Annotated in this window: 49 protein-coding genes and 4 tRNA genes (2 of these 53 cut by a window edge); 37 read left to right on the forward strand and 16 right to left on the reverse strand. The window is 55.2% G+C overall.

Annotated features, from left to right (window positions below; translation table 11 throughout):
- Positions 1 to 55, reverse strand: a tRNA-Val gene (locus ACK13D_RS11985); it reaches 121 nt to the left of the window's first position.
- A gap of 41 nt (positions 56 to 96) precedes the next feature.
- Positions 97 to 172 (reverse strand) — tRNA-Val (locus ACK13D_RS11990).
- 272 nt (positions 173 to 444) lie between these two features.
- Between ACK13D_RS11990 and gltX the strand changes: the two genes are divergently transcribed.
- Complete coding sequence (gene gltX / locus ACK13D_RS11995; protein ID WP_010257834.1) at positions 445 to 1860, forward strand: glutamate--tRNA ligase; 1416 nt, start codon at positions 445 to 447, stop codon at positions 1858 to 1860.
- A gap of 33 nt (positions 1861 to 1893) precedes the next feature.
- Here the strand turns inward: gltX and ACK13D_RS12000 are convergent, their stop codons facing one another.
- From ACK13D_RS12000 to ACK13D_RS12010, 3 genes are all read right to left on the reverse strand, one after another.
- Positions 1894 to 2250 carry a YfeC-like transcriptional regulator gene (locus ACK13D_RS12000; RefSeq protein WP_250488662.1) on the reverse strand — a complete coding sequence of 119 codons (357 nt, stop codon included), beginning with the start codon at positions 2248 to 2250 and terminating at the stop codon, positions 1894 to 1896.
- 21 nt (positions 2251 to 2271) lie between these two features.
- Positions 2272 to 2625, reverse strand: a complete 354-nt coding sequence (locus ACK13D_RS12005; RefSeq protein ID WP_010257838.1) for a YfeC-like transcriptional regulator — start codon at positions 2623 to 2625, stop codon at positions 2272 to 2274.
- Between the two features lie 111 nt (positions 2626 to 2736).
- The gene (locus tag ACK13D_RS12010) at positions 2737 to 3525 is read right to left on the reverse strand and encodes a formate/nitrite transporter family protein (RefSeq protein WP_172608119.1); all 789 of its coding nucleotides are present in this window, start codon (positions 3523 to 3525) and stop codon (positions 2737 to 2739) included.
- A 359-nt stretch (positions 3526 to 3884) separates the two neighbouring features.
- Between ACK13D_RS12010 and ACK13D_RS12015 the strand changes: the two genes are divergently transcribed.
- Positions 3885 to 3960, forward strand: a tRNA-Ala gene (locus ACK13D_RS12015).
- 44 nt (positions 3961 to 4004) lie between these two features.
- Positions 4005 to 4080: transfer RNA gene (locus tag ACK13D_RS12020), tRNA-Ala, on the forward strand.
- A 326-nt stretch (positions 4081 to 4406) separates the two neighbouring features.
- On the opposite strand, the gene ACK13D_RS12025 is transcribed toward ACK13D_RS12020, so the two are convergent.
- Positions 4407 to 5597, reverse strand: a complete 1191-nt coding sequence (locus ACK13D_RS12025; RefSeq protein ID WP_010671371.1) for a NupC/NupG family nucleoside CNT transporter — start codon at positions 5595 to 5597, stop codon at positions 4407 to 4409.
- A 369-nt stretch (positions 5598 to 5966) separates the two neighbouring features.
- Here ACK13D_RS12025 and ACK13D_RS12030 point away from each other — a divergent pair, with 369 nt between their 5' ends.
- Positions 5967 to 7208 (forward strand): Nramp family divalent metal transporter, encoded by a 1242-nt coding sequence (locus ACK13D_RS12030; RefSeq protein WP_010257845.1) that lies wholly within the window; start codon positions 5967 to 5969, stop codon positions 7206 to 7208.
- 283 nt (positions 7209 to 7491) lie between these two features.
- Here the strand turns inward: ACK13D_RS12030 and ACK13D_RS12035 are convergent, their stop codons facing one another.
- Together ACK13D_RS12035 and mgrA are read right to left on the reverse strand one after the other, a co-directional pair.
- Complete coding sequence (locus tag ACK13D_RS12035; protein WP_010257849.1) at positions 7492 to 7887, reverse strand: DUF2502 domain-containing protein; 396 nt, start codon at positions 7885 to 7887, stop codon at positions 7492 to 7494.
- 172 nt (positions 7888 to 8059) lie between these two features.
- Positions 8060 to 9049 (reverse strand): L-glyceraldehyde 3-phosphate reductase, encoded by a 990-nt coding sequence (gene mgrA / locus ACK13D_RS12040; protein ID WP_256849864.1) that lies wholly within the window; start codon positions 9047 to 9049, stop codon positions 8060 to 8062.
- Between the two features lie 219 nt (positions 9050 to 9268).
- Here mgrA and ipdC point away from each other — a divergent pair, with 219 nt between their 5' ends.
- Positions 9269 to 10921: an indolepyruvate decarboxylase gene (gene ipdC / locus ACK13D_RS12045; protein ID WP_418796447.1), complete on the forward strand. Its 1653-nt coding sequence runs from the start codon at positions 9269 to 9271 to the stop codon at positions 10919 to 10921.
- A 160-nt stretch (positions 10922 to 11081) separates the two neighbouring features.
- On the forward strand, positions 11082 to 12047 hold the full coding sequence (glk, locus tag ACK13D_RS12050; protein WP_010257856.1) for a glucokinase: 966 nt from the start codon (positions 11082 to 11084) through the stop codon (positions 12045 to 12047).
- Positions 12048 to 12202: 155 nt separating this feature from the next.
- Here glk and ACK13D_RS12055 read toward each other — a convergent pair whose 3' ends face one another.
- Together ACK13D_RS12055 and ACK13D_RS12060 are read right to left on the reverse strand one after the other, a co-directional pair.
- On the reverse strand, positions 12203 to 12931 hold the full coding sequence (locus ACK13D_RS12055) for a LytR/AlgR family response regulator transcription factor (protein ID WP_003848909.1): 729 nt from the start codon (positions 12929 to 12931) through the stop codon (positions 12203 to 12205).
- Positions 12928 to 14598, reverse strand: a complete 1671-nt coding sequence (locus tag ACK13D_RS12060; protein WP_010257859.1) for a sensor histidine kinase — start codon at positions 14596 to 14598, stop codon at positions 12928 to 12930. The genes ACK13D_RS12055 and ACK13D_RS12060 overlap by 4 nt, the downstream gene beginning before the upstream one ends.
- A 277-nt stretch (positions 14599 to 14875) precedes the next feature.
- On the opposite strand from ACK13D_RS12060, the gene ACK13D_RS12065 reads away from it, so the two are divergent.
- Both ACK13D_RS12065 and alaC read left to right on the forward strand, forming a co-directional pair.
- Positions 14876 to 15400: a GNAT family N-acetyltransferase gene (locus ACK13D_RS12065; protein ID WP_031292218.1), complete on the forward strand. Its 525-nt coding sequence runs from the start codon at positions 14876 to 14878 to the stop codon at positions 15398 to 15400.
- A gap of 117 nt (positions 15401 to 15517) precedes the next feature.
- Entirely contained in the window at positions 15518 to 16750 is a 1233-nt protein-coding gene (gene alaC, locus ACK13D_RS12070) for an alanine transaminase (protein ID WP_033758563.1), read from the forward strand.
- A gap of 51 nt (positions 16751 to 16801) precedes the next feature.
- Here the strand turns inward: alaC and ypdK are convergent, their stop codons facing one another.
- From ypdK to ACK13D_RS12085, 3 genes are all read right to left on the reverse strand, one after another.
- On the reverse strand, positions 16802 to 16876 hold the full coding sequence (ypdK, locus tag ACK13D_RS12075; protein WP_099257831.1) for a membrane protein YpdK: 75 nt from the start codon (positions 16874 to 16876) through the stop codon (positions 16802 to 16804).
- A 202-nt stretch (positions 16877 to 17078) separates the two neighbouring features.
- Positions 17079 to 18107, reverse strand: a complete 1029-nt coding sequence (locus ACK13D_RS12080; protein ID WP_010257869.1) for an HlyD family secretion protein — start codon at positions 18105 to 18107, stop codon at positions 17079 to 17081.
- A 2-nt stretch (positions 18108 to 18109) separates the two neighbouring features.
- Positions 18110 to 19708, reverse strand: coding sequence for an MFS transporter (locus ACK13D_RS12085; protein ID WP_418796451.1), 1599 nt, complete (start codon positions 19706 to 19708; stop codon positions 18110 to 18112).
- Between the two features lie 149 nt (positions 19709 to 19857).
- On the opposite strand from ACK13D_RS12085, the gene ACK13D_RS12090 reads away from it, so the two are divergent.
- The 5 genes from ACK13D_RS12090 (at position 19858) to ACK13D_RS12110 (ending at position 23863) form a co-directional block, all read left to right on the forward strand.
- Entirely contained in the window at positions 19858 to 20643 is a 786-nt protein-coding gene (locus ACK13D_RS12090; RefSeq protein ID WP_418796452.1) for an IclR family transcriptional regulator, read from the forward strand.
- Positions 20644 to 20650: 7 nt separating this feature from the next.
- The gene (locus ACK13D_RS12095) at positions 20651 to 21103 is read left to right on the forward strand and encodes a universal stress protein (protein ID WP_010257878.1); all 453 of its coding nucleotides are present in this window, start codon (positions 20651 to 20653) and stop codon (positions 21101 to 21103) included.
- 9 nt (positions 21104 to 21112) lie between these two features.
- Positions 21113 to 21919, forward strand: a complete 807-nt coding sequence (locus tag ACK13D_RS12100; protein ID WP_010257881.1) for a hypothetical protein — start codon at positions 21113 to 21115, stop codon at positions 21917 to 21919.
- 274 nt (positions 21920 to 22193) lie between these two features.
- The gene (locus ACK13D_RS12105) at positions 22194 to 22475 is read left to right on the forward strand and encodes a lipoprotein (protein WP_033758553.1); all 282 of its coding nucleotides are present in this window, start codon (positions 22194 to 22196) and stop codon (positions 22473 to 22475) included.
- 512 nt (positions 22476 to 22987) lie between these two features.
- Positions 22988 to 23863 (forward strand): SMP-30/gluconolactonase/LRE family protein, encoded by an 876-nt coding sequence (locus ACK13D_RS12110; RefSeq protein ID WP_207254015.1) that lies wholly within the window; start codon positions 22988 to 22990, stop codon positions 23861 to 23863.
- A 38-nt stretch (positions 23864 to 23901) separates the two neighbouring features.
- On the opposite strand, the gene ACK13D_RS12115 is transcribed toward ACK13D_RS12110, so the two are convergent.
- Positions 23902 to 25128, reverse strand: coding sequence for an L-lactate MFS transporter (locus tag ACK13D_RS12115; protein WP_022624176.1), 1227 nt, complete (start codon positions 25126 to 25128; stop codon positions 23902 to 23904).
- A 285-nt stretch (positions 25129 to 25413) separates the two neighbouring features.
- Here ACK13D_RS12115 and ACK13D_RS12120 point away from each other — a divergent pair, with 285 nt between their 5' ends.
- Positions 25414 to 25647, forward strand: a complete 234-nt coding sequence (locus ACK13D_RS12120; protein WP_010257893.1) for a hypothetical protein — start codon at positions 25414 to 25416, stop codon at positions 25645 to 25647.
- 36 nt (positions 25648 to 25683) lie between these two features.
- On the opposite strand, the gene ACK13D_RS12125 is transcribed toward ACK13D_RS12120, so the two are convergent.
- A complete protein-coding gene (locus tag ACK13D_RS12125; protein WP_418796455.1) occupies positions 25684 to 26583 on the reverse strand; it encodes a DMT family transporter in 900 nt (299 codons plus the stop codon).
- Between the two features lie 177 nt (positions 26584 to 26760).
- Between ACK13D_RS12125 and ACK13D_RS12130 the strand changes: the two genes are divergently transcribed.
- The 23 genes from ACK13D_RS12130 to ACK13D_RS12240 all read left to right on the forward strand — a co-directional run bounded on the left by ACK13D_RS12130 (position 26761) and on the right by ACK13D_RS12240 (position 57189).
- Positions 26761 to 27630: a helix-turn-helix domain-containing protein gene (locus ACK13D_RS12130; RefSeq protein ID WP_045139784.1), complete on the forward strand. Its 870-nt coding sequence runs from the start codon at positions 26761 to 26763 to the stop codon at positions 27628 to 27630.
- A gap of 565 nt (positions 27631 to 28195) precedes the next feature.
- On the forward strand, positions 28196 to 28696 hold the full coding sequence (tssB, locus tag ACK13D_RS12135) for a type VI secretion system contractile sheath small subunit (RefSeq protein WP_010671384.1): 501 nt from the start codon (positions 28196 to 28198) through the stop codon (positions 28694 to 28696).
- Between the two features lie 33 nt (positions 28697 to 28729).
- The gene (gene tssC / locus ACK13D_RS12140; RefSeq protein ID WP_033769744.1) at positions 28730 to 30277 is read left to right on the forward strand and encodes a type VI secretion system contractile sheath large subunit; all 1548 of its coding nucleotides are present in this window, start codon (positions 28730 to 28732) and stop codon (positions 30275 to 30277) included.
- A 17-nt stretch (positions 30278 to 30294) separates the two neighbouring features.
- Positions 30295 to 31635: a type VI secretion system baseplate subunit TssK gene (tssK, locus tag ACK13D_RS12145; protein WP_010671386.1), complete on the forward strand. Its 1341-nt coding sequence runs from the start codon at positions 30295 to 30297 to the stop codon at positions 31633 to 31635.
- Positions 31632 to 32321 (forward strand): type VI secretion system protein TssL, short form, encoded by a 690-nt coding sequence (tssL, locus tag ACK13D_RS12150; protein WP_089415061.1) that lies wholly within the window; start codon positions 31632 to 31634, stop codon positions 32319 to 32321. The genes tssK and tssL overlap by 4 nt, the downstream gene beginning before the upstream one ends.
- The gene (locus tag ACK13D_RS12155; RefSeq protein WP_418796458.1) at positions 32318 to 34030 is read left to right on the forward strand and encodes an OmpA family protein; all 1713 of its coding nucleotides are present in this window, start codon (positions 32318 to 32320) and stop codon (positions 34028 to 34030) included. The genes tssL and ACK13D_RS12155 overlap by 4 nt, the downstream gene beginning before the upstream one ends.
- A gap of 4 nt (positions 34031 to 34034) precedes the next feature.
- Entirely contained in the window at positions 34035 to 34526 is a 492-nt protein-coding gene (hcp, locus tag ACK13D_RS12160; protein ID WP_033769751.1) for a type VI secretion system effector Hcp, read from the forward strand.
- A gap of 302 nt (positions 34527 to 34828) precedes the next feature.
- Entirely contained in the window at positions 34829 to 37483 is a 2655-nt protein-coding gene (tssH, locus tag ACK13D_RS12165) for a type VI secretion system ATPase TssH (protein WP_010671390.1), read from the forward strand.
- Complete coding sequence (locus ACK13D_RS12170; protein ID WP_418796460.1) at positions 37480 to 39858, forward strand: type VI secretion system Vgr family protein; 2379 nt, start codon at positions 37480 to 37482, stop codon at positions 39856 to 39858. The genes tssH and ACK13D_RS12170 overlap by 4 nt, the downstream gene beginning before the upstream one ends.
- Positions 39859 to 40611 (forward strand): DUF4123 domain-containing protein, encoded by a 753-nt coding sequence (locus ACK13D_RS12175; protein WP_163798838.1) that lies wholly within the window; start codon positions 39859 to 39861, stop codon positions 40609 to 40611.
- Positions 40612 to 40700: 89 nt separating this feature from the next.
- Complete coding sequence (gene tli1, locus ACK13D_RS12180) at positions 40701 to 41231, forward strand: T6SS immunity phospholipase A1-binding lipoprotein Tli1-KP (protein ID WP_163798836.1); 531 nt, start codon at positions 40701 to 40703, stop codon at positions 41229 to 41231.
- Complete coding sequence (locus ACK13D_RS12185) at positions 41219 to 43657, forward strand: T6SS phospholipase effector Tle1-like catalytic domain-containing protein (RefSeq protein ID WP_163798834.1); 2439 nt, start codon at positions 41219 to 41221, stop codon at positions 43655 to 43657. Before tli1 ends, ACK13D_RS12185 begins: the two co-directional genes overlap by 13 nt.
- Before the next feature lie 19 nt (positions 43658 to 43676).
- A complete protein-coding gene (locus ACK13D_RS12190; protein ID WP_163798832.1) occupies positions 43677 to 43934 on the forward strand; it encodes a PAAR domain-containing protein in 258 nt (85 codons plus the stop codon).
- Positions 43931 to 45070 carry a hypothetical protein gene (locus tag ACK13D_RS12195; protein WP_187513850.1) on the forward strand — a complete coding sequence of 380 codons (1140 nt, stop codon included), beginning with the start codon at positions 43931 to 43933 and terminating at the stop codon, positions 45068 to 45070. Before ACK13D_RS12190 ends, ACK13D_RS12195 begins: the two co-directional genes overlap by 4 nt.
- Positions 45054 to 48503: an ImcF-related family protein gene (locus tag ACK13D_RS12200; protein WP_163798830.1), complete on the forward strand. Its 3450-nt coding sequence runs from the start codon at positions 45054 to 45056 to the stop codon at positions 48501 to 48503. Before ACK13D_RS12195 ends, ACK13D_RS12200 begins: the two co-directional genes overlap by 17 nt.
- Positions 48503 to 50104, forward strand: coding sequence for a type VI secretion system protein TssA (gene tssA / locus ACK13D_RS12205; protein WP_163798828.1), 1602 nt, complete (start codon positions 48503 to 48505; stop codon positions 50102 to 50104). The genes ACK13D_RS12200 and tssA overlap by 1 nt, the downstream gene beginning before the upstream one ends.
- 41 nt (positions 50105 to 50145) lie before the next feature.
- Complete coding sequence (tssF, locus tag ACK13D_RS12210) at positions 50146 to 51894, forward strand: type VI secretion system baseplate subunit TssF (protein ID WP_167433238.1); 1749 nt, start codon at positions 50146 to 50148, stop codon at positions 51892 to 51894.
- The gene (gene tssG / locus ACK13D_RS12215) at positions 51858 to 52943 is read left to right on the forward strand and encodes a type VI secretion system baseplate subunit TssG (protein WP_089413966.1); all 1086 of its coding nucleotides are present in this window, start codon (positions 51858 to 51860) and stop codon (positions 52941 to 52943) included. Before tssF ends, tssG begins: the two co-directional genes overlap by 37 nt.
- Positions 52921 to 53466: a type VI secretion system lipoprotein TssJ gene (tssJ, locus tag ACK13D_RS12220; protein WP_089413967.1), complete on the forward strand. Its 546-nt coding sequence runs from the start codon at positions 52921 to 52923 to the stop codon at positions 53464 to 53466. The genes tssG and tssJ overlap by 23 nt, the downstream gene beginning before the upstream one ends.
- Positions 53466 to 53921 carry a type VI secretion system baseplate subunit TssE gene (tssE, locus tag ACK13D_RS12225; protein ID WP_418796464.1) on the forward strand — a complete coding sequence of 152 codons (456 nt, stop codon included), beginning with the start codon at positions 53466 to 53468 and terminating at the stop codon, positions 53919 to 53921. The genes tssJ and tssE overlap by 1 nt, the downstream gene beginning before the upstream one ends.
- A gap of 14 nt (positions 53922 to 53935) precedes the next feature.
- On the forward strand, positions 53936 to 54406 hold the full coding sequence (locus ACK13D_RS12230) for a hypothetical protein (RefSeq protein WP_418796466.1): 471 nt from the start codon (positions 53936 to 53938) through the stop codon (positions 54404 to 54406).
- Positions 54407 to 54497: 91 nt separating this feature from the next.
- Entirely contained in the window at positions 54498 to 55883 is a 1386-nt protein-coding gene (locus tag ACK13D_RS12235) for a VasL domain-containing protein (RefSeq protein ID WP_418796467.1), read from the forward strand.
- 496 nt (positions 55884 to 56379) lie between these two features.
- Complete coding sequence (locus ACK13D_RS12240; RefSeq protein ID WP_418796469.1) at positions 56380 to 57189, forward strand: DUF6387 family protein; 810 nt, start codon at positions 56380 to 56382, stop codon at positions 57187 to 57189.
- A 114-nt stretch (positions 57190 to 57303) separates the two neighbouring features.
- On the opposite strand, the gene ACK13D_RS12245 is transcribed toward ACK13D_RS12240, so the two are convergent.
- On the reverse strand, positions 57304 to 57671 hold the final stretch of the coding sequence (locus ACK13D_RS12245; RefSeq protein WP_418796471.1) for an aldo/keto reductase. It continues 445 nt past the right edge of the window; the window shows 368 of its 813 coding nt (coding positions 446–813); its start codon lies off the right edge, out of view; its stop codon occupies positions 57304 to 57306.

The following is a 57671-nucleotide window of genomic DNA, read 5'->3' on the forward strand; positions in this document are numbered from 1 at the left end:
AACCGCCGACCCCCTCCTTGTAAGGGAGATGCTCTACCAACTGAGCTAATCACCCATATCTTCATACCTGTTCACTGCGGGCCACGCTGTTAAGAGTGGTGGGTGATGACGGGTTCGAACCGCCGACCCCCTCCTTGTAAGGGAGATGCTCTACCAACTGAGCTAATCACCCCCGCTGTGTGGAGTCGCATTATAGGGATAGTTGATTTTGAGTCAACGCTTTTTAAAACATAAATGTGCGTTCGGTTTATTTTTAAACACCCTGTCGCGCTTTTAGCCAATGTGCTGGTTTTACTGGCAGAAAAGCCCCTTTTCCCGGGCGGCAACTGGCGGGCATGCATTGAGGATTCACCGTCAGATGCTAGAATGTGCCCACTGTTTTTTCGCGTCTAACCTGTTTTTTGTCATCCAGACAGAGAACCCGCGCATCTAAGGCAATACTCAATGAAAATCAAAACACGCTTCGCGCCCAGCCCGACTGGCTATCTGCATGTAGGTGGCGCCCGTACCGCACTTTACTCCTGGCTCTTTGCCCGTCACAACCAGGGCGAGTTCGTGCTGCGCATTGAAGATACCGATCTGGAGCGCTCCACGCCGGAAGCTATCGAAGCCATCATGGATGGCATGAACTGGCTGAGCCTCGACTGGAATGAAGGCCCTTACTACCAGACAAAACGTTTTGATCGTTACAACGCGGTCATTGATGAAATGCTGGAAGCGGGTACAGCCTATAAATGCTACTGCTCTAAAGAACGTCTGGAAGCGCTGCGTGAAGAGCAGATGGCCAACAACGAAAAGCCGCGTTACGACGGCCGCTGCCGTGACAGCCATGAACATCATGCAGATGATGAGCCGTGCGTTGTGCGTTTCCGCAATCCGCAGGAAGGTTCGGTCATCTTTGACGACCAGATCCGTGGCCCGATTGAGTTCAGCAACCAGGAGCTGGATGATCTGATCATCCGCCGCACCGATGGTTCGCCAACCTACAACTTCTGCGTCGTCGTGGATGACTGGGATATGGGCATCACCCATGTGATTCGCGGTGAAGACCACATTAACAACACGCCACGTCAGATCAACATCCTCAAAGCAATTGGCGCGCAGGTTCCGGTGTATGCCCACGTCTCAATGATCCTGGGCGATGACGGCAAAAAGCTCTCCAAGCGTCATGGGGCGGTAGGGGTGATGCAGTATCGTGATGATGGCTACCTGCCAGAAGCGCTGCTCAACTACCTGGTTCGTCTGGGCTGGTCACATGGCGATCAGGAAATCTTCAGCGTGGCCGAAATGGCTGAGCTCTTTACCCTGGATGCAGTCAGTAAGTCTGCCAGTGCGTTCAACACTGAGAAACTGCAGTGGCTGAACCATCACTACATCAATACGCTGCCGCCAGAATATGTGGCGACACACCTGCAGTGGCATATTGAAGAGCAGAAAATTGATACCCGCACGGGGCCGGAACTGGCGAAGCTGGTTGGTCTGTTAGGCGAGCGCTGCAAAACATTGAAAGAGATGGCTGCATCCTGCCGCTACTTCTATGAAGACTTTGCAGAATTTGATGCCGATGCCGCGAAGAAACATCTTCGTCCGGTAGCGCGTCAGCCGCTGGAAGTGGTACGCGATAAGCTGGCCGCGATCGAAGAGTGGACGGCTGAAAACGTACATCAGGCTATTCAGAGCACCGCAGATGAGCTGGAAGTCGGGATGGGGAAAGTGGGCATGCCGCTGCGCGTGGCCGTAACCGGTGCCGGTCAGTCACCCGGACTGGATGTCACCGTGGAAGCAATAGGCCGCAGCCGCAGCGTTGCACGTATTGAGCAGGCGCTGGCCTTTATCAGTGAGCGGGAAGCGCAGGCTTAATAAACAGAACCGGAAGCTACGCGCTTCCGGTTTTTACTCTTCAGTGATATCCAGACGCTGCAACATGCCTTTAATACCTATCCGTAATATCAGCGCTGACAGCTGCTCCTGTTCAGCCTGACTCATTTGCGGAACCGCATTTACTAACAGTGCCGTCAGTGAATCTGCCGGAACCCTATACATTGCGGCGGGTTCGTGCAGGCTACGCGTCGAATGGATAAATTTTTCTACGCGATCATCGACATGAATCAATCGCGCCTTGCCGCCCTGAATGCCGGGTCTGGGCAGGGTGGTCCAGTTTTCGCGCTTAATCCATTTGTTCACTGTCTGTCGGCTCAGGCCCGTCTCTGAGGCAAGTTCTTCGGGTGTTAACCATTCCTTTTTCATCATAACTTCCCTGATAAATACACCTTACTCTTCGCTGATTCCCAGTCGCTGCAAAACGCCCTTGATACCTTCGCGTAAGATTAGTGCAGTGAATTGATCCTGCTCGTCCTGAGTCATTTGCTGGACGGAACTTATTAATAACGCAGGTAATGAATTAGACGGAGTGCCATAAGTTGCCGTCGGCTCGTTAAGGTTACGGGTCGACTGAATAAAACTTTTCACGCGCTCATCAATGTGAATCAATCGGGCTTTACCGCCTTGCACACCGGGCTTCGGCGTGGTCGTCCAGTTTTCCCGCTTGATCCATTTATTCACCGTTTGCCGACTGTAACCCGTCTCTGCAGCCAGCTCTTCGGGGGTAAGCCATTCCTTTTTCACGATGCAGTCCCTGATTAATACATTAGCAGGACATATTACAGCAAAACGTAACGGGTGAAAGTAACTGAAGCTGAAATTGCCTTTTGTCTCTCGACAAAAGGCAAAACATCATTACTGAGGATTACTGGCGGGTTCAGCGGCAGGGCGGAATGCAAGGAAATAGGCCAGACCAACGAACACGGCACCACCCACGGCATTGCCTGAGAAGACGGCAATAAAATTAGGGAAGTACTCTGCCCAGCTCATCTGACCGGCAAAAATGGCGGCCGGAATAATAAACATGTTAGCGACAACGTGCTGGAAGCCAATGGCCACAAATGCCATCACCGGGAACCACATGCCGAAGATCTTGCCGACCACATCTTTACTGGCAAAGGCCAGCCATACCGCCAGGCAAACCAGCCAGTTACAGCCGATACCGGAAATAAAGGCGTGCAGGAGATCAGCGTGGACTTTTGCAGAAGCGATAGCAACGGTCTTCTTCAGGTAATCGCCCTCGGTCATACCCAGCATGTGACCAAAGAACCAGGCGACAGCCACGCTGCCGAGAAAGTTAGCCAGGGTAACCCAGAACCAGTTGCGCGCCACGCTCATAAAGCTGATGCGACGGGCGAACCAGGCCACCGGTAAGGTCATCATATTACCGGTCAGCAGTTCACCACCCGCCAGCACGGTCATGATGATCCCCACCGGGAAGACCGCGGCACCTAACAGGCCACCAAAAGAGCCCCATTCAGCGGGAAGGGTGTTGATCACGTGAAGATCCAGCAGGAAGCCGGTCGCAATAAATGCGCCCGCCATAAAGCCGAGAATCAGAAGGATGCTGACAGGTGCACGGCTTTTAGCCACGCCTGACTGGATCGCCAGTTGTGCGATTTCTTTAGGTGTATGCAGCGACATAGTATCTCAGTAGTTTTTTTATGATTAATGGGACGATAACGCCTGGTGGACGCGTGGTGCGCGGGAGAGGGTCCCGGGTACCACTAAATTAGCGGGCTAAGTTTTGCATGCGAAAAAGCCGAAGACAAGAAAATTCCTATAACATATTTAACCGTGAATTAACCTGACGGCAGACTGAATAACAGTTAAAAAACGGTCCTGTGTGAACAGACACGATTTTCCCCTGCAGCATGCTGCTGAAACTTCGCAGGTTGCCGCCTTTTTCAGCGATCAAACAGAGAATGTCATTTTGCCGTTGACACCCCGGAGGGGGTTTCATATTATGCCGTCCGTCGCTTAACGCGACAGTTTTTCGGTTCGGGGCTATAGCTCAGCTGGGAGAGCGCCTGCATGGCATGCAGGAGGTCAGCGGTTCGATCCCGCTTAGCTCCACCAAACTTCTTCCCAAAAGTTTGGCACTGAAAAACGATTCCAGATGTGGGGGTATAGCTCAGCTGGGAGAGCGCTTGCATGGCATGCAAGAGGTCAGCGGTTCGATCCCGCTTATCTCCACCATTTTCTGACACGCCGTTGTCAAAATCCTTTCTGATTAATCTCTTATTCGCCAGTTGCTGCGGATCCCAACGCTATTGCTTTGCCATTCACGCTGCTGCGCACGCTTAATTGCGTTATTAACCGGCATAACCTGTCATGGCATCCGATGCTGTTTGCAGGACGTTGTGCCGCCTCTCGTGCACGATCTGAATGCAGATGTGACATGTGCAATGAAAGAGGTAACGCGGGAAAGGGGAATCAGCGGGAAGCAGAGCAAGGATAGAGCAGAAAGAGAAGGGCGAGACCTGCTCGCCCTTTGATGCTTAGAGTAGTGCGCAGAACCGTGCTTAGAACGCCAGAACCAGACCGGCGATAGCGGCGGAAAGCACGCTGACCAGCGTAGAGCCGTACAGCAGCTTCAGACCAAAGCGGGAAACCACGTTACCCTGTTCTTCGTTCAGACCTTTAATCGCACCGGCCACGATGCCGATAGAAGAGAAGTTAGCGAACGAGACCAGGAACACAGAAAGAATACCTTCTGAATGTGGTGACAGCTGACCCGCGATTTTCTGCAGATCCATCATGGCAACAAACTCATTCGACACCAGCTTGGTCGCCATAATACTGCCGACCTGCAACGCTTCGCCAGCAGGTACGCCCATCACCCAGGCAAACGGATAGAAGACAAAGCCGAGAACGCCCTGGAAAGAGATGCCGAAGATCAAATCAAACAGCGCATTCAGACCTGAAATCAGCGCGATAAAACCAATCAGCATGGCGGCAACGATAATCGCGACGCGGAAACCGGCCAGGATATACTCGCCCAGCATCTCAAAGAAGCTCTGGCCTTTGTGCAGATCCTGCAACTGCAGATCTTCTTCGTTCTCAACGCGATAAGGGTTGATCAGCGACAGCACGATAAAGGTGCTGAACATGTTGAGCACCAGCGCGGCGACCACATACTTCGGCTGCAGCATGGTCATGTAGGCGCCGACGATCGACATCGATACGGTCGACATCGCGGTCGCGGCCATGGTGTACATGCGGCGCTGTGACATTTGGCCCAGGATATCTTTATAGGCGATGAAGTTTTCTGATTGTCCCAGTATCAGAGAACTTACGGCGTTGAAAGATTCCAGTTTTCCCATGCCATTCACTTTCGACAGTACGGTACCAATACCGCGAATCACCCATGGCAGGATACGGAAATGCTGCAGAATACCGATCAGCGCAGAGATAAAGACGATAGGGCACAATACGTTAAGGAAGAAGAAGGCCAGACCTTTGTCGCTCATGTTGCCAAAGACGAAGTTAGTACCCTCAGCGGCATACTTCAGCAGATGGTCAAAGAAGCCCGCGAATCCTTTGACGAAACCGAGTCCCGCTTCTGAGTTCAGGAAGAACCAGGCGAGCACAATTTCAATCACCAGTAGCTGTATAATGTAGCGAATGCGAATGCTTTTACGATCGTGACTAACCAGCAAGGCGAGTATCCCGACCACCACCAGTGCTAAAAGAAATTGCAAAATATGGGACATGGTTGCTCCAAATTTGAGGAGGGTTGTATTTTGTTGCGTATTCTATGTAACGCGTTACTTAAAAACGAGATCTGAACCACAATATAAGTATTCGCTATCGTTATATTTTCCAGAAAAGTTCCAGAGATCACGTCCTGTTTACAAATACTTCACTTCAGATAACCACATAATTATTGTCTGAATTTTACACCGGGCGTAAAGTGACACTATTGCTCACATTTTTAGCAATCACATCCTTTACTGTAATGTATAGCAATGGCTATACTTTATAGCAGCATCTATTACACCGATAACAACAAACGAATTTCACTTGCACCTGCTAACCCCTAAGCTGCCGGGGCAGGCAAATGTTCAGACAGGGTACCGGATATGTTTGAAAGTCGTACCGCCGAGCGCGCCGCTCGCGGAGTCAGAAAAGTCAAACTCGCACTACTGGGGCCCGCTTTTATCGCCGCTATCGGCTATATCGATCCGGGCAACTTTGCGACCAACATTCAGGCGGGCGCTGCTTACGGCTACAAATTGCTGTGGGTGGTGGTATGGGCCAACATCATGGCCATGCTGATTCAGCTGATGTCAGCCAAGCTGGGTATCGCTACCGGCAAAAACCTCGCTGAACACATCCGCGATCGTTTTCCCCGGCCCGCCGTCTGGTTTTACTGGGTGCAGGCGGAAATTATCGCGATGGCCACTGACCTGGCGGAATTTATCGGTGCCGCGCTGGGGTTCAAACTGCTGCTCGGCATTTCATTGATGCAGGGCGCGGTGCTGACAGGCATCGCCACGTTCCTGATATTGATGTTACAGAGCCGGGGGCAAAAGCCGCTGGAGCTGGTGATTGGCGGACTTCTGCTGTTTGTGGCGGCGGCCTATATCGTCGAACTCTTTTTCTCCCAGCCCAGTGTCAAAGAGCTGGTGATCGGCATGGCGCTGCCCGCGTTACCAACGTCGGATGCTGTATTCCTGGCGGCGGGTGTGCTGGGTGCGACCATTATGCCGCACGTGATTTACCTGCACTCCGCGCTGACGCAGGGTAAAAGTGAGGACAGCAAAGGTCAGCGGTACTCCTCAACTAAACTGGATGTGGCGATTGCCATGACCATCGCCGGATTCGTTAACCTGGCAATGATGGCGACCGCCGCAGCGGCGTTTCACTTCAGCGGTCACAGTAAAATCGCTGAACTCGATCAGGCCTATCTGACGTTGCAACCGCTGTTAGGTCAGGCAGCGGCGACGGTGTTTGGTCTGAGCCTGGTGGCCGCCGGATTATCTTCAACGGTGGTCGGTACGCTGGCGGGGCAGGTGGTGATGCAGGGCTTTATCCACTTCCATATTCCCCTGTGGGTGCGCCGAACCGTCACCATGCTGCCCTCTTTTATTGTCATCTGGGCCGGCTGGGACCCGACAAGGGTGCTGGTGATGAGTCAGGTGCTGCTGAGTTTTGGTATTGCGCTGGCGTTGATTCCGCTGCTCTCCTTTACCGGCAACCGCGAGCTGATGGGCGATGATATGGTTAACTCGCGTCTGATGCAGAATACCGGGCGACTGATCGTGCTGCTGGTGATTACGCTGAATCTTTACCTGCTGGTGGGTGAAGCGCTGGGGCTGTAGCGGTTATGGTAAACAAGAAAACGCCCGGTTCTGCCGGGCATTTTCTTGTTGGCAACGTCTGGCCAGGTTCGCAGTGATACCGAGCCAGCGCAGGAAACACGGTCAGATCGGAAAGACGCAAAATCCGTCATCCATGACATGCTCGGCCCGCGCCGTCCTGGCGCGGGACGCTTTCCTCTTCTGACCGTGTTCCCTGCGCGTTGAGTTTATGCGTTGCGGCCAGAATCACACTGATTGAAGTCTTTGTGTTGTCTGAAACGCCCGGTTCTGCCGGGCGTTTTTATTAATGGCGATCGTGTCCGTGATGGTCTGGACCGCGATGGTCAGGACCACGACGGTCATGATGATCCCAGCCACGATCACGATCACGGCGATACTGATGTTCCCAGCGACGCTCACGGTCGCGCTCATGCCAGCGGCGTTCGCGCTCCCACTGCTGCTGACGACGCCACTCTTCGTGTCGCCACCAGCGGCGTTCGTTGTAAGAATAGCGGTCGTTCCACCAGCGCGGTTCACGCCAGCGACCACCATCCCAGTAATAGCCACGGCGATCGCGATCGCCAAGATTCAGGGTGACGCCGGGGGCCAGAGTAATAGAGGCACTGGAGGCCTGGGCTGTGTGGTGTGCCAGCGGCGACAACAGGGCCAGCAGGGCAGCAAAAATAAGGGCTCTTTTCATTTTCTTCTCCTCATCAACAGTCTGACGCTGTTGCGGCGCAGCGATTATGCCTGCGTATTGCTGTTGTTACCGCATCATTGTGTCGGAAGATTGTGAGGAAATTGGGGAGAGAAAGGGGTTTGAGACTATTCTGGCGCAGAAAACGCCCGGCCTCAGCCGGGCGCTAAAATCGTTACAGCAGCGCCGCGTCAATCGCAACTAACTCGCTGTCGCTGAACTGACGGCGAGCGAGCATCGCCACCGCGTCATCGATCTGGGCTGTTTTGCTGGCTCCGATCAGTACTGAAGTCACACGCTCATCGCGCAGCACCCACGCCAGCGCCATCTGCGCCAGCTTCTGTTCGCGCTGCTGCGCAATAGCATTAAGCTTGCGGACTTTCTCCATCTTCTCATCCGTCAGCTGGTTCTCATTCAGGAACTTGCTGCCGCTGGCCGCGCGCGAATCTTCAGGAATGCCCTGCAGATAGCGATCGGTGAGCACGCCGCCTGCCAGCGGAGAGAAGGCGATACAGCCGACGCCCGCATCGCCCAGCGTCTGAATCAATCCCTGCTCAGGTGTGCGTTCAAACATCGAATATCGCGGCTGGTGAATCAGACAAGGGGTGCCGAGATCGCGCAGGATAGCTATCGCTTCGGCGGCGAGATCGGCCGGATAGTTAGAAAGGGCAGCGTAAAGCGCTTTGCCCTGGCGCACCACATGGTCCAGCGCGCGCATTGTCTCTTCCAGCGGGGTTTCCGGATCGGGACGGTGATGATAGAAAATATCCACATACTCCAGCCCCATTCGCTTCAGGCTCTGATCCAGACTGGCGACCAGATATTTACGCGAACCCCAATCCCCATAAGGCCCCTGCCACATGGTATAGCCCGCTTTAGTGGAGATGATCAGCTCATCACGATGGGCACGAAAATCTTCCCGCAGAATACGCCCGAAGTTCTCTTCTGCTGAGCCAGGGGGTGGACCGTAATTGTTGGCTAAGTCGAAGTGCGTGATGCCAAGGTCAAACGCATGACGCAGCAGCTCACGGCTGTTATCGACCCGGGTACTGTCACCAAAGTTATGCCACAGTCCCAGCGAAATGGCGGGCAGTTTGATTCCGCTGCGGCCGCTGCGGCGATATTCCATCTGTTGATAGCGATCGGGATGAGGGAAAAGGGACATTCAGCGCTCCTGGGTAAAAACGGGGATATGTGCCAAAAGTCTATCAGTGTATACGGTTACACTCAGTGACAGCGCGCTGCAATTCGCATTTTTACAGAATATTCCGCCAGCGTAACGTCGCCTTTCCAGCCATTGCGGCTGGCTAAAATAGCGGCACGCCTCGCTAATTTCATCCTGTGTCAGATACTTAACCCGACTCTTCCCTGAAAGGAATGCGCAATGTCCACTTTTACTGTTGGAGATTACCTGCTGACCCGTCTGCAGGAGATTGGTGTAAAGCATCTGTTTGGCGTGCCGGGCGACTATAACCTGCAATTTCTTGACCACGTCATCGCCCATCCGGCCATCAGCTGGGTAGGCTGCGCTAATGAGCTTAACGCAGCCTATGCGGCAGACGGTTATGCACGCTGCAACGGCGCGGGAGCGCTATTGACCACGTTTGGTGTGGGCGAGCTCAGCGCGATTAATGGCATTGCGGGCAGTTATGCCGAGTATCTGCCGGTGATCCATATCGTTGGCGCGCCTGCGACGCAGGCCCAGTTGCAGGGGGATTGTGTTCATCATTCGCTGGGCGATGGCGATTTCCAGCATTTTATTCGCATGGCCACAGAAGTCAGTGCGGCAACGGCACAGCTTACCGCCGACAACGCCACGGCTGAGATTGATCGGGTGATCGTCAGTGCGCTGCAGGCCCGTCGTCCCGGCTATTTGTCGCTGGCCGTCGACGTGGCGGCCATGGAGGTGCAGCCACCCGCGCAGCCCCTGAACAGTCATCAATCCTCTTCGCCCGCTGCGCGTCGCGCTTTCAGCGATGCGGCGGAACGTTTGCTGGCACCGGCGCAGCGGGTTTCACTGCTGGCCGATTTTCTTGCGCTGCGCTGGCAGCAGCAGTCCGCACTGGCCGCGCTGCGTGAACAGTGTGCGATTCCCTGTGCCAGCCTGCTGATGGGCAAGGGGGTTCTGGATGAACAGCAGCCGGGTTACGTCGGTACCTATGCCGGTGAGGCCAGCGCAGGTCAGGTGTGCGAACAGATCGAGCAGGTGGATGTGGCGATCTGCGTCGGGGTGCGATTTACCGACACCATTACTGCAGGCTTCACGCAGCAGTTTAACCCTGAGCGACTGATTGATCTGCAGCCCTTCAGCGCCAGCGTGGGCGGTGAACGTTTTGCGCCACTGTCGATGGCGGATGCGCTGAGCGAGCTGCTGCCGCTGTTTGAACGCTATGGCCAGCAGTGGCAACCCGGCGCCACGCCGCCCGCCGCGCAGCCTGCAGAACCGGCGGCAGCGATCAGCCAGCAGGCGTTCTGGCAGGCTATGCAGGCATTCCTGCAACCCGGCGACCTTATTCTGGCCGAGCAGGGGACAGCCGCCTTTGGGGCCGCCGCGTTAAGATTGCCCTCGCAGGCGCAGCTGGTGGTTCAGCCATTATGGGGATCAATCGGCTATACTCTTCCGGCAGCATTTGGCGCGCAGACTGCCGATCCTGATCGCCGGGTTATCCTGATCATCGGGGACGGTTCGGCGCAGCTGACAATTCAGGAACTGGGTTCGATGCTGCGTGACCAGCAGCGACTGATACTCTTTTTGCTGAATAATGAAGGCTATACCGTCGAACGGGCGATTCATGGCGCAACACAACGTTACAATGATATTGCCCAGTGGAACTGGACGGCCTTACCGCACGCCCTTAGCCTGCAGGGCCAGGCGCAGAGCTGGCGTATCAGTGAAACGGTGCAGTTAGAGGAAGTGATGGCGCGACTCTCAGAGCCGAAGTGGCTCTCTCTGGTTGAAGTCGTCATGCAGAAAGAGGATTTGCCGCCACTGCTACGAAAAGTCACCGCCTGCCTGAATCAACGCAACGGCGGCTAAGATTCAGATAGTTGCCGCTGTGCAGGGTGGACTATCGCGGTTAGGCTGTAGCACACCTGAGTAAGACGCTCACCAATCGCACCGGTGAGCGTTGTTGTTTTATGGGCAGAATTTTATAGTGTCCTCCAACTCTTAAGACCCCAAGCGGAGCAACAGAAGAATGACAACCTATGCCTTGGTCGGCGATGTCGGCGGTACTAACGCACGCCTCGCCCTGTGTGAGGTGGAAAGCGGCAGCATCACCCAGGCCAAAACATTCTCAACATCAGAATACGACAGCCTCGAAGCCGTCATCCGCCACTATCTTGATGAACAACAGCAGGACGTTAAAGATGGCTGTATTGCCATTGCCTGCCCGATTACCGATGACTGGGTTGAAATGACCAACCATGACTGGGCGTTTTCCACGCGCAAGCTCAAAGAGAACATCGGTTTTGAACACCTGGAAATCATTAACGACTTCACTGCGGTATCTATGGCGATCCCGATGCTGACCGCCGAAAACGTGATTCAGTTTGGCGGTACAGAGCCAGTCAAAGATAAACCTATCGCGATTTATGGTGCCGGCACCGGATTAGGCGTCAGCCATCTGGTGCATGTGGACAAGCGCTGGGTCAGCCTGCCAGGTGAGGGCGGTCATGTCGACTTCGCTGCCAACAGCGAAGAAGAAGATCAGATCCTGGAAGTGCTGCGCGAAGAGCTGGGCCATGTTTCAGCGGAACGTGTGCTGTCAGGTGCCGGTCTGGTTAACCTCTATCGTGCGATTGTTAAAGTGGATAATCGCGTGCCGGAAAACCTGAAGCCGAAAGATGTCAGCCAGCGTGCGCTGGATGACAGCTGCACCGACTGCCGTCGCGCGCTGTCAATGTTCTGCGTCATCATGGGCCGTTTCGGCGGCAACCTGGCGCTGAATCTTGGCACCTTTGGTGGTGTCTATATTGCCGGTGGCATCGTGCCACGCTTCCTGGAGTTCTTTAAGTCGTCGGGTTTCCGTGCGGCGTTTGAAGATAAAGGCCGCTTCCGCGACTATGTTGCCAGCATCCCGGTTTATATGATTACGCACGACCAGCCTGGCCTGCTGGGCGCGGGCGCGCATCTGCGCCAGACGCTGGGTCGCGAAATCTGATTCTGCTTTACCTCGCGCGCACTGCCATTCTGCGCGCGAGCGATTTTCCCGATCGGCCTGCTTCAGCGGGGCAGGATCGGGAAAACCCCCCGGACTTTTTGCTGCTCTCCTGCTTCGCCATCCCCCTTTCTGAACAGACCTTTAACCCTCCTGCGCTACAGGCGCATCAGCTGTCGAAACTGCTTCACCTTACTGCGGCTGACCGGCACCTGAAACTCCAGATCGCGCAGCTTCAGCAGATAGGTATTGTTAAACCACGGCTCGATTTCACGAATCTTGCTGAGGCTGACGCAGTAAGAGCGGTGGCAGCGGAAAAATTGCTGTTCCGGCAGGCGTGAACAGAACTCGGTAATATTCATCGACATCACGTAGGATTCGCGCCGGGTATAAACAAACGTCAGCTTCTCATGCGCCTCAACGTAGTAAATATCATTCACGTCAGTGACGATAATGCGCTCATCTTTGATCAGGTTGACTGTCTGCGGCGCGGGCGTGGCGCTGAGATGGCTGACCGCCTGCTGCGCCTGCGCTGTGGCTTCGAGCTTGTTCAGCATGGTAACAATCCGCGACTCCTGGTAGGGCTTGAGAATGTAGTCAAACGCCTCCAGCTCAAACGCTTCTACCGCATGCTCTTTCCACGCGGTAATAAAGACAATCAGTGGCTTGTGGGCAAACTGATGGATATTCTGTGCCAGCAGCATGCCATCCAGTGAGGGGATGTTGATATCGAGGAAAATCACATCAACCCGATGCTGTTGCAGGTACTTCAGCACGTCCAGACCATCGTCAAAACAGGCTTCGATCTCGATTTTGCTGTGATGCTGAATCATCCAGCTCAGCTCCTGCTGCGCCAGGAATTCATCTTCCACAATAATGGCTTTCATAACAGATTCTCCGCCAGGCGCTGGCCATTCTTACTCAGCGTAAAGGAAATCTCGGTGCCCGGCTGATGCCGCACGATATTCAATCCCTGACCCGACAAAAGTTTTACCCGATGATGCACATTGAGCAGGCCGATTTTATTACCGGGCATCTCGTTGCGCGCCACCCGTGCTATCACTTCGTCACTGATGCCCTGGCCGGTGTCCCGCACCGAGATCCGCACCTGATCGCCCAGATCCCGGACGCTCAGCGTCACCACGCCTTTGCCTTTACAGGGCTGGATGCCATGGACAATGGCATTCTCCACCAGAGGCTGGATCAGCAGACTCGGCAGCAGAAAATGGAGATCCTCATCGACGTCATAGATCATCGTCAGCTTATCGCCAAACCGGGCCTGCTCGATGGCGATGTAATCTTTCACCTGCCACAGCTCTTTACGGATGTCGATTAGCTCATCGTCGTTCAGTTCCAGGTTGTAGCGCAGATAGCGTGACAGGTTGATCACCAGCTGGCGGGCGGTATCGGGATTGAGCCGGATAGAAGAGGAGATAGCATTCAGGGCGTTGAACAGGAAATGAGGATTTATTTTACTTTGCAGCGCGCGCAGTTCCGCTTTATTAGCCATCTCGCGCAGCTGCTCGGCACGCGACACTTCAAGTTGGGTTGAGATGATTTGTGACAGGCCGATCGCCATCTCTTTCAGCGAGCCGGTAATACGGTGTGCGCGGCGATAGTAGATTTTCAGCGTGCCGGTGACTTTGCCTTTCTCCCACAGCGGGATCACGATCATGGAGTGAATATCTTTGGTGCGATGCGCTTCATCGTTGTTCTTAATGATAATTTTACCGCTGGCGATCGACTGCGCCGTGGTGGGGCTGATGCCATCATCCCCATGTTTATAATTATGTTCGCCATAGCCGACGTAGGCCAGAATCTGTTTTTTATCGGTCATCGCCACCGCATCGGCTTTGATCTCCCGTCGGATAATGTCACAGATGTTGCGCAGCGAGTCGCTGTTCACCTGACGGAACAGCGGCAGGGTTTTATTGGCGATCTCCAGCGCCAGCTTGGCCTGGCGGGCGGCAATCGCCTCTTTTTCCCCCTCGACGCTCTGCACCAGCAGCACAATGATGCCGATACTGGAGGCACCGAGGATCATCGGCAGAGCAATTTCTGACACAATCGCCAGCCCGAGTGAGGTGGGGCGCGCCCACACAACAATCAACAACATCGTCAGGGCTTCACAGAGCATGCCGCCGACGATACCGGCACGCCAGCGGTGCTCTTTCAGTACCCGGCGATTAATACCGCCCGCGACGATACCGGCAATGATGCTGGTAATCAGGCAGGGCACGGAGGTTACGCCGTGAATATCGATCAGAAAACGGTGCAGACCGGCAATAACCCCGGTGGCGATCCCGACCCAGGGACCAAACAGAATGCCACCCGCCATCACGGCGATGACCCGCACATTCAGCAGTGAACCATCGACATCGACACCCGACCAGGTACTGAACAGCGCAAACAGGGAAAAGATGGCAGTAACGGCTACTTTCTCCGCACGGGTGTGTTCATCTTTTTGCAGCAGCTGACGAAACGGGCGGGTGCGCGTCAGGAAGAACAGGCAGATCAGCATCAGGGCGGCGCGGTCAAATACTGCCAGTAACATCGTGAAGTGGGAGGACACAGGCGACTCGTCGGCAATGGAAAGTGCCTCTATGATAAAAAATGTGATCGCGAACCGCTAGCGTCCCGATCAATCACGGCGGGAGTTAGTGTTTCAGATCAATTTTTACGGCATATCTGCAAAAAGAGGAAAGGTTGAGTGCATTAAAGGGGAACAGTTTTTCGCCCTGCAGAGGCTGGTCGCTAAGGTGCCGTTTTGCTATGTTGCGCGATGAGGCGCGCCAGTGACCGCTGGAAATCGCGCCCATCGGGAGCAGCAGATGCAACTTGTCACCGCCAGATTAACCCTGAGTAAATTACAGCCAGAAGACTGGCAACTGTTTCGTGCCGTCCATGAAGATCGCGACACCATGACCTGGGTGAGCGAAATCCCCGATGAAGCGGATATCCGCCAGCGCTTCACCGAGCGTCTGGCCCCCTGGCAGGCGAGCAGTTTTCATATGCTCTGCCTGGTTGCGCGACGTCGTGACAACGGTGAGCCGATTGGCCTGTTTGGCTGCAGCCCCGAATGGGAGCCATACCGTCAGGCGGAGGTGGGCTATATGCTGCTGCATCGTCACTGCGGTCAGGGGTATGGCAGCGAAGCCCTGGCGGCGCTGTGTCAGTTTTTGCTTGAAGCCGATTTCCACAAACTCAAAGCGATGGTGATTGAAGGGAACTGGGCGTCACGCCGTATTCTGGAGAAAAACGGCTTTCAGCTGGAGGGCACGCTACGGGATAATTATCTGCTGAACGGCTGCTGGGTGAACGATTGGCTGCTGGGGCGGCTGAATCCGCAAAAATAAAAATATTTTCCGCCACCCTCGACAAAATGATCCTCGCCACGTTATGTTCGTAACGGGTCACCACAGTGACCCGCGTCGCTCGGACGGTCCGGGCGCTTACGTAATCCAGAGGACATCATGGCTGATAACAGCACACCCCGTCGTTTCTCGCGTATCGAACGCTTACCCCCTTACGTTTTCAACATCACCGCTGAACTGAAGATGGCTGCGCGTCGGCGCGGCGAAGATATCATCGACTTTTCAATGGGCAACCCGGATGGCCCGACTCCGCCGCACATCGTCGAAAAGTTATGCCAGGTGGCGCAGCGTGACGATACCCACGGTTATTCCACCTCTCGCGGTATTCCGCGCCTGCGCCGGGCAATCTCGCGCTGGTACGCCGATCGCTATCAGGTTGAGATCGATCCTGAATCAGAGGCGATTGTCACCATCGGTTCCAAAGAAGGCCTGGCGCACCTGATGCTGGCGACGCTGGATCACGGTGATACCGTGCTGGTGCCCAATCCCAGCTATCCGATTCATATCTACGGTGCGGTGATTGCCGGGGCGCAGGTACGCTCGGTGCCGCTGGTGGCGGGTGTCGACTTCTTCAATGAGCTGGAACGCGCCATTCGCGAGAGCTATCCCAAGCCAAAAATGATGATCCTCGGCTTCCCGTCCAACCCCACCGCACAGTGTGTGGAGCTCGACTTTTTCGAACGGGTGATTGCGCTGGCGAAGCAGTACAACGTGCTGGTGATCCACGATCTGGCCTATGCCGACATCGTCTACGATGGCTGGAAAGCGCCATCGATTATGCAGGTGCCGGGCGCGCGTGATGTCGCCGTCGAATTCTTTACCCTGTCAAAAAGCTACAACATGGCGGGCTGGCGTATCGGTTTCATGGTGGGCAACAAAGAGCTGGTCGCCGCGCTGGCGCGAATCAAAAGTTATCATGACTACGGCACCTTTACGCCACTGCAGGTGGCGGCGATTGCGGCGCTGGAAGGGGATCAACAGTGCGTGCGCGACATCGCAGAGCAGTACAAACGCCGCCGTGATGTGCTGGTCAAAGGATTGCATGAAGCGGGCTGGATGGTGGATAACCCGAAAGCCTCAATGTACGTCTGGGCAAAAATACCGGATCATTACGCACATCTTGGGTCGCTGGAGTTCGCTAAGCAACTGCTGCAGGAGGCGAAAGTCTGTGTCTCGCCCGGTATCGGGTTTGGCGACTATGGCGACACGCACGTGCGTTTTGCGCTGATAGAGAACAGCGATCGTATTCGTCAGGCGGTACGGGGAATTAAAGCGATGTTTCGTGCCGATGGCATATTGCCAGGCAGCATAAAAATGGAAGAAGAACGCTGACAGCCAGCAGGGGCGACTCAAGGGTCGCCCCGTGGCGGCACTGTCACGCCATTACTTCAGCAGCAGAACAAAGGTTCCGAACCAAAGTAACGCGAAAAAAGATATTCCCATCAAGGCATATTTCACAAAGCAACTCCTCTGAGCGGTTACGATGATGGCGATCCCAAACCAGTGCAACGCGAACAGATGTGGAAAAGAGATCGCCATTTACAGTCATGGTCTGCTCTTTTCCGGGTTGATCTGAATAACTCAGAACAGGATCGAGCGCTAATTTACGCGTAATCCTCCCCAAATGAAATAGGTCCGTTCTGAGATATTGCTCACAATTTTAAGGCACTTCGATTTCAGGGATCGCCGACATGCCTACACGTAACTGAGCCAGATGCTGTTGGTCGCCATCCAGCACAATTTTCACCGGCAGACGTTGAACGACTTTAGTGTAGTTGCCGGTGGCGTTATCGGGAGAGATCGCCGAAAAAGTTGCGCCGGTGGCCGGTGCGATGCTGTCCACATGACCGGTAAAGGTCTCGCCCGGCAGGGCGTCCACCCGGATCCGCACCCGCTGGCCGGGACGCACATCGCTTAACTGCGTCTCAAGATAGTTAGCGGTAATGTAGGTTTGCTGCAGTGGCACCACCGCCAGCAGACGGGTGCCGGCTGATACGTACGCGCCGGTCCGCACCGAGCGCTGACCTACCATGCCGTCAACGGGCGCAGTAATGCGCGTGTAGGAGAGATTCAGCCTGGCCTGATCGACGCTGGCCTTCGCCGCTGCAACATCCGCTTCCGCAGAACGCACCGCCGCCTGTAACACCCCCACCTGTTTTACTGCCGACGCCAGCGCGGCCTGACTCTGATGCACGGCTGCCAGCGCCGAGCGCTGGTTTGAGCTGGCTTTCTGCTGATCGTCGGCTGCCACGGTACCGCTTTTATAGAGGCGGTTATAACGATCGGCGCTCTGACCGGCATACTGCGCAGAGGCTTCGCTGGCCGCGACGCTGGCTTTCTGCTGATCAATCACCGACTGCTGCTGCTCCAGCTGTGCCTGACTGCTCAGCAGTTTCGCCTGGCTCACCTGCAGGTCAGCCTCCGCACTCTCAAGCGCCACACGATAGTCACGATCGTCCAGCGTCGCCAGCAGCTGACCCGCTTTGACCTGCTGATTATCCTGCACCTGCACGTGGCTGATGTAGCCCGAGACTTTCGGTGCCACCAGGGTGTAGTCCGCATTGACGTAAGCGTCGTTGGTGCGGTGATCGTTGCCGGTCATCAGTGACCAGACCACAAAAGCGATGGCCAGTAACACCAGCAGCAACAGACTCAGCAGCAGGGTTCTTTTCATTTCGAAAGCACGCATATTCAGTTATTCCGGGAAGGGTTTTGAATCAAAGTTTGAGGCGGCCACACCCGTTTTGGCAGGATGGCGGTAAGCAATAACAGGCAGGCGGCAAAGCCGGTCAGCATCAGCCAGCTGTCGCTCAGACCAAGGATCGTGGCCTGATGCCTGACCAGGGTGGCGAATCCGCTGAGATTACCGGCGGCGCTGATGCTGCCATCCGGCAACAGCGGCAAGCTGCTGCTGGCCTGACTGGCCGTCGGCGCTGTCATCAGCCAGCTGCGACTGGCCGCCTGATTAATCAGCACACTGGAGTGAAACTGCTCACGATGCGAAAGGAAAACCTCAACCAGCGTAGAGGCAGCGATGCTGGAAAAGCCGCGCACCGTATTAAACATTGCCGAGGCAAACGGGCCTTCTGGCGGGGCTACAACGCTGGTGGCGCTCATCAGTATCGGCAAAATGATCATCGGTTGTCCGAACGCCTGCAGGATCTGCAGCAGCCAGAAATTCTGTCTTGCCCAGTCACTGGTGATCTGTGTGCCCAGCAGACAGGAGGTCACCAGCAAGCCGACGCCCGCCGTCAGCATCCAGCGGCAGTCGATCCAGCGGATATTTAGCAGGGCTGCAATCAGCGGTGCGATCAGCAGTTGCGGCAGACCCACCGTCAGCGCCAGCGGGGCAAACTCAAGGGTGCGAAAGCCGCTGACCTGAGCAAAATAGGCCGAAGGCAGCGCGGAGCCAGAAAGCCCAAGGATGAGCACGCAGGCCAGGCCCAGCAAGCCATGCGCCAGATTTGGCCGTCGGAGCATCTGCAATTTAAACAGCGGCAGCGGGTGAAACCACTCATTAATCAGGAAAACCAGCAGCAGCGGCAGCGCGGTGAGCAACATACCGGTAATCAGTGGCGAGTTCAGCCAGTCGAGGCGCTCACCCTGGGTCAGCACCAGAATCAGCAGCGCAACACCACTGCAGCCGGTCACCATGCCGAACAGATCGATCTGCTGAAAGCGTTCCGGTCGCAGCGGATCCTGGGGCAATCCCCATCCTGTCAGCAGCATAGCGATCAGCATCAACGGCACGACCTGCCAGAACACCATCATCCAGCTGACGTGATCGGTCCACAACGAGGCCAGCGAGGCCGCCATATTGGGGCCAAACGTCGCGGTCAGGGCATAGCCCGCCAGGCCAAAAAGTTTAAAGGGCGGCGGCAGAAAGCGCAGGGCGACCGTCATCAGCATTGGCGGTAAGGCGCCGCCAAACAGGCCCTGCAATACGCGCAGGCTGATAAACAGCGTCGGATCCCGCACCAGCGGCAGCAGAATGCCGGTCAGCATAAATCCCGCCGACACGCCTAACGTAAAACGCCGCAGCGACAGGGTGACGGCAAACCAGGGCGCAATCATCATGGCGGCTACTTCTGCCGCCTGATAACCAGAGATAATCCAGCTACCCTGATCGTAACTGATGCCGATCGCGGCACGGATATCGGCCAGCGCGATATCACTGACGCGATCGTTCAGCCCGGAGGTCAGCGCGGCGATGAGCACGCCGACTAATCCCAGTGCCAGTCGCAGTGTAAAAGGATGAGGGGCCGGCGCGGCGGCAGGCTTAGCGTTCATTGCAGGCGATCTCGTTATTATGATGCAGTGTACTGCGATGTGATACAGGTCGTAATATTACATCCCGGTATACTGTATTGCAATGTGGTACAGGCTGTAAAAAGTGCGGCATTCGCGCTACAGTAAGGCAGCTCAAACAGGACGACGCTATGGCACATCAACCCTCCAGCCGCGAGGATGAAAAAACGGGCGGTATACAGGTCATCGCCCGTGCGGCAAAAATTCTTAATGCGCTTGGCGAACAGCCCGGCGGCATGAGCCTCGGTGAGATCGCTCAGGCGGTCGAACTGCCGCGCTCAACGGTGCAGCGTATTGTTGCCGCGCTCGACAGCGCAGAGCTGGTGCGCAGCAGCGGGGCGGGCGGACTGCGTCTGGGGCCGGCGCTGTTAAAACTGATCTCCAGCGTACATACCGATGTGGTTGATCTGGTCAGTCCGCTGCTGGAAAAACTCTCTTCCGACACCAATGAAACCGTCTCGCTGGCGCGCGCCAGCGGCAGTCAGCTGGCGATTATTCACCACGTGGTGGCGTCGCGTGAGCTTCGGGTGGTTCCGCATATGGGACTCAATCTGCCGCTCTACAGCACCTCCGGTGGACGGGCGTTGCTGGCGCTGGAGTGTGAAAAAGATGTACGAACGATCGTTGGCGACGCCTGGCAGGAGTTAACCGATATGACGGTGAAAACGCTGCCTCAGTTGCTGCAACATATCAGGGAAGTGCGCGAAACCGGTATCGCCGTGGATCGCGGTGAAACGCTGGAAGGTATCTCTACCATGGCGTTTGCGCTGGATACGCTGTTTGGTCGTTTTTCTGTCTCTTTGCTGGTGCCTTCTGCACGTTTTCTGCGACACGAAGCCCGTTTTCGTGACGAGATGCTGAAGTGTAAAGAGGCACTGGTGCGTGAAATCGGCAAAGTCGCCGCGATAGAAGGATAAGCATTCGATGAAAACCCTGCTGATGGCCATTGATCACTCTCCGGTAGCGGAAAAAGTGGTCGCCTTAACCATTGAAGAAGCGCTGGCGCATCGCGCCGAGGTGGTCGTGCTGTGCTGCGTCGATCCCGCTTACTCCTCCTGTAATCAGCCAATGGAAATCGATGCGGGTGAAGATCCGGCCGATTTTGTGGCTGCGCAGGATGAGCAGAATACGGCAGAAATGGTGGTGCGCCATGCACTGGCTCCGTTACTGCGTGCGGGCATTAATGCGCGGGGCATGATTCTGGCGGGTGACGCGGCAGATACTATCGTTGCCCAGTCGCAACAGCTTAAGGCCAGCATGATTATCATGGGACGTCGCCATCTCTCCTCTTTGAATCGGCTGTTAAAAGGCTCAGTCAGCGCATCGGTTATTGAGCGCGCTCACTGTCCTGTGCTGATCGATGTGCGTAAGGATTAATCCCGCCGCATGAATGCTCTGCTTTTTATTACGCTGGCCGCGTTTGCGCTGCTGGCGCTGATTGTAATTGTACTGATCAAAACCACCCGGCTGCGTTTGTGGCAGGGGCTGATCATCTTTCTGCTGCCTCTGATACTGGCGAACCTGCTCTGGTTCAGCTGGGTTGCGCCGCATCAGTTGCAGGCCAGTCAGCGTGAGCAGGCGGTAAATCAACTGGCAAAGATGCCCGGTTATCGGGTGCTGCAGACTCAGGAACCGGCGTTATGGCTGTTGCTGACCCAGGAGCTGACCCGGCGCATCCGTGCGGGGGAGCCAGCTGAGAAGGCGACGGGCGAGCTACGTGGCTGGCTGATTGAGGTGATTAATCAGCGGCTGATGCGCGGAACTGACGCGGCGGTGGTCAACTATATCAGCGTCTCAGTTGAAGAGATGCGGGCGCTGAACCAAATCGATCCGGGCCTCTGCTTCCGTTATCTCTATCCGCAGGTGAGTGGCGGCATCAATCTGCTGACCACGCTGCCGCCGTCGCTGAATCGCAAAGAGGCGGATGCCATGGAGCAGCTGCTGCTGAACAGTCCATTGCCCGATCAGCCACTGGATAAGGCGCTGGCGCAGGATGATCTGCAAAAAATTGTCGCCCGGCTCTATCAGCAGTGGGGGGATAAGCTGCAGCAGCTGAATATGCCTGCCGACACGGCGGTTGATCGCTCATCGCTGTGTGCCATGTCGATTGATCTCTACAGCGCGATTCTGGCATTACCTGACAAGCGCGCCGCTAACCTGTTACGTAGAATGATTGCACTGACTGGCCAGTAAGCGGCAGCGGAGCAGCGGAATGGCGGGCGAAAAAAAGCCCGCTAAGCGCGGGCAGGGAAGAGAGGAACAGATTTTTATTTTTGGCATTTCCTGGTGTGGTGCAGTCTTCGTTTTGTCTGAATGCATCTTGTCACGCCGTGCATGATAGTGATAGCCGTTTAATCGTATTACATTAATCGGTAAAAGCTTCTCAAGTTTTGAACTTTCGCGCATTAATCCTATGGATGCGCGGCATGCTGCGTCATAAACTGCGCGGCAACGTGAGGATAACTAAATGAAAAAACTAATAACCGGCGCACTGGCGCTGATTTTGCTGAGTGGATGTACTGCCAGCAAACCCGGGGCATTTGAACGTGTAGATGAAGATCCAGGCTCAAATACCGTGCAGTACCGTTTTGACCCGGTAAAGGTCAATCGTGATGCAATGAATATTGATCTGGCGAATTACTGCAGTAATAAAGGCTTTGATAAAGTCGAGGCGTTACCTGCGCAGGAGAGTCATATTCCGGGACTGCAGAAAGCGTGGTTCCAGTGTAATTATGCTGTGAAAAGCTAAATAAAACGGGCGGGATAATTATCCCGCCCTTAAAGTTTAATGCTTTTATTTTATGCTGTGTGACATCTTTGCCCGTTAGCGGCGATGGTGACCGCCATGATACCCACCGTGATAACCTCCATAGTAGCCTCCATGATATCCGCCGCCACCCCCGCGGTGCCAGCCATTGTCGTGTCTGGGGCTGATGATACAACCACTTAATAAGGTCATCAGCGCAACCACCGAAGCGACTTTAATTAATCTCTTCATCGGAAGCTTCTCCTCTTTTCCAATGACTATGACACTACGCTGGAAAAGTGGAGTGAAGATGCAGGCTTTGTAGAGTTATTTAAGAAGGTATGACGGAATATTTCAGAGTGCTGTCGTTTACAGCGGAGAATAATAAAGAAATAAGAATGAACTGAATAGTAAATACTATCAAAGAGAATAGTCTCAAAATCAAGCGAAAATAATTCTCATTTGAAAGTTTTTACAACTACATTATTAGCATGTCAGTTCAACGGGAGAGAAACATGGTGCATGACGTTAAAAATATTCTGGCTTTACAGGCTGAACTGGGCGAATGCCCGCTCTGGTCAGTGGAAGAACAGGTGCTGTACTGTGTCGATATTCTGGCACCCGCCATTCACCGTTTTGATCCGGTCAGCGGTGAACTGCAAACCTTCCCGCAGGCGGAAGAGGTGGGATGCATCGGTCTGCGTGAGCAGGGCGGTCTGATAGCTGCATTGCGTGGCGGTGTCTGGCTGCTGGATGCGCAGGGTAAGCCAGAGAAAAAGATCGCAGAAAATCCCGGTGAGGCTGCGCAAAGCCGATTTAATGATGGCCGCGTTGATCCCTGGGGGAATTTCTGGTGCGGCAGCCTGTGGGAACCGCAGGACAAAAATGGCGGGCTGCTGTGCCGTGTGACGCCTGACCTGAAGCTGGAGGTCAAAGCGCGTGACATTAAAATTTCCAACGGGCTGGCCTTCTCTCCCGACCGGCGCTGGATGTATCACAGTGACACGCCGAATGAAGCGCTCTATCGCTATCCATTAAACGCGCAGGGCGAACCGGGCGAACGCACCCTGTTCCGCCGTTTCGACGCGAAAGGTGGATTGCCGGATGGTGCCGCAGTGGATAGCGAAGGATTTTACTGGTCCGCACAGTTTGATGGCGGACGCGTAGTACGCATCGATCCCCAGAGCAGCGAAATCGTCGATGAGATCCTGCTGCCGGTGAAGTGGCCAACCATGGTGGCCTTTGGTGGCGCCGATCTTAAAACGCTGTTTATTACCAGTTCACGGGAAGATCGCACCGAAGAGGAGCTGGCACGCTATCCGCAGTCAGGCGATATCTTTGCGGTGGACGTCTCGGTGGCGGGCATGGCAGAGCCGCGATTCCGCGGCTAAACGTGAACGGGCCGCTCTGGCGCGGCCCGTCGTGATGGTTAATGACGTTGCAATACAGGTGTTGCTGTAACAGAACTCTGTGGTAAGCGGATGGTGAGTGACAGGAACAGGGAGATGACCAGCAGCGTCATAATCAGGCTGAAGGTGACGGTGAACCCGCCAAACAGCGAGGCGACCAGTGAGCCCAGCACGCTTCCGATACCAAATCCGAGATAGAGCAGACCATAGTTTTTTGTCAGGTTGTTGAGGCCGAAAAAGTCACTGACCAGCGACGGGAATACCGTGATGGTACCGCCAAAGCTGAAGGCTACACAGGCGAGTGACAGGAAGAAGGTGATCTCATTCATTCGGGTAAACAGCAGCACGCTCATCCCGATCAGCGACACGATTTGCGCCAGTGAAATAACCCGGATGCGCATCATTTTGTCAGACAGTATGCCCAGCACCAGACGGCCACTCAGGTTGGCAATCGCAATCACCGTTACCGCACTGGCAGCGGTCTGCGTAGTCAGATGCACCAGCCCTTCGCCGATATCTTTGGCAACGCCTATCACATAGAGACCGCTCATGCAGGCTGTCAGGAACATCAGCGCCAGCATCCAGTACTGAGGCAGACGCACCGACTGTGCCAGCGTGTAATCCCGCGCATGTTGCTGACCATTCGTGCTGCTCCCGGTATCCTGAAGGGGGGCATCACGCATCAGCAGTGCACCGAGGATAATCATCGACATCGCGAGCACGCCCCAGATCATAAAGGTCTGCTCCAGACCCACCGTTGCCAGCAGCGCCCCGCAGATAAATTTGAATCCCAGACTGCCAAGACCGTAAGCGCCAATCGCACAGGCAGAGATCATTCCTTTGCGCTCCGGAAACCACTTCACGCAGTTTGAGAGCGTCATCAGGTAACCTGCGCCATCCGCCAGACCCACCAGCAGCCCGGCGCTGAAATAGAGCATCATCAGGTTATTAGCATGCGCAGTAAGCCAGAAACCCAGCGCCATCAGCACACCCGCCCCGATAGTGACGCGGCGTACGCCAAAACGTTCCTGTAATTTACCGGCCAGCGAGGAGGCAATAGCCAGCCCCAGGCTCAGCAGACCAAACGAAAAAGCGACCTGACTGACCGTCGCATCCAGCTTCTGGGACAGCTGGCCGTTGAACAAACTCCATGTGTAGACTGAACCCAGTGCGAACTGAGTGATTACCGTTCCGAACAATGTAAGCCAGCGAGCACGCTGGTAAGAAGCCTGTTGAGTCTGGTTCATAATTTTTCTCTCCCATCCGGGAATCTGGAAACTGCGGTCAGAATAAAGCAGTGATTCGCGCGCGTGAGCAGTAAAGGCATGAACGGAACGGATCGGGGAATGAAATGCCATTCAGGCGGTATGAACGGCATCGGGAGGGGTTGGCAACGTCGCGTCAAAAGTAAGCAAAACGGCAGCTTAATGATTAAGCGTAATTAGCCGTAAGATAATGTTTCATTAAGATGATTCTGTGAGCAGGTTTTCAGATTATTTGCCAGGCTAAGAGTTCACTTATCAGGAGGAAATATGAAAGACCGGACATATGAATCCAGCACCAGTGAGGATGAAGTTTGCTGCATCATCGGTCAGGCGGTGATTGAACTCAGTACAGAACAACAGCCTGTGACCAAATCGACGCTGGCATTAAAACTGCTGTCGATGGCCGATCGTGATAGTGACGATGAGCGTGTTCTGCTCTACTGGATTGCGCGTAAAGCGATCAATAAACCACAGAAACTCCTTCAGCAGCAGTGGGCATAACGCCCATCCGGACGCGGGCTTCAGCCCGCCTCCGCGTCAGATGATTATCCGGCGGCGACTTGCCGGCCAACGGGCAAACATCACGACATTGCCCAGTAAAATCATGACAAGGCCAGGGATGGCGCTGGCATGCCACTCATATCCTTCATAACGGGTAGAGAGTGCCAGCGCCACCAGCGGAAACAGCACCGTTGTATAGGCAGCCCGACTGGCTCCGATACGTCCCACCAGCGTAAAATAGGCCCCGAATCCCATCACCGATCCCACGATAGCCAGATAGATCAATGCCCCAAACCACTGTGTATTCCATGTCGGCTGCAGCGAAACACCCTGCAGCAGCGAGACCAGTGCCATGATCAGCGCACCGTATAACATGCCGTAACTGTTGGTTGTCAGCACGTCACGTTGCAGACGCTGATGCCGCTGACTGATCATATTGCCGAATGAAAATCCCAGCGTACCCAGCGCACTTAACCCAATGCCCCACATCAAGCCGGCCGAGGCCTGAGTGCTGCGCAGATCGTGCCAGAACAACGCAACAATGCCCGCCATGCCGAGCACTATCGCCGGAATCAGACGTGCGGAAGGGCGCTGACGGAAAAATATCCAGCTGTTAATGGCGTTATACATCACAGCCATAGAGAAAATGACCGACTCCAGTCCGCTGCTGATATAGCCAGAGGCGTAATAAAAGCAGACAAAGTTGAAGCCAAAAACGCAACAGCCCTGCAGCATACAGAAGAGGTGATCCTGCAGCGTCAGCCTGTGCAGACGCTTTATCAGCTTAAGCAGCAATAACATGACCAGCGAGGCCAGCAAAAAACGCCAGAAGACAGCGACAGTTACGGCGCTGATGCCTGCAGACTGTTGCGCATAAATCGCAATCCAGGTCGTGCCCCAGATCAGCACGACTGAGAGATACAAAAACAGGTTCATTACCAGATTCTCCACCGCAAAACGCCGAGTCTGCGCCCGCAACGCTCTTTGGTCTTGCAGCGGATTGCGCAGGGTTTGCAAAATCTTGCGCATTTTTACTCTCTGTCCCGATGTGCTCTGTTTTCTGTCCCGCGCAATCCGTAAACTGGCACTCTGTTTATCTGAACTGATACCCCGATGAGTCGCTTCCAGACCTTTGACATGCTGCAACGACACAAAGCACAACTGCGCGATCAGGTGCAGCTTCACAGCGGCATTCAGCTGGCAGCCTGGTTTAATAGTGGCGATCGCGTGACAAACCTCAGCGACCATCACACGCTGAGCCTTTACGTGGCGGGCGGCTACGATACCTGGCATAAAACTCCGAATGGCTGGCGTAACGGTGGCGCACCGGACCGCTTCTGTCTGATGCCGGCAGGCACGGAATCAACCTGGGATCTGCGTGCCGATCTCGCCTTTGTTCATCTCTATTGCAGCGAGAACCAGCTGCGGCAACTGGCCGAACGGGTCTGGGACCGCAGTCCGGCGCAGTTAAACCTGCATGAGAAAATCTTCTCTGTTGATGACCGCATTACCCAGCTCTATCGACACTTTCTGCTGAGCAGCGACTGGCAACAGCCCGCCAGCCAGCTGACGCTGAGCAGCGCATCAACACTCTTGCTGACCCATCTGCTGCAGCACTACAGCGAAGTTAAGTGGCAACTGCCCCAGGTACGGGGTGGACTGGCTCCCGCTGTATTACGGCGGGTTCTGGAATTTATTGAAACCCATCTCGATCAGCCTTTAACCCTGTCTGTGCTGGCGCAGGAAGCGGCATTGAGTGAGTTTCACTTTGCCCGCATGTTCCGTCACACCACTGGCGAGGCACCACACCAGTTCGTGATGCGCCGTCGTATGGATCGTGCAAGGATGTTGCTTGAGCGGCCCGAGCTGACGATGACCGATATTGCCCTTCAGTGTGGTTACCACTCTTCAGCCCACTTCAGCCATCGTTTCCGGCAGGTTTATGGCATGACGCCCTCAGCGTGTCGTCGGGAAAGTCGATGAACTTCTTAGCGGCAACAGGCACATTAGCAGCGTATAACAGTGCCACAAATCATTAACATAACTTATCATGCAAACTAACCCGTTTGGGCTGGTTCTCGTTTTCACTTTCTGCCGCTATCCTGTAAAAAAAGCATGAACCGCACTTTTTAGCATTGGGTAATTTCTCTGCTCAATCCCGCAATGAACTATTCACTGAAACATTTTTTAGTCCCAGCTATCATGCGCCCCACAGCCGAAATCTTAAGAAAAATCTTATATATCAGATCAGTATCAGATTTTTTCTGGCAAGTTCATCCTGTTACATTTGGTTACATATTATCATTTCCTTTGGTTAACCCACTATTTCTAAACTCGCGCCATGGGTGTTTATCTGAAAAATAAATTCAGGATTTACGCTCTTTCATCACGTCATATCGCCAGTAAATGGAATGTACTCGCTTCTGACTGCAGGTTCTGCTTTTTACTGAATGTTTAATAGCAGGAATGTTTTATGGCAGGGTAAGCCATTCTTAATATTTGACACTGGCTGTGGCGGTTTCTATCACTCCATAGAACAGGGACAGCCATGTCTAACTCTTCCTTTCAGTCCGAAATACCCAAGGCACGTATCAATTTAAAACTTGATTTGCATACGGGCGGGGCGAGCAAGAAAACCGAACTCCCCCTGAAATTACTGGTGGCGGGCGACTTCAGTAATGGTCAGGAGTCCGCGCCACTCTCTGAACGCAAAAAAGTTAATCTGAACAAAAATAACTTTGACTCAGTACTTTCCGAATATTCCCCAAAAGTAAATCTCACCGTTAAAAACACGCTTGCCGGTGACGGTAGCGAAGACAATATCAATCTGACATTCCAGAGCATGAAGGATTTCACCCCTGAGCAGGTTTCCCGGCAGATCCCTCAGCTGAAGGCGATGCTTTCCATGCGCAATCTGCTTCGCGATTTAAAAGCTAACCTGCTGGACAATCAGGCTTTCCGGAAAGAGCTTGAAAAAATTCTGCTCGACCCGGCATTAAGCGCAGAACTCAGATCTGAGTTGTCTGCTCTGGCCCCTAAACAGCCATAACGGTCAGGATGTTTTAACGGATTAATAAGGAAGATGTTGATGTCTGTAAAAAATGAGAATGCCGCGGGTGGCGAGAGTGTGGTGCTGGAACGTCCGGCCGCTGGTGGGGTTTATGCGTCTCTGTTTAAAAAAATCAATCTGAAGCCGGTCTCCGAACTCAGTGCACTGGATATCTGGCAGGATGCGCAGGCGATGTCGGATGCGACTGCGGATGAGCGTTTAACGGCCGGAATGCAGGTGTTCCTGGAGTGCCTGACAAAAGCGGGCTCAAAAGTTGAAAAACTCGACAAAAACCTGATTGACCATCATATCGCTGAGCTGGACTACCAGATTAGTCGTCAGCTTGATGCTGTCATGCACCATGAGGACTTCCAGGCGGTAGAAAGTCTGTGGCGCGGCGTGAAATCCCTGGTCGATAAAACCGATTTCCGTCAGAACGTGAAGGTTGAACTGCTGGATATGTCCAAAGAAGACCTGCGACAGGACTTCGAAGACTGCCCGGAAATTATCCAGAGCGGACTGTATAAGCATACCTATATTGATGAGTATGACACCCCGGGTGGAGAGCCGATTGCCGCGCTGATTTCCGCCTACGAGTTTGATGCTTCCGCTCAGGATGTAACGCTTCTGCGCAACATCTCTAAAGTGTCTGCTGCTGCGCATATGCCGTTTATCGGCTCCGCCGGCCCCAAATTTTTCCTCAAGGATTCGATGGAGGAAGTGGCGGCTATAAAAGATATCGGTAACTACTTTGACCGTGCCGAGTACATCAAGTGGAAATCGTTTCGTGAGACGGATGATTCCCGCTATATCGGTCTGGTGATGCCGCGTGTGCTGGGCCGCCTGCCGTATGGCCCGGATACCGTACCCGTGCGCAGCTTCAACTATGTTGAAGAAGTGAAAGGCCCGGATCACGACAAATACCTCTGGGCCAACGCATCCTTCGCCTTTGCATCCAACATGGTGCGCAGCTTTATCAATAACGGCTGGTGTGTGCAAATCCGTGGCCCGCAGGCCGGTGGTGCCGTTCAGGATCTGCCTATCCACCTGTATGACCTCGGCACCGGCAATCAGGTGAAAATTCCCTCTGAAGTGATGATCCCGGAAACCCGCGAATTTGAGTTCGCCAATCTCGGCTTTATTCCGCTCTCCTACTACAAGAACCGCGACTACGCGTGCTTCTTCTCGGCGAACTCGACCCAGAAACCAGCCCTGTATGACACCGCAGATGCGACAGCCAACAGCCGCATCAATGCGCGTCTGCCGTACATCTTCCTGCTGTCGCGTATTGCCCACTACCTGAAGCTTATACAGCGGGAAAATATCGGGACTACCAAAGACCGTCGTCTGCTGGAGCTTGAGCTGAACACCTGGGTTCGTAGTCTGGTGACTGAAATGACCGATCCGGGCGACGAGCTGCAGGCTTCTCACCCGCTGCGCGACGCGAAAGTGACGGTGGAGGATATCGAGGACAACCCGGGTTTCTTCCGCGTGAAGCTCTATGCCGTGCCGCACTTCCAGGTGGAAGGGATGGACGTCAACCTGTCGCTGGTCTCCCAGATGCCGAAAGCGAAATCATAAGCTAAGGCAGGAAGCCAATGAAAACGGAACAACCGTTATGGGGCAGGGGCGTTATGGTCTCTCCCCAGCACTTCCAGCAACAGGTCGCGTACGCGGCCTGGTCTGCGGAGTGCATTGCCCGACTGGGCCTCTCCCATCCCTGGGGGATGATTGAGGCCACTTTCGAACCGGATGCACTGAAACTGGGCCGTCTGCAGGCCCGTCATCTGCACATCCGTTTCCCCGACGGCACGCTTATCGACACGGATAATGCCGACTCCCTGCCGCCGGTGCTGGCGCTTGAGGGCGAATCACAGGAAGTGGTGGTGGTTCTGGCGCTTCCACTACTGCGGGCAAATGGCGGCAACTGCCTCAAACCCGATGAGGTGGCCGAGCGTCCTGTGCGTTATCGCCAGCGCTGGCGGGATGTCCGCAACACCTTTGGGGACGATACCCGCCAGATTGCGGTGATGCAGCCAGAGCTGACGCTGCGTTTCGCCCATCAGAACAACAGTGATTACCTGACCTGTCCGGTCGCCCGCCTGCAGCAGGATTCACAGGGGGCGTGGTTACTGGATGAGACGTTTCTTCCTCCGCTCCTTACCATCCAGAGCAGTCGCTGGCTGGTAACTCAGCTGGAACAACTGATGACGCAACTGCGTGCCCGTCTGAGCCGCCTGATGGACATGCGTCGTGAAAGTAACGAGCGCATGGCCGATTTTGCCGTGGCTGATGTGTCTCTGTTCTGGCTGCTCAATGCCCTGAACAGCGCAGAACCCTTGCTCGGACAGTTTCAGTGTCACCCGCAAAGTCCACCGGAGCGTCTGTACCCGGAACTGGCACGCCTTGCGGGCAGCCTGCTGACCTTCTCGCTGGAACACCAGGTGAGCGCTATTCCTGTCTGGCAGCATGAGCAACTGAATAACGTCTTCCCGCCGCTCTTTGACCTGTTGGGTGACCTGCTGGAAGCCAGCCTGCCGTCGCGGGTGGTGGCGATTGAGCTTGAGCATGATGCCCGGCTTCACTTCTGGCAGGCCCGTCTGCATGACCCACGCCTGCGCGAAGGGGCCGATTACTACCTCTCCGTACGTTCACCGATGCCGGTAGCACAGCTGCAGGAACAGTTCCCGCGCCAGTGCAAGGTCGGCAGTCCGGATCATGTCAGGGGTATCGTCAATTCATCGCGGGTGGGCGTCCCTCTGACGCCACTGCGTCATGTGCCGGCCGCTATTCCACTGCGTCTGGAAAACCAGTATTTCAGCCTGGACGTCTCTCATCCTCTGGCTACCGAAATGCTCCAGGGTGGAACCTGTATGTTTTACGTGCCGGGCATGCTCGGCGAGCCTGAACTTGAACTCTTTGCGGTACTGAGAACATGAGTGAGCGCAAACGCGGCGCGGCCGCGTCCATTGATATTGATGCCCTGCTGCAGGACACCTGGCTGCAGGTGATCAGCCTGCGTCACGGTCCGACGTTTCAGGATGGAGAAGGGCGCACGTTGTGGGAGCGCTGCATTGCTGATGTTGAGCGTGTGCAGCGTGATCTGAAAGCGAGCGAGCTCGATGAAGCCAGCTGTCAGCATATTCTCACTGCACAGTGTGCGCTGCTTGATGAAGCCGTAAAAGGTCGCGGTGTGGAGGATGATGCCTGCGTGCAGTGGTATGACATTCCCCTACAGGGGCACTTCCTCGGCACCATGGACGCCGGTGATACGCTGTGCGATCGGATGCGCGACGTGCTGCGTGAACCGGCGCCTGACCATGCTGTCGTGACCTGCTTCCAGCGGGTCATGATGCTGGGGTTCCTCGGCAGTTTCCGCTCGCTGAATGATCCGGAGCGCCAGAAACTCGTCAACGCGCTCAGTGAACATGTCACGCCGTTCAGCTATCCGCAGACTCACCCGATACTGGCAGAAAGCCGTACCGGACGAGGAATGGGTGGTTGGCTAACGTCATGGCCCGTGTGTATCGGCCTGAGCGTGGTGGTGGTCACCGCACTCTGGTGGGGACTGGATCACTGGCTGGATCAGATGCTGGCGACCCTGTTACCGGGGGCCGTGAAATGAGTCCTGCACAGCAGCGCGGGCTTGCGCTGTGGGCCGCCCTGCTGAGTGCAGTGGTCTGCCTGGGCTTCCTGCCGCTATCCAGTCTGGTTTCTGTACTTGTTCTGCTTACCGTTCTGGGGCTTATCCTGGCGTTCCGGACTGTCGCCAGTCGTCGTGCGGAGCATGACGTCACCCTGCGTCTGGATGACCTTCCGGAAGCCACTTACCGTCAGCCCGTGGTGCTGGTCTGTGGCGATCTGCCGCTGGAATGTATGCAGCAGTCACCGGTGCTTACGGTTACGCAGGGTTGCTGGATCCGAGTGGAAGATCATCAGGATCTGGAGCAGGCAGCCCGCCAGGTACTGGGGTTGCGACCTGACTGGGGTCGACAGCTGTCGGTGATGGTCAGCGTCTGTCCGCAGACACACGCCGACAGCGAAACGCTTACCAGCCGTCTGCTGGCCCTGCGATGGCAAATCAGCCAGTTGCGTAAAGAGACGGGCCATTCTGTGCCGCTGGTTCTGAATGGTCAGGTTGGCAGCGCGATGATGAATGATCTGCTCTGGCAAGCGGCTATCCCGGGTGAAGGGGTGAGGGTCTGGCGTGAATCTTCAGCGCCGGGTTCAATCGCTGCATGGGTTACCACCAATGGGCCGCCTGCGATGCAGCAACAGGTGCTGATGAACAGCCTGATAAGCTGGTTCCATCAGCACGTCCAGGCTGTCTTTATGGATGAGAATCCCGACGTTCCTGTTATTGCGCCTGCCGCGGTGCTGTGGGGAATGGGACCGATCCTTGCCGGAAGTCTGGCCACATCAGCCTGGACTGCATGGCTTTCCCGTCACACTGCGATGCAGCAGGTGGCGGGCTGGCAGCCGTCAGGAACGGACAGTACGGTTATCTCCCCCTTCCCGGATTTTATCCTGCCGCTGCTGCCCGAAGGGCGAGGCGTCACGCCGCGTGGGCGAGCCTTCTGCTGTGCGCTCGGTATTTTCACGCTGGCGGCCATTGCTGCGCTGCTCAGTAGTGGCTGGAACAATCGTCAGTTGCTGAAGCGTGTGAGTTTCGACATTGCCCGCTATGACCGTATCCCGATGCATGATTTCGGCCCAAAAGCCGACGCCGTTGCCGTCCTGCGTGACGATGCGGCAGAGCTGGATGGCTGGGCGCGCAATGGCGTACCGATGCGGATGAGCCTTGGTCTGTATCAGGGGGAACGTCTGCGAATGCCTGTGCTGGATGCGATCCGCTCTTATGTGCCACCGCCTCCGCCGCCTGAACCACAGCCGAAACCCAAACCGGTACCGAAAATTGTCCGCCTCGACAGTATGTCGCTGTTCGATTCCGGCAAATCCATGCTGAAGGCTGGCTCCACCAAAATGCTGGTGAACTCACTGGTCGGTATCAAGGCGAAGCCAGGCTGGCTGATTGTGGTCGCTGGCCACACCGATAACACCGGCAATCCGCAACTGAACCAGACGCTTTCTCAGAAACGTGCCGAAGCGGTGCGCGACTGGATGCGTGACACCGGTGACGTGCCGGAAAGCTGTTTTGCGGTGCAGGGTTATGGCGCAAGCCGTCCTATCGCAACCAATGACACCCCGGAAGGGCGCGCGCTCAACCGCCGTGTCGAAATCAGTCTGGTACCGCAGGCCAATGCCTGTCAGATACCGGGCCAACCCTCAGCGTCATCGCAGGATGATGGCGCATCACAACACAATGGAGAGTAATTCCATGGCAATTCCTGTTTATCTTTGGCTGAAAGACGACGGCGGCGCGGACATTAAAGGGTCCGTGGACGTTCAGGATCGTGATGGCAGCATCGAAGTGGTGGCGCAGGAGCATAACCTGTACATCCCGACCGACAACAACACTGGCAAGCTGACCGGGACCCGTATCCACACCCCGTTCCTGTTCACCAAGGAAATCGACTCGTCCAGCCCGTACCTGTACAAGGCTGTGACCACCGGTCAGACCCTCAAGTCTGCGGAATTCAGGTGGTACAAAATCAACGACGCGGGCCAGGAAGTCGAGTACTTCAACACCAAACTGGAAAACGTGAAAGTGGTGAAAGTGAATCCTGAAATGTATGACATCAAGGATCCTTCCAAAGAGAAGCACAACCACCTTGAGCGCATTGAACTGCGTTACGAAAAAATCACCTGGACCTACAAAGACGGCAACATCATTCATTCCGATTCCTGGAACGAACGCGCCACCGCCTGATTACGCGTCATATTTCGCGCCACAGGTGCGTTGGCTGCGTTCGCTCGCTCCGGTCACATAGTTATCTATGTTCCCGGAGACTTACGAACTTGCCGCCTTCCTGCGACACGAACTCTTAAGCGTAATCCTCGTTTTTAAGCGGAGGGGGATGACCTTTCCGCTGTTTTGCTGAACGTCTGCAGCTCGCGGGCTTTCAGCAAAGAAAATCACAAACTGCCAGCCTGACCGTATGCGCTTTGGTCCCCTTAACGGGAACAGCGATGGGCGGTAGCGTGTCCAGGAACCGACAAAGAGAGAGATTCATGGAAAACCCAGCCATCCTGTTGCGACGTCTGAACCCTTACTGTGCCCGTGCGATGGAAGGGGCGGCGTCGCTCTGCCAGACCCGCGCCCATGCGGAAATTTTGCCGGAGCACTGGCTGCTGAAGCTGCTCGAACAGGGGGAAGGTGACCTGACGGTGCTTGCCCGCCGCTATGAGTGGGATATGGACCAGCTTTGGCAGGATTTGCTTGCCTGGCTGGATAAACAGCCGCGTTCAGTACGTCAACGTCCACAGTTGTCTGATGCCATTCAGACGCTGATGCAGGAAGCCTGGCTGATTGCTTCCCTTAACGGCGAGGAACAAATCCGCAGCATCCATCTACTGATGGCGCTGGTTTACAAACAGAAACTGGTTCGCTGTGACGGGCTGTGGCCGCTGCTGACGCTGGGCCAGAGTCAGCTGGAACGTCTGCGTCCGCTGCTTGATGGGCAGTCGGATGAACGTCCGGAAGTGCAGCAGGAAGCCGGACTGGCGCAGAACCACGGTGGTGACGTGGAATTTGTCGGCCGTCCGGTCGATGCAGAGCTGAACGTCGGGGAGCTGAACCTGGCGCTGCAGAACGCGCTGGATAAATTCACTCTGGATGTCACCGCCAAAGCGAAGGAGGGCAAGATTGACCCCGTGTTCGGCCGTGATACCGAAATCCGCCAGATGGTCGACATTCTCTCGCGCCGTCGTAAGAACAACCCGATTCTGGTCGGTGAACCGGGTGTCGGTAAAACGGCTCTGGTCGAAGGTCTGGCGCTGCGTATTGCCGAGGGCAACGTACCTGAATCCCTCAAACCGGTCATCCTGCGCACCCTTGACCTCGGTCTGTTGCAGGCGGGCGCAGGCGTGAAAGGTGAATTTGAACAACGCCTGAAAAACGTCATCGATGCGGTTCAGCAGTCGCCGGTGCCGGTTCTGCTGTTTATCGACGAAGCGCATACCATCATTGGTGCCGGTAACCAGGCGGGCGGAGCCGATGCGGCCAACCTGCTGAAGCCGGCGCTGGCGCGTGGCGAGCTGCGCACCATTGCCGCGACCACCTGGTCCGAATATAAGCAGTATTTTGAGCGGGATGCCGCGCTGGAGCGCCGATTCCAGCGGGTGTTGGTGGACGAGCCGGATGACGACACGGCCTGCCTGATGCTGCGTGGCCTCAAATCCCGCTATGCCGAACACCACAACGTGCATATCACTGACGACGCCGTTCGTGCCGCCGTTACGCTGTCCCGTCGCTACCTGACAGGTCGCCAGTTGCCGGACAAGGCCGTTGACCTGCTGGATACCGCCGCTGCGCGCGTGCGCATGAGTCTTGATACCGTGCCGGAACAGCTGACCCGCATTCGCTCGCAGATTACCTCTCTTGAAATGGAGAAGCAGGCGCTGCTGGAAGATATCGCCGTTGGCACTCAGAGTCATGGTGAACGCCTGACCGCCATTGAGCAGGAAGAGAACGATCTCATCGTTGCACTCGACGAGCTTCAAACCCAGTACGGTCAGGAGCTGAAACTCACCGGACAACTGCTGGAAAGCCGGCAGGACATCTCCCGTCGGAGCGAGACGCACACGCTGCAACAGGAGCTGAAGGGCATGCAGCACAGCAACCCGCTGCTTTCCGTTGATGTGGACGTGCGCACCGTTGCCACCGTGATTGCCGACTGGACTGGCGTGCCGCTGTCGTCACTGATGAAAGACGAACAGACCGACCTGCTGACCCTGGAAAACGAAATTGGCCAGCGAGTGGTAGGCCAGAATGTTCCTCTGACCGCCATCGCTCAGCGCCTGCGTGCGGCGAAAACAGGCCTCACCTCAGAAAATGGTCCGCAGGGTGTCTTTCTGCTGGTCGGCCCGAGCGGCGTCGGTAAGACCGAAACCGCGCTGGCGCTGGCGGATGTGCTGTACGGCGGAGAAAAGGCGCTGATTACCATCAACCTCTCCGAGTACCAGGAGTCGCACACGGTTTCACAGCTGAAAGGCTCGCCGCCGGGATACGTGGGCTACGGGCAGGGCGGCATTCTCACCGAAGCCGTGCGCAAGCGCCCGTACAGCGTCGTGCTGCTCGATGAAGTGGAAAAGGCGCACCGTGACGTGATGAACCTGTTCTATCAGGTGTTTGACCGTGGCTTTATGCGCGACGGCGAAGGGCGTGAAATCGACTTCCGCAACACCGTCATCCTGATGACCTCCAACCTCGGCAGCGACCACATCATGCAGCTGCTGGATGAACAGCCGGATGCCACCGAAGGCGACCTGCACGAACTGCTGCGCCCGCTTTTACGCTACCACTTCCAGCCGGCACTGCTGGCCCGCTTCCAGACCGTGATTTACCGCCCTCTGGCCGAAGCGACCATGCGTACCATCGTGGAAATGAAGCTATCACAGGTCAGCAAGCGCTTACATCGTCACTACGGTTTGACCACGCAGATTGATGAGAGCCTGTATGACGCGCTGACTGCCGCCTGCCTGCTGCCGGATACCGGCGCACGCAATGTTGACAGCCTGCTCAATCAACAAATTCTGCCGGTGCTGAGTCAGCAGTTGCTGACCTACATGGCTGCGAAACAGAAACCACAGTCGCTATGCCTTAGCTGGAGTGAGGAAGAGGGTATCGGGCTGGAGTTTGACCGTACACAAGGAGTGCACGCATGAGCAGTAATCCCCCGATCAGATTCAGCCACAACCATCACCAGCTGTCGGTGAAGGGATGTGAAGCAGAACTCGATGTACTGGCGTTTGAAGGCGATGAAGCCCTGAGCACGCCGTTCAGTTACCGTATTGAATTCACAAGTTCTGACCATGCCATCAGCAAAGAAATGATGCTGATGAAAACGGGCTCCCTGACGCTGCAGGCCCCGGTTGATCAGGGTTACGGCACCAAAATGCAGCAGGTCGTGCGAACCCTTCAGGGGGTGGTGAGCGGCTTTGAACGTCTCAATACCTCAAAGGATGAAACCCACTATGCCCTGACGCTCCAGCCACGCATGGCGCTGCTTGACCGTTCGCATCAGAACGCCATTTATCAGGACATGTCGGTCCCACAAATCGTGGAAAAAATTCTGCGCGAGCGTCACAACATGCGCGGCCAGGATTTCCTGTTTTCGCTTGCAAAAGAGTACCCGCGCCGTGAGCAGGTGATGCAGTACGGTGAGGACGACCTGCACTTTATCACCCGCCTGCTGGGTGAGGTGGGTATCTGGTTCCGCTTTACCACTGATACGCGCCTGAACATCGACGTCGTGGAGTTTTACGACGGTCAGCAGGGATATGAAAAAGGCCTGACGCTGCCGTCGGTGCCGCCATCCGGTCAGCATTCTGATGGTGTGGACTCTGTCTGGGGCATGGAGAGCCACCATAACGTGGTGCAGAAACTGGTCAGCACCCGCGACTACAACTACCGCCAGGCCACGGATGACATGAACACCCGGGTCGATGCGACCCGCGGGGATGCCACCACCTGTGGGGAGGCTTACCACTGGGGAGATAACTACCTGATGGCGGGGAATCCCCATGACCGCAATTCGGCCCCGGAGTCCGGGGCGTTTTATGCCCGCATTCGTCATGAGCGTTATCTGAATGGCCAGACGCAGACTCATGCCATCACCAGCTGCCCGACCCTCTCTCCGGGTCAGGTACTGAAAGTCACCGGCGGGTACGAAGTGGCAGACGTGTTCGCGCAGGGCGTGGTCGTCACGGCGATGCACAGCCATGCGCGCCGTGATGAAGACTTTGGTGTCAACTTCGACGGCATCCCGGACAGCACTGATTTTAGTTTCCGCCCTGAACCCGGCGCCCGCCCGGTGATGGCCGGCACGCTGCCGGCGCGCGTCACCAGCACCACCGAAAATGACACCTACGGACATATCGACAAAGACGGCCGCTACCGCGTCAGCATGCTGTTTGACCGGGACAGCTGGGATACGGGCTTTGAGAGTCTGTGGGTACGGCAGTCCCGCCCGTACGCCGGGGACACTTACGGCCTGCACCTGCCGCTGCTGGCGGGCACTGAAGTGGCGATTGGCTTTGAGGACGGTAACCCGGGCCGGCCGTATATTTCCGGCGTACTTCACGACTCGGCGCACGGTGATCATGTCACTATCCAAAACTACAAACGTAACGTCCTGCGGACGCCTGCGAACAACAAAATCCGCCTCGATGACGAGCGCGGGAAAGAGCATATCAAGGTCAGCACGGAGTACGGCGGCAAAAGCCAGCTCAATCTCGGGCACCTGGTCGACAGTGAGAAACAGCAGCGCGGCGAGGGGTTTGAGCTCCGGACGGACAGTTGGGGTGCCATCCGGGCGCAGAAAGGGATATTTATCAGTACTGATGGGCAGGCAAAGGCGCAGGGGCCGATGCTGGACATGAAGCCAGCCATTACTCTACTTAAAGGGGCGCTGAATCAGGTAACTGGATGGGGAACTATTACGCAGACTCACCACAACATTACGCCTGACTCTGAGCCATTAAGAGCATTGGTTTCAGGTGCCAGTGAGCTTAAAGAGCCTGCGCTGTTGCTGTCTTCACCGACAGGTATTGCCTCCGTTACGCCGGAAACAGCCCTGATGTACAGCGGGAAAGGGTTGTACCTGCAGAGCCTGGGGGAAGTCAATATCACTGCAGCACAGTGTTATTCGGTGAACGCGAGCCAGGCGGTCTCACTGCTGGCCCAACAGGAAGGTATGCGGCTGGTATCAGCTAAAGGTTCACTGGAGATTGAGTCACATAGTGATGCGCTGTCGCTGACTTCCCTGAAAGATGCCACCGTCCAGTCAACACAGGGACACCTGCAGTTGACGGCTAAAAATGGCATTACTCTGGGCTGTGGCGGGGCTTATATTCGTCTTACGCCAAAGGGAGAGGTGCATATTCACGGGCCGGGATTAATCAGTCTTAAAGGCCTGCACGATTTGCAGGGGCCTGCCAGCGAGGATTTTCCTCTGCCAGAACTGCCGGCATCAGTATGCAAAGAGTGCCTTAAAAAAGCTCAGCAACTGGCGCAGGGTTTTGTACCCAGGGAGGCATAAATGACTGCGCAATGGATTGAAGAAGTCGCTGTTACCTGCCGGACTTCCAGAACTGATTATCTTGATTTTATCGTTGATCAGGCAGGGCTGGATTTCAGCGTTATTCCTGCACTGAATGCACTGTCGGTGGAGTGGCAGTCACTTTATCACGGGCTTCCGGAAGCGTTTATCGTCGATGATGCTCCGCTGGTTGCACGCATTAGACTTGACGATCTTCAGCAGTTGCAGTGGCTCAAGGACATGAGTCAGCAGGTTGCCGTTCAGGCTCCATTGCTGCTGTTGTGCTCACACTGGCGTTTTTCTGCCCTGGCTGGCTGGCTCACACAGTGCATGGATATTTTGCAGGAAGGACGGGGCGGGATTTTACGGTTTTACGATACGCGGATTTTCCCTGTGCTTTTTACGGACGTTCTCAGTAAGGAACAGCAAAAGCCTTTATTGCGCCCTGTGCTGTTCTGGGCATGGCAGGATATGGATGGTAATGCCAGAGGTATAAAAGGTAGCGGTACGCCCCAGACCCGCGACGAGAAACCTAACAAAATCGACCTAAGCGATCGCCAGCTTGAGCATCTGATGTGCGTATGTGATGTCATGACCCTTCTGTCGCACTGTGCACCCCCAGCAGGCAGCTATGCATCGCAACAGGCACTTTTTTCTGATTGTTACCAGGGCATGGTGGAGGCAACAAACCAGGGCATTATTCTGGATGAAGCACGCGAGGCCTGGGTCATGAAAAAGTGGCTTCCCACATAAGTAATTACCTGATAATGAAAATAAACCGTTTTACCCGCCGTCAAATCCTCCTCCCTTTGTAGATGTTCTTTTCATACAAGGAAAGTCAGATGAAACATTCACTGTTAAGCCCGCTGCTGGCGGGCCTGCTGCTGTTAACCGGTTGCTCGCAGCCTGCTGCTCAGGCCGGGGGCGGTGGTGGTGGAACCATTAAAGCCATCAACCACACCAAATGGGCGATTAACCACTTCAGCGTCGATAACCAGTCGGGTATCGACATTATTGGTCCGTTCCAGGGGGGCGGTGGAGGCTGCTGTTACAGCGTGCCCGCCCGCTGGACGCCGGGTATGACGGTGCGTATTGACTGGGAAAGTGGGGAGGGCGGGTCAAAAGGCTTTCCCGGGTTTGCTGATACAGAAAAATATCTTGCCTGGGAAAAAAAAATGAAGGCCCAGAATCGGCAGCACAGCAAAACCGTCCCGCTTCCCGACTATAACGGCCAGGATGTCTGCGGCATCACCGTGCACTTTTTACCCTGCGATGACGTGAAGGTGACGACCAGTTGCTGGTCACCGAGAAATGCCAACTACCCGATAAAAGAGCCCATCAGGATGAAGGAGCCCAAAGTATGTCCGAGATAAAGGAAACCGATTTAGCCTGGGTGCCGCCGCCATTTCCGGCCCAGGGACGCCTGCCGACCCAGGCGCTGCAGGTCGGGCAGAGCTGCCATCAGCAGAACAGCGCCGAGCGGCTCTATCGCCAGGAATTGTGTCTGGCGGCCGGACGACGCGTGGAGCCGCCGTGCTGCAAGACGCTTCATATCAGTCTGTTTTTCGACGGTACGGGGAATAACCTGAACAATGACCTGCTGCTGTCTGATCCGAAGCATCAGACCAATATCGCTCGGTTGTTTCGTGCCACTATTGGAACCGGTACGGCTGGCGGGGTACCGACTGGCGGGCAGGCAACACTGTTAGATGGTGCTGAAGACGGTGATGGGAAATATTTTAAGTTCTACATGCCCGGTGTGGGCACCCCGTTCCCGGAAGTGAACGACCCGGACTATTCAACCATGGGGCTGGTGGGCGCAACTAAGGGTGAAGAGCGTATTAACTGGGCGCTGCTGCGCATTATTGATGTACTGAAATTTTCCGCTACTGAAAAATGGTTAACCACCGCAGAGAGTCGGCAGTCTATTAGCAAAATGGGTACCAGCATGAACCGGCTGTGGTTTGGTGGCAGCCACAATCGTTACGAAGAGTTCAGTCGTTTACTGAATGCGTTAGCCCCGCAACTGAAACCGCTGCTCACACAGCCGGAACCGGGGAAGCCTAAGGTGTTAGGCATCAAACTGTACGTTTACGGGTTTTCCCGCGGTGCTGCCGCTGCGCGTACGTTTGTACGCTGGCTGAGCGAGCTGCTTCCCCCGCCAAAGGCGGAAGGCGAAAAACCCCCGCAGTGCCTGCAGATTGGCGAGATGCAGCTGCCTATCAGCGTGGAGTTTCTCGGGCTGCTGGATACCGTGGCCTCCGTTGGGGTGGCGCACGTAGTACCGATTGCCGAGGGGCATATGTCCTGGGCGGATGACACGATGGAGCTGCCGGACGATAAAACCTATGGCGGTCTGATAAAAAAATGCGTGCATCTGGTGTCCGGGCATGAGCAGCGTCTCTGCTTCCCACTGGATTCGGTACGGCGGAGTAACGGCAAATATCCGCCCTATGCCACTGAGGTGGTTTACCCGGGGATGCACTCGGATCTGGGTGGCGGTTATCCGCCGGGGGATCAGGGGAAGGCGAATGCTGAGCATGATGGATTGTTACTATCTCAGATAATTTTACAGGATCTATATTCCTCTGCTTTCGAGGTTGGAGCCCCTTTAAAAGTACCACAGGATGTATTACCAGAATCATCTACAGAAAAATGGCGAATCATGCCTATTGATGTGATTTCTCAATTTTTAGTTTCTGATGTGCTTATCAAACGCTTCAATGCCTGGCGCGAACTCACCCTGAATCTGTCCACACCAGAAAAAATCTCGCCCGAAGAGGCCTGCGAATACGAATCACAGCGTGCCAGCGGCAGTCTGGAAACTGTCGTTGAAAACCAGATTGCGTGGATCACCGCCTGGCGTATCGAGCGCTATGCCAGAGGTTCGATGCTGAAAACGCCATTCTACCAGCGTGCCACGAATACCGAAGCGCTGCCCGCCGCGCGCGAGGCGGCAGAAGAAGCACGTGATGAGAAACAGCAAGAGGTGCTCAAAACGCGTCAGGACCAGATAGCAAAACAGTCTGCCGACAAGATGGACGCTCTGGTGCTCTATCCGGGCGTCAAAGATTTCGACCCGGATATGGCGCAGACCCAGCTGTTTGAAGCGGCGAAGGAGTTTGGTAAGGATTACCACGACGGCTACCGAATTCCGGAGAACCTGGCACAGGCGGTGCTGGATACCGTGCTGCAGCCGATGATTTTCGTTCTCAATACCGATGATGAACCCCAGGAATACCGGCGAATAAAGGCTGGCGGAGACGCGCGGGTGACAGTCCTGTTCCCTGCTGCCGGTGAGGCCAGTAATGCGGAACGGCCCGCCGGGCTGGTCAGGGCAATATTCGACGACCAGGTGCACGACTCGCGCGCCTGGTTTATGCACGCTGCGCTGGGTACGCGCGAGATCTGGGGCGGCTACTTCCGCTACCGCATGATTTATTTTGGCGACAAATGTAATAAGTCCCTGTCACCGCTGGTGATCGCTGGGGATCTGGTGGGGTTTGCCACCCTCACCACGGGGGTCGTGCTGAGCTTCAAACAAAAGAGCCTGACCGGAAAGCTGGCGGGGCTGGCCGCGACAGGCGCTGTACGATCGCTGCAGGTTGACGTGCTGGACAGGATCACCCATGAACCCGTGCCGGAACTGCCGGGCGGGGAACAGCTGCGGGCATTTACCCGGGAGCCGGGAGTGATGGTTGCACAGCGAAAAGCGCTGGTGGCTGAACAACAGCTGGCGCGGGCGCAGGCTGCGATCCCGGTCAGCTGGCTTGAGGATGTCCTGACGGTGACTGGATAAAGCTGAGTAAGGAGGGCCGATGAGTAAAGTCATCCGCAAAGGAGATAGTCTGCGGGAGTATGGTGGCAAGGTATTGGGAGGGCACTACCAGTGTTTTGGTCAGGGATTTGCCTGTAAGGCAGACCCGGTTCGCTGTAACAAACACGGCATGACGACCATCGCGGAAGGTAGCACATTGACAACGGTTGATGGACAGCCCGTCGCGCTGCATGGTCACCACTGTGCCTGCGGCTGTACGCTGGTCAGCTCGTTTCCTGACTGCGGTGTTGACCAGTGAGGTCCGTTCCTGATTATCCGGCGTACAAAACGGCACGTCCACCTGGTACCGCAAGGTGGCTGTCGGCCACGGCTCTGCTGGTGTTGATCGGCGGCGGTGCTGGCGGTCTGTTGCCCTCTGCCGAGGGTAACAGCTCTCTGGTGGCCGCCGTTATCCTGGTGACGCTGCTGCTGTCGGTCACTGGCTGGCTTGTGCGGCTTCTGTACTACCGTGTCAGCGTGCATAACGCCGCTTTCTACTATCAGCTGGTGGCATATGAACAGCAGCAGTGGTGGGCGGCGCACCGGCAGCCGCTCTGGTTAAAAGAAGGCCTGTTGCTGGGGCCAGCAGGTACGCGTTCAGTTGACTGGCTGCGTGTGCTTAACCGTGAACAACGCCCGCCGGAGGAAAAAAAAGAGGGCGGCGGCAGTGCGCTGAGACTGCCACAAATTTCAGTTATGGATCCCACCGTTCGTGAAAAGCGGCTGGCAGAACTGCTGGTTATTGAGTGGCAAAAGCAGCGTAGTGAAGAAAACCTCACTCCACCGCTACGTTGCTACTGGCAGGGTGCCGACATCGCCTGGCAGGCATTTCGCGCACAGATGGCGATCGCTTTTCCGGACATTGCACTGCCAGCCCGACCTGAGCCCTGGCAAGGTGAAGCCAGCCTGGCTGAAATAGCGGGTGAGCTTGCCGTTGCTAAACCTGATGACACGATACTGATCGCCGGGTGTCAGGTCATCGCGCCGCAGTCAGGCACAGAACGTCCCGCCGGAGAATCTGCGGCACTGTGGCTGGCCGGACTTAATGGCCCGGTACAACTGACGCGTGGTGAAACTTTTTCACCAGAACAAGGCGATATATTGCTCACCGTGTTCGCCCGTGCACTGGAACAGAGCGAGATGAAAGACCCACCGGAGGCCTGTACGCTGTTTTCCCTACCCGGCCTTGAGGAGCTGGCGAGTACCGGATGGGATGTCAGCCAGCATCTGCAGGATGCCAACTGGGGGGAAGTTGGCGATATGGAAACTCTGATTGTTTTATCCCTGGCGGCAATCTATGCCGCGCACCACCAACAACCGTGCGGCTGGATTGCCCGCGACCCGATGAACACCCTCGCAACTGGAATAGTAAAACCTGATGGACAACATCAATAAGCCTGCTGCCATTTCTGTGGCAGCCACGGCAACTGTCTGTATTGCTGTGACCACTTTACTGGTACTACTGGGCGGAGTGGCATGGTGGCTGTGGGCGACCGAACGGTCAACGGAATGGGACACGCTGCGTCCGCTTATTGTCTCTGGCTTTATTGTCTGGGGAGTTGCGCTCAGCATGCTAGTACTGGGGTTTATGGCCTTCCGGTTATTGATTAAGGATAAGGTTAGCCCGTCGTCATCCCGCAAACGTGCGCCTGCAAAGGTTACGGGCCACGAAGTGACTTACCGACTGCTGAAGACACACCTCCGATCGCGCCATAGCCTCTTCTGGCGCAACAAGGTCCGCCTGTTGTTGATTACCGGTGACGACGCTGCAATCGAACAACTGATCCCCGGCCTGAAACACCACCAGTGGCTTGAAGCTAACCGTACCGTTCTGATTTACGGCGGCAGACTGACTGCTGAGCCTGATATGGAAAAATACACCGCGCTACGAAAACTGCGTCGAGGGCGCCCGCTGGACGGTATTGTTCGCGTATTGTCGCAGTCGCTTACTCTGACCCCACGTATCAGCGATAACGATTTACGCGGGCTGGAAAAAATCAGTGAGCTGCTGCGCTATTCCGCTCCGGTCTGGCTGTGGCAGCTGTGCGACAGCAAGTGGTCGCAGGCAAAGCGCCCTGAACAGACGGTAGGGGCCACTTTCCCGCTTCGTGCTAAGCCTGACGATATTACCCGCCAGCTTGAACTGATGCTGCCGATCCTGCGAACGCAGGGGGTGAGTCAGGTAGCTGAGAACAACGGTCACGATTTCCTGCTGCGCCTGGGTCAGTACCTCAAAGATGGGGGTATCGTCCGCTGGACTGAACAACTGGTGCCATGGTTATCAGGTTCTCAGCAGCGCGTTCCGTTGCGTGGTCTGATTTTCAGCCTGCCGGAGAATAAACCCGCTGAAACGCCTGAGGTTGAAGCGGCTGCATCTGCTAACCCTGAGAAATATATCCCCGAATCACAACGCCATGCGCTGACCCTGCCGGTAACCTGGCAGGGCATTATTGATGACTGCACCCGTGTACGAGGCCGCCGTGTCGGTATGGCCTGGGAGCAGACGCTCGCCTGGACACTGATGGCCATAATCGGTATCTGGGGCGCGGGAACACTGTTGTCGTTCGTGGTCAACCGCCTGCAGATAGTTTCTGTTGCTGAGCAGGCTCATGCCCTGGTGGAGCATCCTTCTGTATCGGATTACCAGCTGACGGCCCTGCATACCCTGCGTAATGATGCCGGACGTCTGCAGCACAGTATTCATGAAGGTGCGCCCTGGTACCAGCGCTTCGGTCTGGACCATAACCAGCAACTGCTCGATGCGTTGCTGCCCTGGTACGGCGTGGCAAACAACCGCCTGATACGTGACCCGGCAAATGAAGCGCTTACGCAGAAACTCAGCGCGCTTGCAAGCTCCGCCCCCAACAGCGACCAGCGTGCACAGTTGGCGAAGCCGGGCTATGACCAGCTGAAAGCCTGGCTGATGATGGCTCGTCCGGATAAAACCGATGGTGCGTTTTATGCCCAGACCATGAAAGCCGTACAGCCGACGCGCATTGGCATCTCAACCGGCCTGTGGCAAAGCCTGTCGCCGGATTTATGGGCGTTCTATATCTCCGAATTACCCAAACAGCCGCAGTGGAAAATCACACCGGATGCGCAGCTGGTCAGCCAGAGTCGTCAGGTGCTGTTGCAGCAAATTGGCCGCCGTAATGCGGAAAGTACGCTGTATGAAAACATGCTCAAATCGGTGCGCCGTAACTTTGCCGATGTATCTCTGGATAACATGACCAGCGGTACCGATGCGAGGCGACTGTTCACCACTGATGAAGTGGTACCAGGCATGTTTACCCGCCAGGCGTGGGAAGGGGGCATTCAGCAGGCTATTGAAAAGGCCGCAAATTCCCGCCGGGATGAAATTGACTGGGTGCTGAGTGACAGCCGGAAAGCGGTTTCCTCAGACCTGTCACCGGAAGCTCTGAAAGCACGTCTTACGCAACGTTACTTCACCGACTTTGCCGGCAGCTGGCTGAGCTTCCTCAACAGCCTGCGACTTAATCCTGCGAACAACATTGCTGACGTTACCGACCAGTTGACGCTGATGAGCGATGTCCGCCAGTCGCCGCTAATTGCCCTGATGAACACCATCGCGTGGCAGGGGCAGACCGGCCAGCAAAGCGAAGGCCTTTCGGACTCCATCATCAAATCGGCTAAAGATCTCGTAGGCGGAAAAGATAAACCTGCGATTGACCAGTCTGCGTCAGGGCCGCAGGGGCCGCTCGATGAAACCTTTGGCCCGCTGCTTCAGCTTCTGGGTAAAAACACAGGCAGTAACGTTATGTCGGCTGACACTTCACTGAGCCTGCAGACGTATCTGACCCGCATCACCCGCGTGCGTCTACGACTGCAACAGGTGGCCAGTGCCTCTGATCCGCAGGAGATGATGCAGACTCTGGCGCAGACCGTATTCCAGGGCAAAAGCGTGGATCTGACCGACACCCAGCAGTACGGCAGTCTGATTTCGGCAAGCCTTGGCGAAGAGTGGAGCGGATTTGGCAGCACGATGTTCGTCCAGCCGCTGACTCAGGCCTGGGAAACGGTGCTGCAGCCGTCGGCGGCGAGCCTCAATGACAAATGGAACCGCTCGTTGGTCGCGAACTGGCAAACTGCCTTTGACGGACGTTTCCCGTTTGCCGCCAGCAAAAGTGATGCCTCTTTACCGATGCTGGCTGAATTTGTGCGTAAGGACAGCGGACGTATAGAGCGCTTCCTGACGACAGAACTCAACGGTGTGCTGCACAAAGAGGGCAGCCAGTGGGTGGCGGATAAGGTCAACAGCCAGGGGCTGAGCTTTAATCCGGGCTTTCTGCGGGCGATAAATCAGCTGAGCCAGTTGTCAGACATTTTGTTCACCGATGAAAGTCAGGGCATCAGCTTTGAGCTACAGGCGCGCCCAGTACCGCAGGTGGTGGAAACCCAACTGACCATTGATGGGCAAATGCTGCACTACTTCAACCAGATGGCGGAGTGGCAGAGCTTTCGCTGGCCGGGAGACACTTTCAAGCCGGGGGCAATGCTGACCTGGTCCACCGTCAACGCCGGTGCGCGCCTGTTCGGGGATTACAGCGGGACCTGGGGCTTTATTCGCTGGCTGGACCAGAGCAAGCGCCAGCAGCTTGACCGCAGCCAGTGGATGATGAGCTTCACCGCACCGGATGGTCGCACCCTGCAGTGGGCGCTGCGCTCACAACTCGGAAAAGGTCCGCTGGCGCTGCTGGATCTGCGCGGTTTCACGCTGCCGGATCAGATATTCAGTGTCGACAGCGCGGCCACCGCTCAGGCGCTGATGGCTAACACAGGAAACAGTGACATGGATGGTGTCGAATAATGAGCATACTGCAGAATCTGGTTGCCGCCTGTCAGGCTGACGAAATTCAGCTGCGACAACAGGCGCAGGCACGCACAGAAAATTGGCAGCCCTGGCTTGCCCCGGTAAGCGTTGCCAGTCCGACCGGGGAAGACCCAGGATATGACGATGATTTTCAGCGTATTCGTGAGGAAGTCAACAAGCTCTCTGGCATTGATACCGGTCTGATTTGCACGCTTGCTGAAAAACTGCTGACCACCACGGCCAAAGATATCCGGATTGCCACCTATTACTGTTGGGCACGTCTGCACCAGGATGGCGAAGCTGGCTTTGCCGAAGGACTTGAACTGCTGGTGGGATTGCTTCAGCACTATGGAGCACAGCTTCACCCGCAGCGCGAGCGGAGCCGTAAACCGGCGCTGGAATGGCTCGCCGGAGCCCGAGTACTCGACAGTCTGTCGCTTTACCCGGAAGTTGTACGTGATGACGCACAGCGTACCGCCGGAGTGCTGCTGCTCATCAGTGACAGTCTGGAGACAGAGCCGGAGGCGTCACGGCCAGAACTCAATGCGCTATACAGTGCTCTGGAGTCCCGTCTGATTAAAGGCGGGGGCGTGGATGCGGTGGTACCGCAGAACGCCGGTAATAAGGCCCAGTCACAGCCCTCCACGCACACGGTCGAGTCAGGCGCGCCGGTTCTGAACCGCATTACCTCCGGCCAGGATTTGCTGGCCCAGGCCCGTACACTGACCGGATATCTGCGTGAGCAACCTGATGGCTGGCTTGCCGCTCACCGGCTGATGAAAAGCCTGCGTCATGACACGCTGCACAGTATTCCTGCTCCGGATGCACAAGGGAAAACCCGAATCGAACCGCCGCGTGCAGACCAGCGGGCCATGCTTAAGCGCCTGTATCTGCAGCAGAGCTGGTCCGAAATTATGGAGCAGGCCGACAGCGCTTTTTCACGCGGCGCCAACCACCTCTGGCTGGATTTGCAGTGGTATATCCATCAGGCCCTGGTGAAATCGGGGCAGGATGTGCTGGCTGATATCATCGCCGCCGACCTGAAAGGGCTGCTGCGCCGCCTTAACGGGCTTGAAACCCTGGCCTTTAATGACGGTACGCCGTTTGCCGATGAGGTCACGCTGAACTGGATAAATCAGAGCGTGCTGGACGATATATCAGGCTGGAGGGATGAGCCGGTCAGTGCTGTCAGTGAGACGGATAACGATATCCTGGCCCTCGAGCCTGAAGCGCTGGAGAAAGCGGACACTGACGGTCTGGATGCCACACTACACTGGCTGCAGACCCGCCCTGGTGCGGATTCCGTGAAAGACAAATGGCTGCTGCGTCTGCTGATGGCTCGTGTCGCCGAGCAGAAGGGCAAAAATGAACTGGCCCTGCATCTGCTGGGAGAGCTCGACAATGCCGCACAGTCGATCACCCTCACGCAGTGGACACCAGCACTGTTGTTTGAAGTGAAATCACGTCGCCTCAGACTGCTGCGCATGAAAGCCACACGCAGTGAAACTGATAAATCACGGCTTCAGCCCGAGATGGATTTGCTTCTGTCCGGTCTGATTGCGCTCGATCCGGCCGGCAGTGCAGTGCTTTGCGGGTAAAACGTCCGGCATACCTTTAAAACACACATATTCAGGTTTTTATGGATGACTTAACCCTGCGTTATTACGACGCTGAAATGCGCTATCTGCTGGAAGCCGGTGAAGAGTTTGCCCGTGCTCACCCCGAGCAGGCGGCAATGCTCAATCTCGATAAAGCGGGGGCGCGCGACCCTTACGTGGAGCGGCTTTTCGAGGGCTTTGCCTTCCTGATGGGCCGTCTTCGTGAAAAGCTCGACGATGACTTACCGGAGCTGACCGAAGGGCTGGTCAGCCTGTTGTGGCCGCATTACCTGCGAACCATTCCGTCAATGTCGGTGGTGGAGTTCACCCCTGACTGGCGTGAGATGAAAGAGCCGATGCGCATCGTCAAAGGCTTTGAGGTGAACTCACGACCGATCGGTGAGAAGGGCACGCGTTGCCGGTACACTACAACCAAAGAGATTACCCTTCAGCCGTTGTCGCTTGAGAGTGCCCGACTGGCGACCGATCCGGATGGCCGTTCGGTCATCACGCTGCGCTTTAACTGCAGCCATCTGGCCGACTGGAGCCGTGTCGATCTCAGCCAGCTCCCGTTCTACTTCAACGCTGATGCACCGCTGGCCTGTGCGATGCATGAAGCCTTTACCATGAACACAGCGCGCCTCTGGCTGCGGATGCCGGGCGACATGGACAGAAGAACGCTCGACGGGTATTTCACCGCACTGGGCTTTGGCGACGACCTGTGGCCGAAGGGGAGCAGCAGCTTTAGTGGTTATCAGCTGCTGCTGGAGTACTTCACCTTCCGTGAGAAATTCATGTTCACAGGGCTGCGTGGGCTGGAGACCGTGGCTTTTCCGGCTGAGCTCCCATGGTTTGAAATCGACGTGGTACTGGCGGAACGCTGGGAGCATGATTTCAGCTTTACCGAAAAGCATCTGCGCCTGAACTGTGTGCCGGTGATTAACCTGTTCCCGCTGGAATCCGACCCGCTGACGCTCAACTCCCTGCAGACCGAATACATGCTGCGCCCAATGCGCGTGCAGGATGGCCATACCGAGATATACGCGGTGAATTCGGTGATGTCATCGAGCCAGCACACCTACGTGCCGTTTTCGAGTTTCCGCCACAAAGGCGGAATGATGCGTCATGAAGCGCCGGAATATTACTACCACACTCGTATACGTCGCGGCCCGTCAGGTCTGCATAACACCTGGCTTATCCTCGGCGGTGAAGCGTTTGATAACCACACCGTTCCGGAAGACGAGAGCCTGTCGCTGACGCTTACCGGCACCAACGGCCAGCTGCCACGACGAGCACTGCAGAGCACGGTGCTTGATACGGTGATGAAAACCACCTCGGCTAGTATCGGCGTGCGTAACCTGTGTGCGCCAACGTTACCCTGTTATCCCCCGGCACAGGATCGTTTCCACTGGCGTGTGCTGAGTCATCTTGGCAGCGGCTTCCTGTCGATGATGGACAACGCTGACGTGCTGCGTGGCACCCTGGCGCTGTACGAGTGGACTGACAGCGAGATGAACCGCCGCCGCCTGGAAGCCATCATTGACGTGAAGCACAGCGAAACCGAGCGCTTTGAGCAGGGCTACCTGGTACGCGGCGTGCAGATTGAGGTGACGCTCGACAGCCACGGCTTTGCCGGGCGGGGTGATATTTGCCTGTTTGGCGAGATGCTGAGTCGCTTCTTCGCGCTCTACACGGATATCTATCTGTTTAACCGCCTGATTATCATCCTGCAACCAACCGGAGAGCGCCTGGAATGGGAAGAGAAGCACAACCGCCGCATTCCCGGCTGACCCCGCGGCTGGAGGCCGATCTTCACCGCATCAACTTTTATCGTTTATGCCAGCTACTGGAGAAGCGCCATCCGGACAGGCCGCTGATGGGCTCTACCAGCCATCCGGCAGATGACCCGGTACGGTTTGCGCCGCATCCGGGGATGGGTTTCCCTGCCAGTGAACTGAAGGCTGTCGAATATGACGAGGATGATGACAGCAGGCCACCGCTCATCCGCACGACCTTTATGGGGATGTACGGCGTCGACTCACCACTGCCGACGGCGTATCTCGATGACATCACCCAGCGTAGGGAAGGGCATGAGGCGCTGCAGGGCTTTCTGGATATCTTCAGCCACCGCATCCTGACGCAGTTTTACCGCATCTGGCGTAAATACTCTTACCCGGCCACGTTTGAGCCCGGCGGCACCGACAGTATTTCGCAGTCGCTGCTGGGCCTGGTGGGGCTGGGCATTCCGGGCACTGCAGAGCATATCGCCACCCCGGTATCCCGTTTTCTGTCACTGCTGGGCGTACTGCAACAGCCCGGTAAAACCCAGGAGGGAATGCAGGCGCTGGTGACGCTGCTGGCCCCGGATACCACTGTGAAGGTCAGCCCCTACTGTCTGCGCCCGGTAGAGGTCAGCCAGCCACTGGGCTTTTACGGTGATGACGATTTTCTTCTGGATGGCAACACGCCGCTGGGTGAAGAAGCCATGGATGCTAATAGTCAGTTGCTGATTGCGCTCACCACCGATAACGAGCAGGAGTCACAGGGCTGGAAGCCGGATGGTCTGCTGTACCAAGACTTCCTGGTGATGCTGCGGGTGTACCTTGGCTGGCGATTCAAGGCCAAAATTACCCTGACCACCCGCACTCGGCTGCTGGCCGCTCCACCGCTCGGTGAAGGCCCCTTCTGGCTCGGCATGAACGGCGTGCTGGGCGCAGAAGACGAAGGCCTCCCGGAGGATATTCCACACACCTTTACGACCGAATTGGGTTACTACACCGGCCTACAGCCCGCGACACCACAACAAGGAAATCGACGTGTTACGTACAAGTTTAACTAAAACAAGGCGCTGGCTGTTACCCCTGCTGGCATTCAGTCTGGTGGGTTGCGGGGTGACGCAGGGCATCACCGATGGCACCAAATCGGCTTTTAATGCCGTGTTCTACAAAAAAATTAAGGTGCTGCACCTGGATTTCACCGCCCGTGAGGCGCTTAACACCGATTCACGCGAGAGTAATTCGCTGTCTGAGCCGGTGATTATCCGTGTCTACCAGTTAAAAGACCGTAAAACCTTCGACAAAATGGTCTACCAGCAGTTGCTGAAAGATGGGGAGACCATCCTGAAAGCTGACCTGCTGGCAAGCCGTGATGTGGTGGTGAAGCCGGGTGGAGATGCGAACCTGAATATGCCGATGGAAGCCGATGCACAGTTTGTGGCGGTGGTGGGTCTGTTCCGTCACCCGGATATGGTCAACAACACCTGGAAGCTGGTGACAGAGCGTGAAGACCTTGACCCGGATAAACCGCGTATTCTGGAAGCGGGGAATAACCATCTGACACTGCAACCGCTCAAGGACGATTAATGCCTCAGGGACACAACACGCCATCGCTGTATGAAATGCTGAGCGGGAATTTTTCTGGTGGCCTGAGCCTCCATAAGGTCAGTGAACAAAATCAGGTCATCCTGTCGGTGCTGGATAACATGCAGCGCATCCTCAACTGTCGCGCCGGCACGCTGGCGCATCTGCCGGACTATGGCCTGCCGGATATGACCAAAATCCTGCAGGGCATGCCGGGGACTGCTCATGAACTGATGGGTGCTCTGTCGGCTGTTCTGCTCAGATATGAGCCACGCCTGAGAAAAATAGCCGTTGTCCTGCTGGAACAGAACATCCCCGGTGAGTTGCGCTACGCTATTGATGCGGAACTTAACGGTGTTGGCCTCGTACGCTATGGCACCGAGTTTATGCCAGAAGGGCGGGTTCTCCTGCGACACCTGAAGCAACAGCAGTATCTCGACACAGCAACCCGTCTGTAAGGCCAGTTAATACCATGTCAGTAAAATCACAGTTCCTCGAAAAACTACAGGCCAGAGAGCCAGCCCCGATCTTATCTACCAGCAAGACTCAGGCCGATATTGCAGCGTTTCGCCTGCGAATGGTGCAGCTTCAGGAACAGATGGATGCGTGGCTGGTGGGTACCGGATTGAATGTGGAAACATTTACCGTCTCTGTTACGGACCTGCTGGTGGAGGACGGGACTTTTGAGATTGCCGCTATCAACCTGCGTTACGACGACCGCTCTGTAAAATTTACACCGGTATTTTTGTACGGTCAGGGCGTGACAGGATGCGTGGAAGTGACCCTTCATGCAGAAGGCAGTGTGACGTCTGTGGGGCGCCTTTTCATGCGGGCAGGTCATTTCAGTGACTGGTCCTTTACTCCGCCGGGAGCATTATCCCGTCCCGGACAGAGTTTTGATGAAAGCACCTTTTTTAGTCTGATTCTGGCGCTTCTGCCATAACTGCTGGTATTGCAGTACCCGTTCCTCTGAATATGCCCGCATAAGCGTTAATCCTCAATTTTTCCGTACGCGTCAAAATGGACAACTGGTCATGGATCACATCCCCCCACATAAAATCAAAACCGGTGGTGACCCGCGCACGCTACCGGATTATGCCGCCCTGCGTGATGAACTGAGTAAGCTGACACATCCGGCTCGCCCGGATGTGAACTGGCGTTATGCCGAAAAACGCTGTCTCTCACTGTTTGAACAAAATGGTGTGGAGCTACAGACGCTGTCCTGGTACACGCTGGCCCGAACGCAACTGGCTGGTTTATTGGGGCTCAATGAAGGTCTGGCGATACTCGAGGCACTGATAAGCCATCAGTGGGGCGCACTCTGGCCGCAGCCTGTCCATGCCCGCATGAAAATCCTCAGCAGTCTGAGTCAGCGTTTACAGCAACTGATTCGCTCGCTCCCGCTAAATCACAGCGACCTCAGCCAGCTGTATCGGGCGGAGCAACAGCTTACCGCTCTGGGTGAGGTGCTGCAGGGCCTGGAGCTTAAGCATCTGAGCCAGCTCGATACGTTACGTACCTTGATGCACAACAGTGCTGCCAGGCTGGAACACAGCGATGGCATAACCAGCACCAGGCCGGACATTCAGCCAGGTATCAGGTTGCCTGCCACCGCGATGAATAGTGCCGCAGCATCCACGAGGGACCTTGCTGGTAGTCCGCCTGAAGATACGTCAGCAAGCGTAGTGAAGTGGGTTTATGCGGCGCTGCCGGAACACCAGGCGAATGCAGAAGCAATGGCGGCAATGCCCAATCAGGTAAAAAAATGGAAATTCTTCGCTGCCGGGATGTGTACCATGCTGGTGGTAAGCACAGTCACACTATGGAGCTGGCAGTTTCTTAATCGGCCAGTCCCGTTGCAGACTCAGCTTGCAGCCTCACTGGCTCCATTGCCTGCATCTCTCACGCCTGAACAACTGGATATGTGGCGTCAGCAAGCTCCGTTACCACAGGTTTTAATAACACAAACACAGCAGCAGCTTGCCCGGCTGGGTAAATTGCCTCCTGACTGGAATATTGAATACAGTCGACAGTTGCTGGAACAGGTCCGGGTACTTTGGCCGGAGCAGGCTAAGCCACTAATCCAGCAGTGGCAGCAACAGCTTAATGCTGCCGCATTGCCAACAGAACAGCTGAATGGCTGGTCTCAGGGAATGGCGACACTACAAAAACTGAGTGACAGGCTGAACGAACTGGATGTGCAGAAAGGAAAATACCTGACGGTCAGTGAGCTGAAGTCAGTCGTTTTTTCCGCTATGCAGTCCTTTAATCAATCCATACCGGCTGAAGAGCAGCTAAGGGTATTATCACAAAATCCAGCAGGCGAACCTTTGCCTGCGGCTGTCAGAGCTCAGCTGGAGATGCATCTGAAGCAACTGATTGCCCGTTATGGAGAAATAAAACAGGATGCATTAAAATAAAAAAGATATTCGAAGCACAGGTATCCAGCTGATAACCCAGACCTGGCAGGTCATAATCACAACTCATTCACTGGTGTTGATGGATTTGCCTAAAGAACATAGCCAGGGCCGGCAAATGATTATTGATTCTGAGAAGAAAAAGGGCAAAGGGGGATAGCCGTCAGTAATGGCTTGTTATTGATTATTAAGAGTTTTAATTGATAGGGCGGGTTTAAGTACAGGGCAGGCCTGGTGTCCCCTGCAGAAATCGAACTGGTGGTTAAGTTGCTGATTTTAAGAGTTTTTATTGGGGTTAAGGTTTTTATACCATCATAGATACCAACACTCAAAAATAACCTTAAAAACTGTTGTGAGACACTGAAAAAAGCGTCTTAATTATACTCAATTTTATCAGCCGTTGTTACTGTTTCAGAGCTTGTTGATTGAGAAGCTGGTTCAAGGTGATGATGAGCTGACTTCTACATTGAGCTATAAAACACAAATGTAAGGCCTCGGTATGGATACGGTTCAGATCTACAAAGAGCTACAGGCTTGGTTCGACTACGACAACTATGTTGATGTTGAGTCTTGCACTTTGAAAGGCTTACATAAGGAGTTACAGGTCAGAAAGAACATCCTCGATTCAATTGAGTTTTTTGGAGAAGGAGATGTTTATTTTGACCAGATCCTTGCAGGTAACCCTCTATTCAGTAAAAGAATTGACCTCGACACTCATCTGGCAGAAAGCCAAACGCACATACGACAAGTCACTTTTGGTCATATTGAAAGCCTCAAAAGATCTCTTGAAATGTTCTCGCAAGAATCGTTTGTCAAAGGTGGTGATCAACTTAAGAAAGAGGTCAGGGAGAAGCCACTTACTCAAAGTATGAGAGCCGTTTTTCTGGGAACAAACGAAAGCCGTGTGTATACCTTTTTTGATCTCGAAAGCTCATCTGATGACGAAATCATAGGCTCGCTTCGTGCGCTACTCCCTGTGTGGAGGAAAGAGTATGGAATCAAAGGCAGGAAGCAAGAGGCTTTCGGGCTGGGAAAAATTCTAAAGTTGGCTGACTACCGTATCCTTCCAATGATGGATCTGCTTATGTGGGCTAAGTTAAAAGATGTCACTCTTTCAAACACTCTCCTTTCCAGAGTGCTTTATCCTAAGCTCACAGATGAAGTTCGAGGAGACGAGCAACTAAAGGACACAGATCGTCCAATAGCTGAAAAAGCATTGTCAGGTGAGACCTGTAAGAATATTGAGAGTTTTATAAACAAAAACCTGCATCTTATAAATGTGACTTTATTACATTTAAGAAGCATATGATTTTATTGGTGGCAACATGCTGTAAAATTTAGTTTTATTAAGTAATCTTAGCATCTAATTTAAGTAAGCCTAATGTTACAGACTGGTCATTATAAATACAGGCTGCAATGAAAATCATAAATCAAGACTACCATTTTGAATGAATTTTAAATTTTGCTCAAGATGCATCAAATTTGTTGTACTTGGTATTGGGAAAAGATTTGGAGAGTAGTTCAGTAGCCATGATATTTCAGCAGAGACCAGTTGACTATTTTTTGACAAAATATCATTAGTCTTGGCTCCTTCTAAGCACTTTCCAATACCAAAAGGGGCATAAGGTACAAAAGCAATATTATTAGTTTCACACCATTTAATTATCTCATGCGATTCCGTTTGATATAATCTGTTGAATTTATTTTGGATGGCTGCAATTTTTTCTATTTTATTAGCCTCTTCAATCTGTTGTAAGGTAACCTTGGAAAGCCCAATGTTCTTTATTTTAC

The organism is Pantoea sp. K16, assembly GCF_048452805.1.
GTDB classification, from domain to species: domain Bacteria; phylum Pseudomonadota; class Gammaproteobacteria; order Enterobacterales; family Enterobacteriaceae; genus Pantoea; species Pantoea agglomerans.

Bases quoted from the DNA above. Each gene is read 5' to 3' on its own strand.
- gltX (WP_010257834.1), top strand. From the start codon at position 445: ATGAAAATCAAAACACGCTTCGCGCCCAGCCCGACTGGCTATCTGCAT.
- ACK13D_RS12000 (WP_250488662.1), bottom strand. From the start codon at position 2,250: ATGATGAAAAAGGAATGGTTAACACCCGAAGAACTTGCCTCAGAGACG.
- ACK13D_RS12010 (WP_172608119.1), bottom strand. From the start codon at position 3,525: ATGTCGCTGCATACACCTAAAGAAATCGCACAACTGGCGATCCAGTCA.
- ACK13D_RS12025 (WP_010671371.1), bottom strand. From the start codon at position 5,597: ATGTCCCATATTTTGCAATTTCTTTTAGCACTGGTGGTGGTCGGGATA.
- ACK13D_RS12030 (WP_010257845.1), top strand. From the start codon at position 5,967: ATGTTTGAAAGTCGTACCGCCGAGCGCGCCGCTCGCGGAGTCAGAAAA.
- ACK13D_RS12035 (WP_010257849.1), bottom strand. From the start codon at position 7,887: ATGAAAAGAGCCCTTATTTTTGCTGCCCTGCTGGCCCTGTTGTCGCCG.
- mgrA (WP_256849864.1), bottom strand. From the start codon at position 9,049: ATGTCCCTTTTCCCTCATCCCGATCGCTATCAACAGATGGAATATCGC.
- ipdC (WP_418796447.1), top strand. From the start codon at position 9,269: ATGTCCACTTTTACTGTTGGAGATTACCTGCTGACCCGTCTGCAGGAG.
- glk (WP_010257856.1), top strand. From the start codon at position 11,082: ATGACAACCTATGCCTTGGTCGGCGATGTCGGCGGTACTAACGCACGC.
- ACK13D_RS12055 (WP_003848909.1), bottom strand. From the start codon at position 12,931: ATGAAAGCCATTATTGTGGAAGATGAATTCCTGGCGCAGCAGGAGCTG.
- ACK13D_RS12060 (WP_010257859.1), bottom strand. From the start codon at position 14,598: ATGTTACTGGCAGTATTTGACCGCGCCGCCCTGATGCTGATCTGCCTG.
- ACK13D_RS12065 (WP_031292218.1), top strand. From the start codon at position 14,876: ATGCAACTTGTCACCGCCAGATTAACCCTGAGTAAATTACAGCCAGAA.
- alaC (WP_033758563.1), top strand. From the start codon at position 15,518: ATGGCTGATAACAGCACACCCCGTCGTTTCTCGCGTATCGAACGCTTA.
- ACK13D_RS12080 (WP_010257869.1), bottom strand. From the start codon at position 18,107: ATGCGTGCTTTCGAAATGAAAAGAACCCTGCTGCTGAGTCTGTTGCTG.
- ACK13D_RS12085 (WP_418796451.1), bottom strand. From the start codon at position 19,708: ATGAACGCTAAGCCTGCCGCCGCGCCGGCCCCTCATCCTTTTACACTG.
- ACK13D_RS12090 (WP_418796452.1), top strand. From the start codon at position 19,858: ATGGCACATCAACCCTCCAGCCGCGAGGATGAAAAAACGGGCGGTATA.
- ACK13D_RS12095 (WP_010257878.1), top strand. From the start codon at position 20,651: ATGAAAACCCTGCTGATGGCCATTGATCACTCTCCGGTAGCGGAAAAA.
- ACK13D_RS12100 (WP_010257881.1), top strand. From the start codon at position 21,113: ATGAATGCTCTGCTTTTTATTACGCTGGCCGCGTTTGCGCTGCTGGCG.
- ACK13D_RS12105 (WP_033758553.1), top strand. From the start codon at position 22,194: ATGAAAAAACTAATAACCGGCGCACTGGCGCTGATTTTGCTGAGTGGA.
- ACK13D_RS12110 (WP_207254015.1), top strand. From the start codon at position 22,988: ATGGTGCATGACGTTAAAAATATTCTGGCTTTACAGGCTGAACTGGGC.
- ACK13D_RS12115 (WP_022624176.1), bottom strand. From the start codon at position 25,128: ATGAACCAGACTCAACAGGCTTCTTACCAGCGTGCTCGCTGGCTTACA.
- ACK13D_RS12120 (WP_010257893.1), top strand. From the start codon at position 25,414: ATGAAAGACCGGACATATGAATCCAGCACCAGTGAGGATGAAGTTTGC.
- ACK13D_RS12125 (WP_418796455.1), bottom strand. From the start codon at position 26,583: ATGAACCTGTTTTTGTATCTCTCAGTCGTGCTGATCTGGGGCACGACC.
- ACK13D_RS12130 (WP_045139784.1), top strand. From the start codon at position 26,761: ATGAGTCGCTTCCAGACCTTTGACATGCTGCAACGACACAAAGCACAA.
- tssB (WP_010671384.1), top strand. From the start codon at position 28,196: ATGTCTAACTCTTCCTTTCAGTCCGAAATACCCAAGGCACGTATCAAT.
- tssC (WP_033769744.1), top strand. From the start codon at position 28,730: ATGTTGATGTCTGTAAAAAATGAGAATGCCGCGGGTGGCGAGAGTGTG.
- tssK (WP_010671386.1), top strand. From the start codon at position 30,295: ATGAAAACGGAACAACCGTTATGGGGCAGGGGCGTTATGGTCTCTCCC.
- tssL (WP_089415061.1), top strand. From the start codon at position 31,632: ATGAGTGAGCGCAAACGCGGCGCGGCCGCGTCCATTGATATTGATGCC.
- ACK13D_RS12155 (WP_418796458.1), top strand. From the start codon at position 32,318: ATGAGTCCTGCACAGCAGCGCGGGCTTGCGCTGTGGGCCGCCCTGCTG.
- hcp (WP_033769751.1), top strand. From the start codon at position 34,035: ATGGCAATTCCTGTTTATCTTTGGCTGAAAGACGACGGCGGCGCGGAC.
- tssH (WP_010671390.1), top strand. From the start codon at position 34,829: ATGGAAAACCCAGCCATCCTGTTGCGACGTCTGAACCCTTACTGTGCC.
- ACK13D_RS12170 (WP_418796460.1), top strand. From the start codon at position 37,480: ATGAGCAGTAATCCCCCGATCAGATTCAGCCACAACCATCACCAGCTG.
- ACK13D_RS12175 (WP_163798838.1), top strand. From the start codon at position 39,859: ATGACTGCGCAATGGATTGAAGAAGTCGCTGTTACCTGCCGGACTTCC.
- tli1 (WP_163798836.1), top strand. From the start codon at position 40,701: ATGAAACATTCACTGTTAAGCCCGCTGCTGGCGGGCCTGCTGCTGTTA.
- ACK13D_RS12185 (WP_163798834.1), top strand. From the start codon at position 41,219: ATGTCCGAGATAAAGGAAACCGATTTAGCCTGGGTGCCGCCGCCATTT.
- ACK13D_RS12190 (WP_163798832.1), top strand. From the start codon at position 43,677: ATGAGTAAAGTCATCCGCAAAGGAGATAGTCTGCGGGAGTATGGTGGC.
- ACK13D_RS12200 (WP_163798830.1), top strand. From the start codon at position 45,054: ATGGACAACATCAATAAGCCTGCTGCCATTTCTGTGGCAGCCACGGCA.
- tssA (WP_163798828.1), top strand. From the start codon at position 48,503: ATGAGCATACTGCAGAATCTGGTTGCCGCCTGTCAGGCTGACGAAATT.
- tssF (WP_167433238.1), top strand. From the start codon at position 50,146: ATGGATGACTTAACCCTGCGTTATTACGACGCTGAAATGCGCTATCTG.
- tssG (WP_089413966.1), top strand. From the start codon at position 51,858: ATGGGAAGAGAAGCACAACCGCCGCATTCCCGGCTGACCCCGCGGCTG.
- tssE (WP_418796464.1), top strand. From the start codon at position 53,466: ATGCCTCAGGGACACAACACGCCATCGCTGTATGAAATGCTGAGCGGG.
- ACK13D_RS12230 (WP_418796466.1), top strand. From the start codon at position 53,936: ATGTCAGTAAAATCACAGTTCCTCGAAAAACTACAGGCCAGAGAGCCA.
- ACK13D_RS12235 (WP_418796467.1), top strand. From the start codon at position 54,498: ATGGATCACATCCCCCCACATAAAATCAAAACCGGTGGTGACCCGCGC.
- ACK13D_RS12240 (WP_418796469.1), top strand. From the start codon at position 56,380: ATGGATACGGTTCAGATCTACAAAGAGCTACAGGCTTGGTTCGACTAC.